The sequence below is a fragment of the Kitasatospora sp. NBC_01250 genome (assembly GCF_036226465.1).
Lineage (GTDB): Bacteria > Actinomycetota > Actinomycetes > Streptomycetales > Streptomycetaceae > Kitasatospora.
In genome coordinates this window covers 3,889,429-3,946,592 of sequence record NZ_CP108476.1, presented here as the reverse complement: position 1 = coordinate 3,946,592, position 57,164 = coordinate 3,889,429, and the positions used below count along the sequence as shown (strand labels likewise).

The following is a 57,164-nucleotide window of genomic DNA, read 5'->3' as shown; positions in this document are numbered from 1 at the left end:
GAGGGGCAGGCCGGTACGACGAAGATCACCCAGTACACCCGGTACCTGACCATCGCGCTGGCGATCCTGCAGGGCACCGGCATCGTGGCGACCGCCTCGAACGGTGCGCTCTTCTCCAGCTGCACCTACGGCAACCAGGTCGTCCCCGACACCTCGGTCTTCCGGATCGCCACCATGGTCATCACCATGACCGCGGGCACCACCGTGATCATGTGGCTCGGTGAGCTCATCACCGACCGCGGCATCGGCAACGGCATGTCGATCCTGATCTTCACCTCGATCGCCTCCGGCTTCCCGGGCAACCTCTGGTCGATCAAGAAGGCCGGCAAGATCGGCGGCGGCTGGTTCGACTTCTTCGCCGTCCTGGCGGTCGGCGTCGTCGTGGTGGTGCTGGTCATCTTCGTCGAGCAGGCCCAGCGCCGGATCCCGGTGCAGTACGCGAAGCGGATGATCGGGCGGCGGGCCTTCGGTGGTACGTCGACCTACATCCCGCTCAAGGTGAACCAGGCCGGTGTCATCCCGGTCATCTTCGCCTCCTCGCTGCTCTACATCCCCGCGCTGGTCGCGCAGCTGACCAACAGCAAGGCCGGCTGGGCGGTCTGGGTCCAGAACAACTTCACCAAGGGTGACCACCCGGCGTACATGATCGCGTACTTCGTGCTGATCGTGTTCTTCGCCTTCTTCTACGTCGCGATCTCCTTCAACCCCGAAGAAGTTGCCGACAACATGAAGAAGTATGGTGGCTTCATCCCGGGCATCCGGGCTGGTCGGCCCACGGCCGAGTACCTGAACTACGTGCTGACCCGCATCACCTGGCCGGGTTCGCTCTACCTGGGCCTCATCGCGTTGATCCCGATGATCGGCCTGGTCGCCCTGAACGCGAGCACCACGATCCCGTTCGGTGGCACCAGCATCCTCATCATCGTCGGTGTCGGACTCGAAACTGTGAAGCAGATCGAGAGCCAGCTCCAGCAGCGTAATTACGAAGGGTTCCTCCGCTGATGCGTATCGTCCTCGTCGGACCTCCCGGGGCCGGGAAGGGTACTCAGGCGCACGTGCTCGCCAAGACCCTGTCCATTCCCCACATCTCCACCGGTGACCTGTTCCGGGCCAACATCAGCCAGAAGACCCCGCTCGGGGTCGAGGCCAAGGGCTACATGGACAAGGGCCAGCTCGTACCGGACGAGGTGACCATCGGGATGGCCAAGGACCGCCTCCTGCAGTCGGACGCCGACTCGGGCTTCCTGCTCGACGGCTTCCCGCGCAACCTGGCCCAGGCCAAGGCGCTGGACGAGCACCTGGCCGAGCAGGGCATCGCCCTGAACGGCGTGCTCGACCTGGAGGTCCCCGAGGACGAGGTGGTCAAGCGGATCGCCGGCCGCCGGCTGTGCCGCAACGAGGGCAGCCACGTGTTCCACGTGGTCTACAACCCGCCGGCCGTCGAGGGCGTCTGCGACCACTGCGGTGGCGAGCTGTACCAGCGCTCGGACGACACCGAGACGGCGGTCCGCACCCGGCTGGAGGTCTACCACACGGAGACCGAGCCGATCATCGACTACTACCGCCAGCAGGGCCTGGTGACCACCATCTCGGCGCTCGGCAAGGTCGACGAGGTGACGCAGCGCGCGGTCGAGGCGCTGCAGGCCCGCACGCAGGGCTGATCGACGCCTGCTCTCCGCACGGCCGCGGTACCCGGATCGGGTACCGCGGCCGTGTCGCGTCGTACGGTGGGGGAGTGGATGCGCCGTCCGGCAAGGACCGGGTGGCGAACTCTTAACGAAAGGCACTGGCCAGATGGTGGAGATCAAGACCCCCGAGCAGGTCGCGAAGATGCGGGTGGCCGGGCTGGTCGTCGCCGAGGCGCTCAAGGCCTGCCGCGAGGCGGTCGCGCCCGGGGTGAGCACCCAGGAGCTCAACGACATCGCGGCCAAGGTGATCGCCGACCACGGTGCCACCTCCAACTTCCGCGCCCACCACGGCGGCCTCTGGTTCCCCGGGGTGATCTGCGCCTCGGTCAACAACGAGGTGGTGCACGGCATCCCCGGTGAGCGGGTGCTGGCCGAGGGCGACATCATCTCCATCGACTGCGGCGCGATCGTGGACGGCTGGCACGGCGACGCGGCGATCACCGTCGAGGTCGGCGAGGTCCGCCCCGAGGTCGCGATGCTCAGCCGGGTCACCGAGGGCTCGATGTGGGCCGGCATCGCCCAGATGAAGAAGGGCAACCGCCTGGTCGACGTCTCCAAGGCGATCGAGGGCTTCATCCGACGCCAGCCGCTGCCGCCCAAGGGCAAGTGGGGCATCACCGAGGGCTACGGCGGCCACGGCATCGGCACCGCCATGCACATGGAGCCGCACGTGCTGAACTACGTGGAGCGCGGCCGGGGCAAGGGCCCCAAGCTGGTGCCCGGCACGGTGCTGGCGATCGAGCCGATGGTCTCGCTCGGCACCCCGCACACCGCGGTGCTGGAGGACGACTGGACGGTCGTCACCAACGACGGCACCTGGGCCTCGCACTGGGAGCACTCGGTGGCCGTCACCGAGCAGGGTCCGCTGGTGCTCACCGCCTTCGACGGCGGAAAGGCCCAGCTCGCGGCCCTCGGCGTGACCGCAGCGCCCGACCCGCTGGGCTGAGCCGGTATCGTTCTGCCTTCAGCGGCAGGCGAAATCGGACAATAGGGGTATCAAGTGCTCAAGGGTTTCCGCGACTTCATGATGCGCGGCAACGTCGTCGACATGGGCGTCGGCATCGTGATCGGGTCGGCGTTCACGGCGGTGGTCACCGGGTTCGTCAAGGCGTTCCTCACCCCGCTGGTGGGCGTGGTGGTCGGGGCGACCGGCGACTTCAGCAGCTACACCTTCACGGTGCTGAAGGTCACCTTCCCGTACGGCGCGTTCCTGAACGTGCTGATCGCCTTCCTGATGACCGCCGCGGTGCTCTACTTCTTCGTGGTGCTGCCGGTGACCAGGGCCACCGCCCGCTACCTGCCGAAGAAGCCGAAGGTCGCCAAGCGGCCCTGCCCGGAGTGCCTGACCGAGATCCCCGAGGCCGCCAGCCGCTGCGCGGCCTGCACCGCCCAGGTCCAGCCGCTCGCCTTTCCGGCGCAGCAGCGCTGAGGCTCGTTTTGGTCGCTGAGCGGACGGTGGCGTAGGATGGACCGTCGGCTCACTCGTAGCGTGCTTCAGCACGCCCTCTTCCCTCCGGGGATGGGGTGAACCCAGGTTCGCACGAGCGTGCCGCATACGGTAGCCGGTCCCGGAAGGTGGATCTCGTAGTTCATGGCAAAGAAGCAAGGCGCCATTGAGATCGAGGGCACCGTGATCGAGTCTCTGCCGAACGCCATGTTCAAGGTGGAGCTGCAGAACGGTCACAAGGTCCTCGCGCACATCAGCGGCAAGATGCGGATGCACTACATCCGAATCCTGCCGGATGACCGCGTCGTCGTGGAGCTGAGCCCCTACGACCTGACTCGCGGCCGCATCGTCTACCGCTACAAGTAAGACCCCGTCCCTCGCGCTTGGCGAGGGTCGACCACTGTCAGATCTAGACCCGGAGAACCTGAACCATGAAGGTCAAGCCGAGCGTCAAGAAGATCTGCGACAAGTGCAAGGTGATCCGCCGCCACGGCCGGGTCATGGTGATCTGCGACAACCTGCGCCACAAGCAGCGCCAGGGCTGATCCTCCCGCATTTCTCGTAGCACCTTCGCGCGACGCGCACAGCGCCCACCGGCGCTGTCCATGTACAACGGGCCGCCCGATCCAGCCGCAACGCTGGACTGCCACCCCCGGTCAGAGGCCGGGGCTCGCACACCGAGAGGTGTCCGGGTAGGCGGTTCGTAAGACCTCTGAAAGAACCACAGGAGCCATGAATGGCACGCCTCGCCGGCGTTGATCTCCCCCGCGAGAAGCGGATCGAGATCGCCCTCACGTACGTCTACGGCATCGGCCGTACCCGCGCCCAGCAGACGCTGGCCGAGACTGGCGTGAACCCCGACATCCGCGTCCGCGACATCTCCGAGGACGACCTCGTCAAGCTGAGCAAGTGGATCGAGGCCAACTACCGCGTCGAGGGTGACCTCCGCCGCGAGGTTGCCGCCGACATCCGCCGCAAGGTCGAGATCGGCTGCTACGAGGGTCTGCGTCACCGCCGTGGCCTGCCCGTCCGCGGTCAGCGCACCCACACCAACGCGCGTACCCGCAAGGGCCCGCGTCGCGCGATTGCCGGCAAGAAGAAGCCGGGCAAGAAGTAGTCCGCCCGTTAACCGGACATCCCTCCGGCCCGCGGGTTAGCGGACCGACCACCTCAGTAGGAGAAACAGACTTATGCCCCCCAAGGGTCGTCAGGCTGCCGGCGCGAAGAAGATCCGCCGCAAGGAAAAGAAGAACGTCGCTCACGGGCACGCCCACATCAAGAGCACGTTCAACAACACCATCGTTTCGATCACCGACCCCGCGGGCAACGTGATCTCCTGGGCCTCTGCCGGCCACGTCGGCTTCAAGGGCTCGCGCAAGTCCACCCCGTTCGCCGCGCAGATGGCCGCCGAGGCCGCCGCGCGTCGTGCGCAGGAGCACGGCATGCGCAAGGTCGACGTCTTCGTGAAGGGTCCGGGCTCCGGCCGCGAGACCGCGATCCGTTCGCTCCAGGCCACCGGCCTGGAGGTCGGCTCGATCCAGGACGTCACCCCCACCCCGCACAACGGCTGCCGTCCGCCGAAGCGCCGTCGCGTCTGACGCGTCACCGCGTCCGACACGTCGCCTTCGGGTGCGAGTGTCCCAACACCACGTACGGGGTCCTGTTTCAGACGGGACCCCGTACGCTGGTCTTGTTCGGCATCAAATAGTGGGTGCCGAAAACAACTGGAGGATCTGAACCATGCTGATCGCTCAGCGTCCCTCGCTGACCGAAGAGGTTGTGGACGAGTACCGCTCGCGGTTCGTCATCGAGCCGCTGGAGCCGGGCTTCGGCTACACCCTCGGCAACTCGCTTCGCCGCACGCTCCTCTCCTCGATCCCCGGTGCCGCTGTCACCAGCATCCGGGTCGACGGTGTCCTGCACGAGTTCACCACCGTGCCGGGCGTCAAGGAGGACGTCACCGACCTCATCCTCAACATCAAGCAGCTGGTCGTCTCCTCGGAGCACGACGAGCCGGTCGTGATGTACCTGCGCAAGCAGGGCCCGGGTGTGGTCACCGCCGCCGACATCGCGCCCCCGGCCGGTGTCGAGGTGCACAACCCCGAGCTGGTCCTGGCCACGCTGAACGGCAAGGGCAAGCTGGAGATGGAGCTGACCGTCGAGCGCGGTCGCGGCTACGTCTCCGCCGTGCAGAACAAGGCCTCCGGCCAGGAGATCGGCCGGATCCCGGTCGACTCGATCTACAGCCCCGTGCTGAAGGTCACCTACAAGGTCGAGGCCACCCGTGTCGAGCAGCGGACCGACTTCGACAAGCTGATCGTCGACGTCGAGACCAAGCCCGCCATGCGCCCGCGTGACGCCATGGCCTCGGCCGGCAAGACCCTGGTGGAGCTGTTCGGCCTCGCTCGCGAGCTGAACATCGACGCCGAGGGCATCGACATGGGCCCGTCCCCGACGGACGCCGCCCTGGCCGCCGACCTGGCGCTGCCGATCGAGGAGCTGGAGCTCACCGTTCGGTCCTACAACTGCCTCAAGCGCGAGGGCATCCACACCGTGGGTGAGCTCGTGGCCCGCTCCGAGGCCGACCTGCTCGACATCCGCAACTTCGGTGCGAAGTCGATCGACGAGGTCAAGGCGAAGCTGGCCGGCATGGGCCTGGCTCTCAAGGACAGCCCGCCCGGGTTCGACCCGACCGCCGCCGCCGACGCCTTCGGCGCCGACGACCTGGACGACGCGGGTTACGCGGAGACCGAGCAGTACTGATGAGTTTGCGGTGGGGGCGACTCCCAGCGGGTCGCCCCCACTTCAATGCAAGGAACTAAGTCGTCCGGGCAACCGTGCCCGGCCGCCCGTTCCGGTACCTGATACGGCCGGACTCGGAGATTCAAGGAGCTACCATGCCCCGTCCCGCGAAGGGTGCCCGCCTCGGCGGTGGCCCCCACCACGAGCCGCTGCTGCTCGCCGGCCTGTGCCGCGAGCTCTTCCAGTACGGCCGCATCACCACGACCGAGGCCAAGGCCCGTCGGATGCGCCCGCTGGCGGAGAAGCTGATCACCAAGGCGAAGGTCGGCGACATCCACAACCGTCGCATCGTCCGCAAGACGATCACCGACGTTGCGGTGCTGCACACCCTCTTCACCGAGATCGCGCCGCGCTACGAGAACCGCCCCGGCGGTTACACCCGCATCACCAAGATCGGTCCCCGTCGTGGCGACAACGCCCCGATGGCCGTGATCGAGCTGGTCGAGGCGCTGACCGTCGCGCAGACCGCCGTCGGTGAGGCCGAGGCCGCCACCAAGCGCGCCGTCAAGGAGACTGCTGCCGAGACGGACGCCGCCCCGGCTGCCGCCGAGGTCGCCGACGCCGCTCCGGCCGCCGAGGCCGAGCAGGCCTGACACCGGTAGGTGTCGCGCAGGCCTCGCGCCTGCAGGTGTACTGCACGGGCCCGTTTCCCCGCTTCGGCGGGGGAGCGGGCCCGTTCCCTTTGCTACGGAAGGTATGTGTGGTGAACGACTGCGCCGAGCAGCCGCCCGTGAAGGACGGCCCCGCCGAGGGGCATGTGCGGATCCGGCTCGACCTGGCCTACCACGGGGCCGAGTTCTCCGGCTGGGCCCGCCAGCGCGGCCGGCGCACCGTGCAGGAGGAGATCGAGAGCGCCCTGCAGGTGGTCACCCGCAGCGCCGAGCCGTTCCCGCTGACCGTGGCCGGGCGGACCGACGCCGGCGTGCACGCGCGCGGGCAGGTGGCACACGTCGACCTGCCGGTCGGGCTCTGGGCCGAGCACGGCGAGAAGCTGCTGCGCCGGCTGGCCGGGCGGCTGCCGGGCGACGTGCGGATCTACCGGGTCACCGAGGCGCCGGCCGGCTTCGACGCGCGCTTCGCGGCGGTCTGGCGGCGCTACGCCTACCGGGTGGCCGACCACCAGGGCGGGGTGGACCCGCTGCTGCGCGGGCACGTGCTCTGGCACGACCGGCCGCTGGACGTCGAGAAGATGAACGAGGCGGCCCGGCTGCTGCTCGGCGAGCACGACTTCGCCGCGTACTGCAAGAAGCGCGAGGGTGCCACCACCATCCGCACCCTGCTGGAGCTGCACTGGGACCGGGTGCCGGTGGACCCGTACGCGGCCCAGGAGGGCTCGCTCGCGGTGGCCACGGTGCGGGCCGACGCCTTCTGCCACAACATGGTGCGGGCCCTGGTCGGTGCGATGCTGCTGGTCGGCGACGGGCACCGCCCGGTGGAGTTCCCGGGCGAGGTGCTGGCCGGTGGGGTGCGCAACAGCGCCGTCAACGTGATCAGGCCGCACGGGCTGACCCTGGAGGAGGTCGGCTACCCGGCCGACGACCAGCTCGCCGAGCGCAACCGGCTGGCCCGCCGGATGCGCACGCTGCCCGGCCAGGGCTGATCCCCGGCTAATCCATTTGGTGGCACCACGCGGGCACTGCACAATTTCGACTCATGGGACACGTCGAGATTTCGCACCTTGAGTACTACCTGCCGGACGGGCGGGTGCTGTTCGACGACGCGTCCTTCCGGGTCGGCGAGGGATCAGCGGTCGCCCTGGTGGGGGCCAACGGCGCCGGCAAGACCACCCTCCTGCGGATGATCGCGGGGGACACCCAGCCGCACGGCGGCACGGTGACGGTCAGCGGCGGCCTGGGCGTGATGCGCCAGTTCGTCGGCACCACCGGCCGCGAGGACCTGCGAGAGACGCCCGGCGCCCTGCCGCCGGACGCCTCGGTGCGCGACCTGCTGGTCTCGGTGGCCCCGCCGCGGATCGCGCAGGCCGCGAAGGCGGTGGACGCCGCCGAGCTCGCGATGATGGCGCAGGACGACGAGAAGTCGCAGATGGCCTACGCCCAGGCGCTCTCCGACTGGGCGGACGCGGGCGGCTACGACTACGAGACCGACTGGGACGTCTGCACCATGGCGGCCCTCGGGATGCCGTTCGACCGGGCGCAGTTCCGCGGGCTGAACACCCTCTCCGGCGGCGAGCAGAAGCGCCTGGTGCTGGAGTGCCTGCTGCGCGGCCCCGACGAGGTGCTGCTGCTCGACGAGCCGGACAACTACCTCGACGTCCCGGGCAAGCGCTGGCTGGAGGAGGCCATCAAGGCCAGCTCCAAGACCGTGCTCTACATCTCGCACGACCGCGAGCTGCTCTCCCGGACCGCCGACAAGATCATCAGCGTCGAGTCGGGCTTCGGTGGCGGCGGGAGCAGCGTCTGGGTGCACGGCGGCGGTTTCGACTCCTTCCACGAGGCCCGCAAGGAGCGCTTCGCCCGCTTCGAGGAGCTCGGCCGCCGCTGGGACGAGGAGCACGCCAAGCTGAAGAAGCTGGTGGTCACGCTGCGCCAGGCGGCCTCGGTCAGCCACGCGCTCGCCACCCGCTACGCCGCCGCGCAGACCCGGCTGAAGAAGTTCGAGGAGGCCGGCCGCCCCGAGGAGCCGCCGCGCGAGCAGAACATCACCATGCGCCTCAAGGGCGGTCGCACCGGCGTGCGGGCGCTCACCCTTGCGCAGCTCGAGCTCACCGGGCTGATGCAGCCCTTCGACCTGGAGGTCTTCTACGGCCAGCGGGTGGCGGTGCTCGGCTCCAACGGCTCCGGCAAGTCGCACTTCCTGCGGCTGCTGGCGGGCGACGGGACGGTGCGGCACAGCGGCGGCTTCAAGCTGGGCGCCCGGGTGGTGCCGGGCCACTTCCGCCAGACCCACGCCCACCCCGAGCTGTTCGGGCGCACGGTGCGCTCGATCATCGAGGAGGAGCACGCGCTGGACCGCAAGGCGGCGATGGGCGCGCTGCGCCGCTACGAGCTGGACAAGCAGGAGGAGCAGAAGTTCGAGTCGCTCTCCGGTGGCCAGCAGGCCAGGCTGATGATCCTCAAGCTGGAGCTGCAGGGCGTCACCGCGCTGCTGCTCGACGAGCCCACGGACAACCTCGACCTGGAGAGCGCCGAGGCGCTGCAGGAGGCGCTGGAGTCCTTCGAGGGCACGGTGCTCGCCGTCACCCACGACCGCTGGTTCGCCAAGACCTTCGACCGCTTCGTGGTCTTCGGTGCCGACGGCCGGGTCTACGAGGCTCCGGAACCGGTCTGGGACGAGTCCCGGGTGCAGCGCGAGCGGTGACGCCCGTGGGGATTTGGCCCTGCCTCGCGCAGCCGGTAGGCTGAGCACTTGTTGTGCGTATTGGCTCGCTCCATCTCACGTGAGAGGTCATTACGCCGGAGATACCAGGCCGACGACCAGCGGCTCCCCTTGAATTGCGTCCAAGTGGAACCAGGCTGATCTCCTCGTCCGGGTGCTCCTGTCAGGACTCACTCACTGAAAAGCGAAGGCTACGACCGTGCGTACGTACAGCCCCAAGCCCGGCGACGTCCAGCGTCAGTGGCACGTCATCGACGCGACCGACGTCGTGCTCGGCCGCCTGGCCTCCCAGGCCGCCAACCTGCTCCGCGGCAAGCACAAGGCGATCTACGCGCCGCACGTTGACACTGGTGACTTCGTCATCATCATCAACGCCGACAAGGTGCACCTGTCCGGTAACAAGAAGACCCAGAAGCTGGCCTACCGCCACTCGGGCTTCCCGGGCGGTCTGCGCTCGGTGCGCTACGACGACCTGCTGGACAAGAACCCGGAGAAGGCCGTCGAGAAGGCCATCAAGGGCATGATCCCCAAGAACACCCTGGGCCGTCAGATGCTCTCGAAGCTGAAGGTCTACTCGGGCGACCAGCACCCGCACGCTGCCCAGCAGCCGGTGCCGTTCGAGATCTCCCAGGTCGCGCAGTAATTCCGGCCACCAAGCCCCTTAACTAAGAAAAGCTGAGGAACATCGTGGCCGAGAACGCTGCCATCGAGACCCCCCTGGACATCGAGGTCGACGAGGAGTACACCGAGTACACCTCCGAGGACACCGAGTCGTACTCCACCGAGTCGCTGGCCGGCCGCTTCGCCGAGGCCGTCCCCGGCGCCGGCCTCGGCCGTCGCAAGGAGGCGATCGCCCGCGTGCGCATCGTCCCCGGCACCGGCCAGTGGAAGATCAACGGTCGCACCCTGGAGAACTACTTCCCCAACAAGGTGCACCAGCAGACCGTGAACGAGCCCTTCAAGCTCCTTGAGCTGGACGGCCGTTACGACGTTGTCGCGCGCATCGCGGGCGGCGGCGTCTCCGGTCAGGCCTACGCGCTGCGCCTCGGCGTGGCCCGTGCCCTGAACGAGGCCGACGTGGACAACAACCGCGCCGCCCTCAAGAAGGCCGGCTTCCTGATGCGTGACGCGCGTGCCGTCGAGCGCAAGAAGGCCGGTCTCAAGAAGGCCCGTAAGGCCCCGCAGTACAGCAAGCGCTAGTCACCCCCGGGGTGCGTACCGCCCTTGGTGCGCACCCCGCAGGTGGGACCCACGCCCCGGAGCACTTCATGTGCCCCGGGGCGTTGTGCTCCCTGGACCGGTCAGGCGGCCAGGGATTCCTCCACCCTCGTGCGGCCCCTCCCCAGGCCGTGCGACGGCCGGCAACAAAGGACGGGACTGTGGCACGACTCTTCGGTACGGACGGCGTACGCGGTGTGGCCAACGAATCTCTGACCGCCGAACTGGCGCTGGGCCTGTCGATGGCAGCCGCCCACGTGCTCGGCGACTCGGGCGGCGCCGGCCGGCGCCCGGTGGCGGTGGTGGGCCGCGACCCGCGCGCCTCGGGCGAGTTCCTGGAGGCCGCCGTGATCGCCGGGCTGGCCGGCTCCGGCGTGGACGTGCTGCGGGTGGGCGTGCTGCCGACCCCCGCCGTGGCGTACCTGACCGGTGCGCTCGGCGCCGACTTCGGCGTGATGCTCTCGGCCAGCCACAACGCGATGCCGGACAACGGCATCAAGTTCCTGGCCCGCGGCGGCCACAAGCTGGACGACGCGATCGAGGACGCGATCGAGGCGGACTACCACCACGCGCGCTCCGGCGCCGAGCCGGTGCGGGTGCGGCCCACCGGTGCCGGGGTCGGCCGGGTGCACGAGTACACCGAGGGCTTCGACAAGTACGTCGCCCACCTGGTGGCCGTGCTGCCCAACCGGCTGGACGGCGTGAAGGTCGTCATCGACGGCGCGCACGGCGCCGCGGCCAAGGTGGCCCCCGAGGCCTTCGCCCGGGCCGGTGCCGAGGTGGTCTTCACCCTGGGCGCCGAGCCGACCGGGCTGAACATCAACGACGGCGTCGGCTCCACCCACCTGGACGGGCTGCGCCGGGCGATGACCGAGCACCGGGCCGACCTGGGCATCGCGCTGGACGGCGACGCGGACCGCTGCCTGGCCGCCGACGCGCAGGGCGACGAGGTGGACGGCGACCAGATCATCGCGATCCTGGCGGTGGCCATGCGCGAGGCCGGCACGCTGCGCGGCAACACCGCGGTCGGCACCGTGATGGCCAACCTGGGCTTCAAGCTGGCCATGGAGCGCGAGGGCATCGACCTGGTCGAGACGGCGGTGGGGGACCGCTACGTGCTGGAGGCGATGAAGGAGCACGGCTACGCGCTGGGCGGCGAGCAGTCCGGGCACGTGATCCTGCTGGACCACGCGACCACCGGCGACGGCACCCTGACCGGTCTGATGCTGGGCGCCCGGCTGGCCGCCACCAAGCAGCCGCTGGCCGAGCTGGCCGCCGTGATGACCCGGCTGCCGCAGGTGCTGATCAACGTCAAGGACGTGGACAAGAACCGGGCGGCCGGCAACCCCGAGCTGCTCGCGGCGGTCGCCAAGGCCGAGGGCGAACTCGGCAGCACCGGACGGGTGTTGCTGCGCCCCTCCGGCACCGAGCCGCTGGTGCGGGTGATGGTGGAGGCGGCCGACCAGGAGCAGGCCAGGGCGGTGGCCGAGCAGCTGGCCGGCGTGGTCCGCGAGCAGCTGGCGATCTGAGCCGGACTCAGAGCTTGCGCAGGAGGGCGCGGCGGACCTTGTGGTCGGCGCCCTTCTGCAGCACCAGCGTGGCCCGCCCCCGGGTGGGCAGCACGTTCTCCAGCAGATTGGGCTTGTTGATGGTGCGCCAGACCTGGCGGCCGTACTCCAGCGCCTCCTCCTCCGGCACCTCGGTGAACCGGCGGAAGTAGGAGTTGGGGTCCTGGAACGCGGTGTCCCGCAGCTTCTTGAACCGGGACAGGTACCAGTTCTCGATGTCGTCGGTGCGGGCGTCGACGTAGATGGAGAAGTCGAAGTAGTCGGCCACCGCCAGGCGGGTGCGCCCGTCGGTGCCGGGCAGCGCGGGCTGCAGCACGTTCAGGCCCTCGACGATCAGGATGTCGGGGCGCTGCACCACGAGCCGCTCGGTGGGCACGATGTCGTAGACCAGGTGCGAGTAGACCGGGGCGGTGACCTGGTCCTTGCCCGCCTTCACGTCCGCCACGAAGCGCATCAGCGCCCGGCGGTCGTAGGACTCGGGGAACCCCTTGCGGGCCATCAGGCCGCGCCGGCGCAGCTCGGCGTTGGGCAGCAGGAAGCCGTCGGTGGTGACCAGTTCGACCCGCGGGTGCTCGGGCCAGCGGGCCAGCAGGGCCTGCAGCAGCCGGGCGGTGGTGGACTTGCCGACCGCCACCGAGCCGGCCACCCCGATGACGAACGGGGTGCGGGTGCGCTCGGTGTCCCCGGTGTCCAGGAAGGTGCCCACCGCGCCGCGCAGCTCGTGGGTGGCGTGGATGTAGAGGTTGAGCAGCCGGGACAGCGGCAGGTAGACGTCCCGGACCTCGTCCAGGTCCAGTGCTGTGCCGAGGCCGCGCAGCTGCTCCACCTCGGCCGCGGTCAGCGGCAGGGGGGTGCGGTCGCGCAGGGCGCTCCACTCGGCCCGGGAGAGGTCGACGTACGGCGAGGGTGACGGCGACGGGCTGGGCGTCGAGAGGGCGCCCTGGCTACAGAGTTCGGTCAGCACATGGTCCATTGTGGGCGCTCCGGGGGCGGCCCGGCGCTGTGGTGTCGGTCACGAACCGTTGCCCGAAGGGCGGCTTCGGTGAAACCTCGGAGCCGCTTCGGCCGTTCATCGGCCCTTATGCTGACACATATGTGCGGAATTGTTGGATATGTGGGCGCGCAGTCGGCGCTCGACGTAGTGATCGCAGGGCTGCAGCGCCTGGAGTACCGAGGGTACGACTCGGCCGGTGTGGCCATCCAGACGGCGGACTCCTCAGGGCAGTGGAGTCTCGCCACCGACAAGCGGGCCGGGAAGCTCGTCAACCTTGAGAAGTCGCTCGCCGAGGCCCCTCTCCCCGGCGGCACCACCGGCATCGGCCACACCCGCTGGGCCACCCACGGCGGACCCACCGACGCCAACGCCCACCCCCACCTGGACGACCGGCGCGAGGTCGCGGTGGTCCACAACGGGATCATCGAGAACTTCGCCCAGCTCACCGCCGAGCTGGTCGACCGCGGCCACACGCTGCGCTCGGAGACCGACACCGAGGTGGTCGCCCACCTGCTGGCCGAGGCCTACGACGGCGACCTGGCCGAGGCGATGCGCACCGTCTGCCGCCAGTTGGACGGCGCCTTCACTCTGGTGGCGGTACACGCCGACGCGCCCGGCACGGTGGTCGGCGCCCGGCGCAACTCGCCGCTGGTGGTCGGGCGCGGGGCGGGCGAGAACTTCCTCGCCTCCGACGTGTCCGCCTTCATCGCGCACACCCGCGAGGCGATCGAGCTGGGCCAGGACCAGGTGGTCGAACTGCGCGCCGACTCGGTGACCGTGACGGACTTTCACGGCGAGCCGGCGGAGGTCCGCGAGTACCACGTGGACTGGGACGCCTCGGCCGCCGAGAAGGGCGGCTACGACTACTTCATGCTCAAGGAGATCGCCGAGCAGCCGAAGGCGGTCGCCGACACCCTGCTCGGCCGGGTCGGCACCGACGGCCGGCTGACCCTGGACGAGCTGCGGATCCCCGACTCGGTGCTGCGCGAGGTCGACAAGGTCGTCATCGTGGCCTGCGGCACCGCCTTCCACGCCGGGATGATCGCCAAGTACGCCATCGAGCACTGGACCCGGATCCCGTGCGAGGTCGAGGTGGCCTCCGAGTTCCGCTACCGGGACCCGATCCTGGACCAGCGCACGCTGGTCGTCGCGATCTCGCAGTCCGGCGAGACCATGGACACCCTGATGGCGCTGCGGCACGCCCGCGAGCAGGGCGCCCGGGTGCTGGCGATCTGCAACACCAACGGCTCCACCATCCCGCGCGAGTCGGACGCGGTGCTCTACACGCACGCCGGGCCCGAGGTGGCGGTCGCCTCCACCAAGGCGTTCCTCACCCAGTTGGTCGCCTGCTACCTGGTGGCGCTCTACCTGGGCCAGGTGCGCGGCACCAAGTGGGGCGACGAGATCTCGGCCGTGATCCGTGAGCTGTCCGACGCGCCGAAGCAGGTCGAGCAGGTGCTGCGGACCATGGAGCCGGTGCGCGAGCTGGCCCGCTCGCTGGCCGACGCCCGCTCGGTGCTCTTCCTGGGCCGGCACGTCGGGTTCCCGGTGGCGCTGGAGGGCGCGCTCAAGCTCAAGGAGCTGGCGTACATGCACGCCGAGGGCTTCGCGGCGGGCGAGCTCAAGCACGGCCCGATCGCGCTGATCGAGCAGGGGCTGCCGGTCGTCGTGGTGGTGCCCTCGCCGCGCGGGCGCTCGATCCTGCACGACAAGATCGTCTCCAACATCCAGGAGATCCGGGCCCGCGGTGCGAAGACCATCGTGATCGCGGAGGAGGGCGACGAGGCGGTGGTGCCCTACGCCGACCACCTGATCCGGATCCCGGTGACGCCCACGCTGCTCCAGCCGCTGGTCTCGACGGTGCCGCTGCAGGTCTTCGCCTGCGAACTGGCCACCGCGAAGGGCCACGAGGTGGACCAGCCGCGCAACCTGGCCAAGTCCGTGACGGTGGAGTAGCCACCGGCTAGGGTCGGTCGGGTGATCATCGGTGTGGGAATCGACGTCGCCTCGATCGACCGCTTCACGGAGTCGCTCGCGCGGACCCCGGGCCTGCGCGAGCGGCTCTTCACCGCGGCCGAGCAGCTGCAGCCCTCCGGCAAGCAGCGCTCGGCCGCCTCGCTCGCGGCCCGGTTCGCGGCCAAGGAGGCGCTGGCCAAGGCGCTCGGCGCGCCGGGCGGGCTGGAGTGGCACGACGCCGAGGTGCGCAGCGAGCCGTCGGGCCGGCCGACCTTGCACGTCAGCGGCACGATTGCCGCGCGTGCGGCGGAACTCGGCGTGCGGACGTGGCACTTGTCGCTGAGCCACGATGCGGGCGTGGCCTCGGCGGTGGTCGTCGCGGAGGGTTAGGTTGCTGTCATGCGCCACGCTCACACCGTCGAACAAGTCCGCGCCGCCGAGGCCGAACTGGCCGGGCAGCCCCTGATGGACCGGGCCGTCGCGGGCCTGGTCGCCACCTGTGCCCGGGTGCTGACCCGCCGGCGCGGCCGGGTCTACGGCAGCCGGGTGCTGGTGCTGGCGGGCAGCGGCGACAACGGCGGCGACGCGCTCTTCGCCGGCGCGAGGCTGGCCCGCCGCGGCGCCGCCGTGACCGCCGTCCTGCTGACCCCCGAACGGGCGCACCCCGCCGCGCTCGCGGCGCTGCGGGCGACGGGCAGTCAGGTGACCACGGATCAGGAGGTCGGCCTGGCCGACTTCAGCCGCGCCGACCTGATCCTCGACGGGATCGTCGGCATCGGCGGCAGCGGCCCGCTGCGACCGGCCGCCGAACCGTACGCCCGGCAGCCGCGCCGCGGCACGCTGATCGCGGTGGACCTGCCGAGCGGGGTGGACGCCGACACCGGGGAGGTCGCCGGGGCCGCGCTGCGCGCCGACCTGACGGTCACCTTCGGCACCCACAAGCCGGGCCTGCTGATCGACCCGGGCGCCGGGTACGCCGGCCCCGTGCAGCTGGTGGGGATCGGGCTGCGCCCGCCCGCCGCGCCCGTCGAGGCGCTCCAGCACGCCGACCTGGCCGAGCTGCTGCCCTGGCCGGCGGCCGAGAGCGACAAGTACAAGCGCGGCGTGGTGGGGGTGCTGGCCGGCTCCGAGCGCTACCCGGGCGCCGGGCTGCTCGCGGTGGCCGGTGCCCTGCACGGCGGCGCCGGCGCGGTGCGCTACCAGGGCCGGGCCGGCGAGGAGCTGGTCCGCCGCCACCCCGAGATCCTGCTCACCGCCGGGCGGGTGCAGTCCTGGGTGGTGGGCCCCGGCTCCGGTGACGACACCGCCGAGGCGCTGGACGACGCGCTGGCCGGCCAGGTCCCGGTGCTGGTGGACGCCGACGGCCTGACCGAACTGGCCCGCCGCGGCCCGCGCGCGCTGGCCGGGCGCAGCGCCCCCACCCTGCTGACCCCGCACGCGGGCGAGGCGGCCCGGCTGCTGGGCGGGGACGCGAGCGCGGACCAGGTGGCCGGCGCCCGGCTGCGGCACGCCCGCGAGCTGGCCGCCCGGTACGGCGCCACCGTGCTGCTCAAGGGTTCGACCACCGTCGTCGCCCGCCCGGACGGCACCGCCCGGGTGAACGCCACCGGCACCGGCTGGCTGGCCACCGCGGGCAGCGGCGACGTGCTGGCCGGCCTGATCGGCGCGCTGCTCGCCGCCGGTCTGCCGCCCTTCGACGCCGCGCCGGTCGGCGCCTACCTGCACGGACTGGCCGGCCGGCTGGCCGCCGGCAGCGGCGCGCCGATCACCGCCAGTGACATCGCCGCGGCCCTGCCGGCCGCCTGGCGCGATGCCGCCGAGGGGCGCCCGGTGGCCCGTCGGGCGGGCAACGCCGCAGGTCTGGGAGACTGACCCCGATGACAACTGCGAACACGACCGGGACCGCCATGCTCGCCGAGGGACTGCGCGCCGAGGCGACGATCGATCTGGCCGCGCTCCGAGGCAACCTCGCGTCACTGCGTGAGCGGGTGTCGAGCGCCGCCCTGATGGCTGTGGTGAAGGCCGACGCCTATGGCCACGGCGCGCTGCCGTGCGCCCTGGAGGCGCTGGCGGCGGGCGTGCGCTGGCTCGGCGCCACCACGCCCGAGGAGGCGCTGGCGCTGCGCGCGGCCGGGATCGCCCCCGAACAGGCCAGGGTGCTGTGCTGGCTGTGGACGCCGGGCGGCCCCTGGGCCCAGGCGCTGCGGGCCGACATCGACGTGTCGATCAGCGGTCAGTGGGCGCTGGACGAGCTGCTCGACGCGGTGCGGGCCACCGGCATACCCGCGCGGGTCCACCTGAAGGCCGACACGGGCCTGGGCCGCAACGGCTGCCAGCCGCACGACTGGCCCGATCTGGTGGACGCCGCGCTGCGCGCGCAGGCCGCCGGGCAGCTCAAGGTGGTCGGCATCTGGTCGCACTTCGCCGCCGCGGACGAGCCGGGCCACCCCTCGATCCGGGCCCAGCAGGACGCCTTCGCCGCCGCGCTGGCCTATGCCGAGCGCGCCGGGGTGCGTCCCGAGGTCCGCCACATCGCCAACTCGCCGGCCACCCTGCTGCTCCCGGAGACCCACTACGACCTGGTCCGCACCGGCCTGTCGATGTACGGCCTGTCGCCGGTGCCCGAGGTGGGTTCGCCGGCCGACTTCGGGCTGCGCCCGGTGATGTCGCTCAGTGCCCGGCTGGCCCTGGTCAAGCAGGTCCCGGGCGGACACGGCGTCAGCTACGGCCACCAGTACACGACCCCGGGCGACACCACCCTCGGCCTGGTCCCGGTCGGCTACGCCGACGGCATCCCGCGGCACGCGAGCGGGACCGGCCCGGTGAAGATCGGCGGCAAGTGGCGCACGGTGGCCGGCCGGGTCGCGATGGACCAGTTCGTGGTCGACCTCGGCGGTGACACGCCCGAGGTGGGCGAGGAGGTGCTGCTCTTCGGCAGCGGCGAGCGCGGTGAGCCGACGGCCGAGGACTGGGCACGGGCCTGCGGGACCATCGCGTACGAGATCGTCACCCGGATCGGGTCCCGGGTGCCGCGCCGCTACGTGGGCGGGAGCGGGGCGCTCGGGTGAGCGGGCGGGCGGCGTGAGCGACCCGGCGGGCCCGGCGGTCCCGGGCGGTGCGGCGGGCCCGGTCAGCCGGGCCGGGCTGATCGGCCTGTCGCTCGGCGTGGCGGCGGCCGGGGCCGCGGCGGGCGTGGCGATCGAGCGCCTGACGCTGGGCCGGGCCCGTCGGCGGGCCCGCGAGGAGCTGGACGCGGTCGCCCCCTTCGGCACGCTGCGCGGACGGCCGCGCACCGTGCGGGCCGAGGACGGCACCGAGCTGTACGTCGAGGTGGACGGCCCGGAGGCGGGCGAGTCGGCGCTCACCGTGGTCTTCTGCCACGGCTACTGCCTCAACCAGGACAGCTTCCACTTCCAGCGCGCGGCGCTGCGGGCCGGTCTGCGGCTGGTCTTCTGGGACCAGCGCAGCCACGGCCGCTCCGAGCGCTCCCGCTCCCACCTGGCCGGGCGCCCCGCCTCGATCGACCAGCTGGGCAGCGACCTCGAGGCGGTGCTCGACGCGGTCGCGCCGAGCGGGCCGCTGGTACTGGTCGGCCACTCGATGGGCGGCATGACCGTCATGGCGCTGGCCGACCGGGCGCCGCAGCTGTTCCGGGACCGGGTGGCCGGGGTCGCGCTGATCGGCACGATGGCCGGGCAGTGGGAGACCGTCACCTTCGGGCTCTCCCCGGTGGGTTCCAAGGTCTGGCGCCGGGTGGGACCCGGCGTGGTCAGGCTGCTGGGCAGTCAGGTCGGCCTGGTGGAGGCCACCCGGCGGATCGGCGCGGACGTCAGCGCCGTCTTCTACCGCCGGTACTCCTTCGGCAGCGGCAAGCCGGTGGACCCGGCGGTGGCCCGGTTCGCCGAGCAGCTGCTGGACGGCACCCCGATCGACGTGGTCGCGGAGTTCTACCCCGCCTTCGGCGCGCACGAGAAGACGGCGGCGCTGGCGGCGATGACCGGGCTGCCGGTGCTGGTGCTGGCCGGCACCGAGGATCTGATCACGCCCGCCACGCACAGCGAGACCATCGCCCGGGCGCTGCCGGACGCCGAGCTGGTCCTGGTGCCCGGGGCCGGCCACCTGGTGCTGCTGGAGTGCCCGGCGGAGGTCAACCGCCGGCTCGCCGTCCTGCTCGAACGCGCGGCCGAGCGGGCGGGCACCGGGCTGCCCGCGGCCGTGCACGAACTGGCGCGCGGCGTGGACGAACCGGCGCGCGGTGCGGACGAGAGCCCCGGGGAGGCGAGCCGCCCCGGGGCGTGAGGCCGCGTCAGGCGGCGTGGCTGCCCTTGCGGCGGCGGAACACCACGAGGGTGCCGACACCGGCGGCGACCACGGCGGCGCCGGTCAGCGCGATCGGCAGGCTGTCGCTGCCGCCACCGGTGAACGCCAGCGAGGGGCCGGCGCTGTGGCCGGCGCTCGCGACGGCGCCGGCCGGGCGGGCCGGGGAGGCGGCCTTGGCGGCGGCGATCACGGCCGGAGCGGGCGCCTGCACCGGCGGGGCGGCGACCTCGGAGCGCAGGCTCGCCGGCACGGCGGAGGTCGAGCCGGGCTGGCTGCTCGCGCCGGTCGGGAGGGCGGAGCCGGTCGGGGCGGTCGAGCCGTTGGACCCGTTGGCGCCGCTGGAGGCCGTGGTGCCACCGGTGCTCGGCGAACCGCTCGCCTGCGGGCCGGTGCCGGCCGCCGCGAACTCGAGCGTGGCGCCCCACATGCCGCTGGCCACGCTGACCGGGGTCCCCGAGGCGTCGAGCAGCGAACCGGTGATGCCGGAGGCGGCGTACGTGACGCCGGTCGGGGTGGTGGGACCGGCGGTCAGCCGCACGTGGATGCTCGCGGCCTCACCGGCCGGCAGGTACAGCCAGCTGTTGTCCCACGGGTCGCCCTGCGGGCCCGGGTAGACCATCGCCCAGGTCGTCGGGGCCGACGGTCCCGAGCCGAGCACGGCCGCGGGGTGCCAGGCGCCCTGGGGGTCCTGGACCTCGAGCTTCAGCGGGGCGGGGCCCGGGTTCGCCGGGGTGTTCGGCACGAAGAGGTTCGGGAAGGCGATCAGGTCCTGGTGGCTCGGGTTGGTGTAGGTCACCGTGAACTCGGCCGGCGCGCCGCCCACCACGATCGGGTGGGTCGGCATCGACTCGAAGCCGACCGAGGGGTTGTCGGCCTGCGCGGCCGGCGGCAGCTGGGTGATCGAGCTGGGCGACCCGCTCGGGCTGCCCGTCACCGCGGAGGCACTGGGCGAGGCGAGGGGGGAGGAGGAGGTGCTGCCGCTGGGTGAGGGCACCGGGGAGGACCAGGTGCTGCCGCTGGGCGAGGGCACCGGGGAGGACCAGGTGCTGCCGCTCGGTGAGGGCACCGGCGAGGACCAGGTGCTGCCGCTGGGGCTGGGGCTGGGGAAGGGCGAGGCGGTGTCGGCGAACGCACTCGGGCCCGCGATCGCGGCGAGTACGACGGCGCTGCCGAGCGCGGTGGCGACGGCCGCCAAACGCGTCTTCATAAGGGTCCCCTGTTGGTGAAGAGTCTGGTGGGCGAAGAGTTGCGATCTTCGCGAGAGCTGCACGGACGATAGCGGCCCGCGAACCACCCCTGGCAACGGGGTTTCCCGCTGCACCGTGTACAGAAGGCCCATCGCTGCCCACAGCCGGACGAAACGACCGCCCCGCCGCGTGGGCCGCGCCCGATATGGCACCGTTGGCTCTGAGTCGACCGACCCGTCCAGCAGACAAGAGGAGCCATGGGCGCCCACACCACACTCACCGTCCCCACGCCCGAGCTGATGACCGGGCTCGGCCGCCGGCTGGCCGGGGTGCTGCGGCCCGGGGACCTGGTGCTGCTCTCCGGTGAGCTGGGGGCAGGCAAGACCACGCTGACCCGGGGCCTGGGGGAGGGGCTCGGCGTGCGCGGGGCGGTGACCTCGCCGACCTTCGTGATCGCCCGGGTGCATCCGTCGCTGGTCGGCGGTCCCGCGCTGGTGCACGTGGACGCGTACCGGCTGGGCGGCGGGCTGGACGAGATGGAGGACCTGGACCTGGACGTCTCGCTGCCGCAGTCCGTGGTGGTGGTCGAGTGGGGCGAGGGCAAGGTCGAGGAGCTGTCGGAGGACCGTCTGGAGGTGCGGATCGAGCGCGCGCTCGGCGGCGCCGCTGCCGCGGTGGACGAGGCGGCGGTGGAGGAGAGCGTCGACCCGCGCCGGGTGATCCTGCGGGGTCTGGGCGAGCGCTGGACCGGGGTGGACCTGGCGGCGCTGGAAGTCGACGGGGCCGACGTCTGAGGCTACGGCTCTCCATCCGACGCTTATCCCGACACTTACCGACAGACTGTCGGGATCCTGTTGCGGCGGCGGTGGCCGACGTGGTGGGATGGGCTTTGCAGTTAGGTGTACCTAACTAGGGAGTCGTGATGGAGAGCAGCACCCCCGCCGCCGAGCGGGTGCCGATGGGCCGGCTGCTGGCGGCGACGGCCGCGGCCGCGGCCGTGTGCACCCCGCCGAAGTCCCGTGAGCCCAAGTCGCACGAGTCGGGTTCCCACGAGCCGAAGCCCGGCGATCAGGGGACCACCTGTACCCGGGTCCCGTCGGGGGCGAAGTCCCAGAGGGTCTGACCGTCGGCCCGGTCGGTGCGGATGCCGCCGGTCTTGGTCTTCGGGTCGGCCGCGGGCGTGGCGCCGTCGACGGCGGCGCTGAAGCCGAAGACGGTGCCGCCCAGCTGGGCGAAGCGCACCACGTGCTCGATCTGCTTGCCGTCGGTGCCGTTGGCCGCCGCCGCCCGGCTGTAGACGGTGTAGCTGCCCGGGGCCGGGTTCACCGACCCGGGCGTCACCGCGAAGGCGGCCTGGACCTGCGGGTCCTTCTTCGGGTCGACCAGCCAGACCACCTTGGCGCCCACCGAGTAGACCACCCGCCGCACGGCGATGCCGGTCGCCGTCGCGGGCAGCGGGGGGATCGTGGGGGAGGGCGAGGCGCTGGGCGAGGGCGAGCCGGACGGCGCGGAGCTCGCGCTCGGCGGCGGCTGGGCGGCGGAGGCCTTCGCGGCGGTGCCCTCGGCCTGGACGGCGAGCAGGGCGATCAACCCCAGGGCCCCCAGGGTCAGCCCGGCAACCGCGACTGCAGGACCCCTCTTCGCCACTGTCCGCTCCCGTCGTTCGTAGGGCCGTGCGCCCCATCGTGCCAGGTTCCGCAGGGGCCTTAAGGGACATCGCGAACGTGTGTTCCGAAGGTAGGACAAAAGCGCTGCCCCAGCGACCAACTAACCTGGACCCGTGCTGCTGCTTGCGTTCGACACCGCTACCCCTGCCGTCACCGCCGCCGTCCACGACGGCTCGGCCGTTCTGGCCCAGACCTACCAGGTCGATGCCCGGCGCCACGGCGAACTGCTGCTGCCCGCGATCGGGCGGGTGCTGGCCGAGGCGGGGGTGGACAAGCGGGAGCTGACCGCGCTCGCGGTCGGCGTCGGCCCCGGCCCGTACACCGGTCTGCGGGTGGGCCTGGCCACGGCCGCCGCCCTCGGCCACGCGCTCGGCCTGCCGGTGCACGGCGTCTGCACGCTGGACGCGATCGCCCACCAGGCCCGGGCCGAAGGCCTGACCGGCCCCTTCACGGCGGCCACCGACGCGCGTCGCAAGGAGGTCTACTGGGCCGACTACGACGCCGAGGGCCGCCGGGTCGAGGGCCCGGCGGTGGACCGTCCCGGCGAGCTGGCGGCCCGTGAGGTCTCGGTCGGCGCCGGCGCGCTGCTCTACCCCGAGACCTTCCCGGGCGCGCACGGCCCCGAGCACCTGTCGGCCGGCGCGCTGGCCGACTTCGCGGTCACCGAGCTGGCCGCCGGGCGCGAGCTGCTCGCGCCGCTGCCGCTCTACCTGCGCCGCCCGGACGCCCAGGTGCCGGCCGGCTACAAGGCGGTGCTGCCGGCGTGACCGCACCCGTGCGGACCGCGCGCATCACGCTGCGGCCGATGCGCTGGTGGGACATCGCGCCGGTGCTGGAGCTGGAGCCGCGGCTCTTCCCGGAGGACGCCTGGTCGGCCGGGATGTACTGGTCGGAGCTGGCCGAGGCGCACCCGGACGGCAACCGCCACTACACGGTGGCCACCACCGAGGACGGCACCATCGTCGGCTACGCGGGCCTGATGGCGGTCGGCGACGAGGCGGACGTGCAGACCATCGGCGTGGACGACCGCTACCAGGGCCGGGGTCTGGGGTCCGCGCTGCTCGGCGACCTGATCGCCGAGGCGGCCCGGCGCTGCTGCACCGCGCTGCTGCTCGAGGTGCGGATCGACAACTTCCGCGCCCAGCGCCTCTACGAGCGCTTCGGCTTCGCGCCGGTCGGCATCCGGCGCGGCTACTACCAGCCGGCCAACGTCGACGCGCTGGTGATGCGCCTGGCCCCGCTGACCGACAACGAGCTGACCGATCACCAGCCGACCGAGAACGACACCGAGGATGAAGACCATGGCTGACGAACCGCTCGTCCTGGGCATCGAGACCTCCTGCGACGAGACCGGCGTCGGCATCGTGCGCGGCACGACCCTGCTGGCCGACGCGGTGGCCTCCAGCGTCAACGACCACGCCCGGTTCGGCGGCGTGGTCCCGGAGATCGCCAGCCGGGCCCACCTGGAGGCGATGGTCCCCACCATCCAGCGCGCGCTGGACACCGCCGGGATCAAGGCGAGCGACCTGGACGGCATCGCCGTCACCGCCGGCCCCGGCCTGGCCGGCGCGCTGCTGGTGGGCGTCAGTGCCGCCAAGGCCTACGCCTGGGCGCTGGACAAGCCGCTCTACGGGGTCAACCACCTCGCCTCGCACATCTGCGTGGACCAGCTGGAGCACGGCCGGCTGCCCGAGCCGACGATGGCCCTGCTGGTCTCCGGCGGCCACTCCTCGCTGCTGCTGACCGGCGACATCACCTCCGACGTCCGGCCGCTGGGCGCCACCATCGACGACGCGGCCGGCGAGGCCTTCGACAAGGTGGCCCGGGTGCTCGGCCTCGGCTTCCCCGGCGGCCCGGTGGTGGACCGGATGGCCCGCAGCGGCGACCGCAAGGCGATCCACTTCCCGCGCGGCCTGAGCGGCCCCAAGGACCCCGCCTTCGACTTCTCCTTCTCCGGCCTGAAGACCTCGGTGGCCCGCTGGGTGGAGGCCAAGCGGCGGGCCGGCGAGGAGGTGCCGGTGGCGGACGTCGCGGCCTCCTTCCAGGAGGCGGTGACCGACGTGCTGACCCGCAAGGCGGTCAAGGCCTGCCAGGAGCACGGCGTCGACCACCTGATGATCGGCGGCGGCGTGGCGGCCAACTCACGGCTGCGCGCGATGGCCGAGCAGCGCTGCGAGCGGGCGGGCATCCGGCTGCGGGTGCCGCGTCCGGGCCTGTGCACGGACAACGGCGCGATGGTCGCGGCGCTCGGTGCCGAGATGGTCTGGCGCAACCGCGCCCCCTCGTCGCTGGACCTCTCCGCGGACTCCTCGCTGCCGGTCACCGAGGTGTCGGTGCCCGCGGCCGAGGCCCATGGCGACCTGCACGGCCAGGCCTACCGCGCGCTGGACGGCCAGGCGTGACCGAGGCGGTCATGTGGGAGGCCAAGGCGGCCCAGGGCCGCGGCGCCGACCTGCTCGCCTGGGCCCGCGAGCAGGCGCTGCCCGCGCTGGCGGCGGCTGCCCGACGGGTCGAGCTGTTCAGCGCGCCCGGGGAGCGGGTGCTGCTGATCAGCTGGTGGCCCCAGGGGGTCGCGCGGCTCGCGCCGCCGCAGCCGCCGGCCGGGCTGCTGGCCCGGCCCGTGCACCATTGGGCGTTCCGCAGCGAGCTGGTGGTCGAGGCAGGGTAGCGTTCGGGGCCGGAAGCTGAACGAAACCTGATCGAAGCCTGATCATCGAGAGTGCTGGGGGCGGGACGCCGTGAACTGGGACCACAGGAGCCGGCTGACGGCGGTCACGGCGGGTGCGCTCGCCCTGGTCGCGGCCGTCACGGTCAGCGGCTGCGGCAGCAGCGGCGGCGGCGGTGGCACCGCGGACGCCAAGGGCACCGCCGCCCCGCAGGGCGCCGCACCGGCGGCCGGCTCACCGGCTCCGCCGCCGGCCGCTTCCGCCCCGGCCGCCTCGCCGAGCACCGCGGCCCCGGCCGGCCAGGTGCCGGCGGCAGCCTGGGCCAAGTGGAACGTCCCGCCGCTGCCCGCCGCCCCGCCGCCGCCCGCGGACAAGCCGGTCAAGCTGACGAAGACCGGCCAGGTCCCGGTGATCAGCAACATCACCACCACCGACAAGGTGGTCTTCGTGACCCTCGACGACGGCGCGGAGAAGGACCCCAAGTTCATCGAGATGATGAACGACCTGAAGGTCCCGATCACCATGTTCCTGATGAACGACACGATCAAGGACGACTACGGCTACTTCAAGCCGCTGCAGGCGGCCGGCAACTCGATCCAGAACCACACGCTGCACCACCCGCAGATGAGCACCAAGTCGGCCGCCGAGCAGAAGAGCGAGGTCTGCGGCGACCAGCAGGTGCTGACCCAGCAGTACGGCACCGCCCCGATCCTGTTCCGCCCGCCCTACGGCGACGGCGCGCACACGCCGACCCTGAACACCGCCGTCCAGCAGTGCGGGCCGCGCGCGATCGTGCTGTGGCGCGAGACGATGCAGATCCACGACATGCAGTACCAGACCGCCGACAAGAAGCTGAAGCCCGGCGACATCATCCTGGCCCACTTCCGCGGTCCGACGGACCTCAAGGGCGAGACGATGACCCAGATGTTCGGCGAACTGCTCAGCCGGATCCAGGAGCAGGGCTTCACGGTGGCCCGGCTGGACGACTACATCGCCCCGCCGGCCGGCTGAGCCGTCGGCTGCGCCACGAGCATCGCCGGGGCGTCGGCGATCCGGGTCAGGAAGACGGTGGCCGCGTTCGGCCCCTCGGGCTTGAGCTGGCGGCGCAGCTCCTCCGGGGTCAGCCCGATGCCGCGCTTCTTGATCACCACGGTGCCCACCGCCCGCTGCCGCAACAGCGCCTTGAGCTTCTTGACGTTGAACGGGAGCACGTCGGTGATCTCGTAGGCGTGGGCGTAGGGCGTGGCCAGCAGCCGGTCCGAGGTCAGGTACGCGATCATCGGGTCGATCAGGGTGGCGCCCAGGTGGCCGGCGACCTCGGCGACCAGGTGGGCGCGGATCACCGCGCCGTCCGGCTCGTAGAGGTAGCGGCGCACCGGTCCGGCCGGCGGATCGGGCAGCCGGCCGCCGGTGAGGCTGTCCCCGCCCGGCAGCAGGGTGGCGCGGTGCGGGGCGTCGGCCGCGGGCCCGGTGCCGAACCAGAGCACCGCCTCCTTGACCTCGCCGTGGTCGGAGACCCACTCCGCCTCGGCGTCCTCGGGGACGGCGTCGTGCGGGATCCCCGGGGCCACCTTGAGCGCTCCGAACGGGGTGCGGCGACCGGCCTCGATCGCCCAGGAGAGCGGCGGCGAGTACGCGGCGGGGTCGAAGACGCGGCCCTTGGCGGTGCGCCGGGCGGGGTCGGTGAAGACGGCGTCGAAGCCGTCCACCGACACCTCGGTGACGTCCGCGCAGCGCACCTCGATCAGCTCGGCGAGGCCGAGCGCGGCGGCGTTGGCGGCGGCCACCGCGCAGGTCAGCGGGTCCCGGTCGACGGCGAGGACGCTGATCCCGGCCCGGGCGAGTGCGATCGCGTCGCCGCCGATGCCGCCGCACAGGTCGGCCAGCCGGCGCACCCCGAGCGCGGCGAAGCGCCGGGCCCGCCAGTCGGCGACGGTGCGGCGGGTGGACTGCTCGACCCCGTTGGGAGTGAAGTACATCCGCCGCGCGTCGGCGCCGAACTTGGCCCCGGCCCGCTGACGCAACCGTGCCTGCCCCAGGGCCGCCGAGACCAGCTCCGCCGGGTGCTCCCGCCGCAGCCTGGTGGCCAGCGCCAGCTCCTGCTCGGGGGCGTACTCCTGCAGGTCGTCCAGCAGTCGCTGCCCCTGCTCGGTCAGCAACTGCTCAAAGCTCTCGGTCTCCACCCGCCCATTGTCCCGGGTGAAGGTCGCCCCGCTGACCTGCGGCCTGTCCCGCTCCCCGGATTCGCCGGGCGCGCCGTTGGCACTCTGGTTGACTGAGTGCTAACCGCGGCCTAAGGTCGTTCCTGGCACTCCCCCCAGGGGGAGTGCTAACGCGACAGTGCTGGTCTGACCCCCGCGACGGCAGGCCGACGGTGTCGCCACCTACCTGTTAGACAACCCCGTAATCTCCGAAGGGGAACTCGGACGTGACCACCGCCAGCAGCAAGGTTGCCATCAAGCCGCTTGAGGACCGCATCGTGGTCCAGCCGCTCGACGCCGAGACCACCACGGCCTCCGGCCTGGTTATCCCGGACACCGCCAAGGAGAAGCCCCAGGAGGGCGTCGTCCTGGCCGTCGGCCCGGGCCGCTTCGAGGATGGCCAGCGCCTGCCGCTCGACGTCGCCGTCGGCGACGTCGTCCTGTACTCGAAGTACGGCGGCACCGAGGTGAAGTACAAGGGCGAGGAGTACCTCGTCCTCTCGGCTCGCGACGTCCTCGCCATCGTCGAGAAGTAAGCAGTCCGGCGGACCTGACGGTCCGTCCTTTGGTCCCGCCCCGGATCCGTGTCTCCCTGCCAGGCAACTGCCGCAGGGGCCCAAGACAGGGGCCCGGGGCGTGGCTGTTGGTCCACCTGACGTGACGTCACGTAACGCAGACATCCCGAGGAAACGGAATCATGGCGAAGATCCTGCAGTTCGACGAGGACGCCCGCCGCTCGCTCGAGCGCGGTGTGAACAAGCTGGCCGACACCGTCAAGGTGACCATCGGCCCCAAGGGTCGCAACGTCGTCATCGACAAGAAGTTCGGCGCCCCGACCATCACCAACGACGGTGTCACCATCGCCCGTGAGGTCGAGCTCGACGACCCGTACGAGAACCTTGGCGCGCAGCTCGTCAAGGAGGTCGCCACCAAGACCAACGACGTCGCGGGCGACGGCACCACCACCGCCACCGTGCTGGCCCAGGCCCTGGTCAACGAGGGTCTGCGCAACGTCGCCGCCGGTGCCGGCCCGGCCGCCCTGAAGAAGGGCATCGACAAGGCCGTCGCCGCCGTCACCGAGCACCTGCTCTCGGTCGCCCGCGAGATCGAGGGCAAGGACGACATCGCCGCCGTCGCGTCCCTCTCCGCGCAGGACCCGCAGGTCGGCGAGCTGATCGCCGAGGCGATCGACAAGGTCGGCAAGGACGGCGTGATCACCGTCGAGGAGTCGAACACCTTCGGCGTGGAGCTCGACTTCACCGAGGGCATGCAGTTCGACAAGGGCTACCTGTCGCCCTACTTCGTCACCGACCAGGAGCGCCAGGAGGCGGTCCTGGAGGACCCGTACATCCTGATCAACCAGGGCAAGATCTCCTCCATCCAGGAGCTGCTCCCGCTGCTGGAGAAGATCCTGCAGGGCGGTGCCTCCAAGCCGCTGCTGATCATCGCCGAGGACGTGGACGGCGAGGCGCTCTCCACCCTCGTGGTGAACAAGATCCGTGGCACCTTCAACGCGGTGGCCGTCAAGGCCCCGGGCTTCGGTGACCGCCGCAAGGCCATCCTGGGCGACCTGGCCACCCTGACCGGTGCCACCGTCATCGCCGAGGAGGTCGGCCTCAAGCTCGACCAGGCCGGCCTGGAGGTGCTGGGCTCCGCCCGCCGCGTGACCATCACCAAGGACGAGACCACGGTCGTCGACGGTGCCGGTGACAGCGAGGCCGTGGCCGGCCGCGTCGCCCAGATCAAGGCCGAGATCGCGGGCACCGACTCGGACTGGGACCGCGAGAAGCTGCAGGAGCGCCTGGCCAAGCTGGCCGGCGGCGTCTGCGTGATCAAGGTCGGCGCCGCCACCGAGGTGGAGCTCAAGGAGCGCAAGCACCGCCTGGAGGACGCCATCTCGGCGACCCGCGCCGCGGTCGAGGAGGGCATCGTCGCCGGCGGTGGCACCTCCCTGGTGCACGCGCAGAAGGTGCTGGACGGCGGCCTGGGCCTGTCGGGCGACGAGGCCACCGGTGTCGCCGTGGTCCGCAAGGCGCTCGCCGAGCCGCTGCGCTGGATCGCCCAGAACGCCGGCCTGGAGGGCTACGTCATCACCTCCAAGGTCGCCGAGCTGGACGGCAACCAGGGCTTCAACGCCGCCACCGGCGAGTACGGCGACCTGGTGAAGGCCGGCGTCATCGACCCGGTCAAGGTCACCCGCTCCGCCCTGGAGAACGCCGCCTCGATCGCCTCGCTGCTGCTCACCACCGAGACCCTCGTGGTGGAGAAGCCGGCCGAGGAGGAGGCCGGCGCCGGTCACTCGCACGGTGGCCACGGCCACTCGCACTGACCCGAGCCGGTAACGCGCGCTGAGCGCGCCACCTCGCTGCCGAGGCCCGGTCACCCCCGCTCGACGGGGGTGACCGGGCCTCACGCGTTCGGGTGACCGGGGCGCGCGGCGTACGGTTGGCGCATGATCGAGGCTCGTCATCTCCGTGTCCTGCGCGCGGTCGCCCGCACCGGCTCCTTCTCCGCCGCGTCGCGCGAGCTGGGGTGCACCCAGCCGGCGGTCAGCCAGCAGATGAAGGCGCTGGAGAAGGCGGTCGGGCTGCCACTGGTGGCCCGGTCCGGGCGCGGGGTGCGGCTGAGCGAGGCCGGCGAGGTGCTGCTCAAGCACGCCGCGGGGATCCTGGCCGGGCTGTCCGCCGCCGAGCAGGAGGTGGCCGCCATCGCCGGCCTGCGGGCCGGTCGGGTGCGGCTGGTCTCGTTCCCGACGGCGAGTTCCACCCTGGTGCCGCCCGCCGTCGCCCGACTGCGCGACGCCCATCCGGGGGTGCGCGTGTCGCTGGTGGAGGCCGAGCCGCCGGAGTCGCTGGCGATGCTGCGCGGCGGCGAGTGCGAGATCGCGCTGGCCTTCCGCTACCCGGACCAGGCCGCGGGCCCGCTGGGGGCGGAGCCGGCCGCCGGGGCACCCGGCGCCCCCTCGCACAGCACCTCCCGGGCCGACCGGGCCGCCGCGGTGCTGGCGGCGGCCGAGACGGCCGCCGCGGGGGACTGGTCCGACCTGGTGGCCCGCCCGCTGCTGGCGGATCCGCTGGTCGGCCTGCTGCCGGTGGACCACCGGCTGGCCGGTCGCGGTGCGGAGCACCCCGTCGAGCTGGCCGAGCTGGCCGGGGAGCAGTGGATCGCGGGCTGCCCGCAGTGCCGCGGGCATCTGGTGGAGCTCTGCGCGGGGGCCGGCTTCGCGCCCCGGATCGACTTCGCGACCGACGACTACCCGGCGGTGGTGGGCCTGGTGGCCGCGGGGCTGGGGGTCGCGGTGCTGCCGAGCCTGGCGCTGGCGGCGGTGCGGCACGACGCGGTGGCCGCGGTCCCGGTGCACGCGGCCTTCGGCGGGCCCGCGGTGCGCGAGGTGGTGGCGCTCACCCTGCCCGACCTGGCCGAGGTGCCGGCCGTCGCGCTCATGCTCGACCGGCTCGCCATGGTGGCGGCCGGTCGCTGAAGGGATGCCGAGGGCCGGGCCGGCGGGTGCGGACCTCCGAAGGCCGGGGCCGGGTGAGCAGAACGGTGAAAGAAGAAACGTTTCCTCCGGTCGGAGGCCGGTGATCGGCCGTTACTGGGGGGCGGCCATGGGCACCTCGACCAGCCGGTTGCGCGCGCGTCCCTGGAGTTCCTCGCGTTCGTCCTCGGTCAGGCCGCCCCAGACGCCGTAAGGCTCCCGGACGGCCAGCGCGTGTGCCGCGCACTCGGTCCGGACGGGGCAGCGCATGCAGACCTCCTTGGCGCTCTGCTCGCGCGAACTGCGCGCCGCTCCGCGTTCGCCCTCGGGGTGGAAGAAGAGCGAACTGTCCACGCCGCGGCAGGCGGCGGAGAGCTGCCAGTCCCACAGATCCGCGTTCGGACCGGGGAGTCGGGAGAAATCGGCCATGGCTCGTTCCCTTCGAGTCGTCCGACAGCCGTTCGGCGAGGCTTCGAGGCGCCGGGATGGACACCTGGAAATATGACTTACGGCAAGCTGTGGGACAAGTCACCCACAGAGCTACACAACAGTCAATGATCGTACAAAAGCCATAAAAACGGACGAAGGGCGCCGAAAAGCGGTCGCGTCCACTGTGGCAATCGGGTGGACCGGTGTGTCGGCGCCGCCCGGCCCGGGCTGCCGCCAGGCCGTACTCCGGCGTGCGCGGCGCGCGCCGGCTGTGGGTGCCGAGCACAAAAGAGCGGCGTTTGCCCCGCGATGCGGCTGATCCGTAATGGGTTGGCCACGTACAGTGGTGGAGATGGCCCTGAAGGCCGTAACTCATTCGAGTGACGGTCGTTGGAAGTGCGGAGAGTGTTCGTACCAGCCAGGAGGCTCAACGTGACGCGGATCAGCGGAGGACGGTCATGACTTCCGTTCTCGTTTGCGACGATTCACCGCTTGCCCGGGAGGCGCTGCGCCGCGCGGTGGCGACCGTGCCGGGTGTCGACCGGGTGACAACGGCGACGAACGGTGAGGAGGTCCTCCGCCGCTGGGTGGCCGACCGCTCCGACCTCGTCCTGATGGATGTCCGGATGCCCGGACTGGGCGGGGTGGAGACCGTGCGGCGGTTGCTGTCCGCGGACCCGGGGGCCCGGATCATCATGCTCACGGTCGCCGAGGACCTCGACGGCGTCGCGCTCGCGGTGGCCGCCGGGGCACGCGGCTACCTGCACAAGGACGCCTCGCGGGCCGAGCTGCGGGCCACCGTGACCCAGGCGCTGGCCGATCCGACCTGGCGGCTGGCGCCGCGCCGGCTGCGCAGCCCGGACATGGGGGCGGCCCCCACCCTGACGGCGCGTGAGATCCAGGTGCTCGAAGGCATGAGTCACGGGCGCAGCAACGCTGAGATCGGCCGTGAGCTCTTCCTCTCCGAGGACACCGTGAAGACGCACGCCCGGCGCCTGTTCAAGAAGCTCGGCGCCTCGGACCGCGCCCACGCGGTGGCGCTCGGCTTCCGCTGGGGCCTGGTCCGCTGAAGGTCCACCGGCCCCTGCCGCGCCCCTTCCTCCCCTGGACGGAGGGAGGGGCGCGGCCGCTTTTCCTCGGGCGCGGCATAGGACCTTCGGCCCGTCAGGCTGCACCATGGAGGGGTGGAGCACGGCGACGGTGGGAGCGGGGGTGGCTCGGTGGCGGATAACGTTCCGGTGCACAAGTCCGGACGCGGTGCGAGGTTTTCCGATGTGACCAGGCACCATGGACCGATGCGCGACGACGAGGCCACCGACTCCGGCGAGGAAGCACCGGCCGCTGCCGTCCCCGGCAACTCCGGGGCCCGCGGCCGCAGGTCGTCGTCGAACACCGGCACATCGCCGCTGGTGGCCGAGCTGGTCTCGGCCGCGGTCCGCGGCGAAGGACCGGCCACCGACGCCTTGTTGGCATACGTCCATCCGCTGGTGCTGCGGTACTGCCGCGGCCGGCTGGTGCGGCTGCCCGGCGGCGCCCGGCACCACGTGGACGACGTGGCGCAGGAGGTCTGCGTCGCGGTGCTCTGCGCGCTGCCGCGCTACCGGGACGAGGGGCGCCCCTTCGAGGCCTTCGTCTACAGCATCGCCGCGCACAAGATCGCCGACCTGCAGCGGGCCGCGATGCGCGGACCCGGCTCGACGGTGATCCCGCCGGACGACCTGCCCGAGGTGCCGGACGAGGCGCTGGGCCCCGAGGAGCGGGCGCTGCTCAGCAGCGACGCGGCCTGGATGCGCGAGCTGCTCTCCAACCTGCCGGCCCGTCAGCGTGAGCTGGTGCTGTTGCGGATCGCGGCCGGGCTCTCGGCGGAGGAGACCGGCGAGATGCTGGGGATGTCGCCCGGCGCGGTCCGGGTCGCCCAGCACCGGGCGCTCAGCCGGCTGCGGGCGCTCGCGGAGGAGTCCGCCTAGGGCGCCGCGGTGGCCTGCGGGGTTGTGGAATGGCTCACCATGGCCAGCTGTTGTCAAGGGGGCGCGACGCCGACATTCGCCGCACCAGTACCATGGGGTATCGGCGCCTGGACAGGTTGCCAAAGATCCGCGCGGGCGGGCGCTCCTTTCTTGGATGTTCCTCCAAGCGGTTGCTTCTGGTGTCCTGGCCAGTGCCGGTGAGCGCGCGGGTGTGAGGAGGCCGTCACCACGGCCCAGCCACCCGGCAGAGCGACCCCTGCGCCCCCGACCCTCCGTAGGGCGCATCCGATCGACCGGCCGGCCACGGGAAGGTAGCCCCCACCATGTCTCTTAACGCCGCAGGCGTACCCGAGAAGTTCGCGATGCTCGGGCTCACGTACGACGACGTCCTGCTGCTGCCCGGGGAATCCGCCGTGCTGCCGAACCAGGTGGACACCGCGTCCCGGGTCTCGCGCAACGTCCGGGTGAACATCCCGCTGCTCTCCGCCGCGATGGACAAGGTCACCGAGTCCCGGATGGCGATCGCGATGGCCCGCCAGGGCGGCGTCGGCGTGCTGCACCGCAACCTGTCGATCGAGGACCAGGCCAACCAGGTCGACCTGGTCAAGCGCTCCGAGTCCGGCATGGTCACCGACCCGATCACGGTGGGCCCCGAGACCACGCTGGCCGAGGCCGACGCGCTCTGTGCCAAGTTCCGGATCAGCGGCGTGCCGATCGCCGAGCCGGACGGCAAGCTGCTGGGCATCGTCACCAACCGCGACATGGCCTTCGAGTCGGACCGCAGCCGCCAGGTCCGCGAGATCATGACCCCGATGCCGCTGATCACCGGCAAGGTCGGGATCTCCGGCGAGGACGCGATCGGCCTGCTGCGCCGCCACAAGATCGAGAAGCTCCCGCTGGTCGACGACGAGGGCCGGATCAAGGGCCTGATCACGGTCAAGGACTTCGTCAAGGCCGAGAAGTACCCGAACGCCGCCAAGGACGCCGAGGGCCGGCTGCTGGTCGGCGCGGCCGTCGGCGCCAGCGCCGAGGCCTTCGACCGGGCCCAGGCCCTGGTCGAGGCGGGCGTGGACTTCCTGGTGGTGGACACCTCGCACGGCCACAGCCGCAACGCGCTGGACTGGATCGCCAAGATCAAGTCGGCCGTCGCCGTCGACGTGGTCGGCGGCAACGTGGCCACCCGGGACGGCGCCCAGGCGCTGATCGACGCGGGCGTGGACGGCGTCAAGGTCGGCGTCGGCCCCGGCTCGATCTGCACCACCCGCGTGGTGGCCGGCATCGGCGTGCCGCAGGTGACCGCGATCTACGAGGCCGCGCTGGCGTGCCAGGCGGCCGGCGTGCCGGTGATCGGCGACGGCGGCCTGCAGTACTCCGGCGACATCGGCAAGGCGCTGGCCGCCGGCGCCGACACGGTGATGCTCGGCTCGCTGCTGGCCGGCTGCGAGGAGTCGCCGGGCGAGCTGCTCTTCATCAACGGCAAGCAGTTCAAGTCCTACCGCGGCATGGGCTCGCTGGGCGCCATGCAGTCCCGCGGCCAGGCGAAGTCCTTCTCCAAGGACCGCTACTTCCAGGGTGAGGTCACCTCCGACGAGAAGCTGATCGCCGAGGGCATCGAGGGCCAGGTGCCCTACCGGGGCCCGCTGTCGGCCGTGCTCTACCAGCTGGTCGGCGGTCTGCGGCAGACCATGGGCTACGTGGGTGCCGCCACCGTCGCCGAGATGGAGAGCAAGGGCCGGTTCGTCCGGATCACCTCGGCGGGGCTCAAGGAGAGCCACCCGCACGACATCCAGATGACCGTCGAGGCGCCGAACTACACCAGCCGCTGACCGTGGCGAAGGCCCGCCACCCGGCCCGGGTGGCGGGCCTTTGTGCGTGCTGGGCCGGGCGTCCGGGATACTGGGGGACGATCGTGAGCAGCAAGCAGCAGAGAGGCTCGAAGTGACTGAGATCGAGATCGGGCGAGGCAAGCGCGGCCGGCGGGCGTACTCCTTCGACGACATCGCCGTCGTCCCCAGCCGCCGGACCCGGGACCCGAAGGAGGTCTCGATCGCCTGGCAGATCGACGCCTACCGCTTCGAGCTGCCCTTCCTGGCGGCCCCGATGGACAGCGTGGTCTCGCCCGCGCAGGCCATCGCGATCGGCCGGCTGGGCGGCCTCGGGGTGCTGAACCTCGAAGGCCTGTGGACCCGCTACGAGGACCCGCAGCCGCTGCTGGACGAGATCGCCGCCATCGGCGACGAGGCCGCCGCCACCCGGCGCCTGCAGGAGATCTACGCCGCGCCGATCCAGGCCGAGCTGATCGGCAAGCGGATCCGCGAGGTGCGCGAGTCCGGCGTGGTGACCGCCGCCGCGCTCTCGCCGCAGCGCACCGCCGAGTTCTCCAAGGCGGTCGTGGACGCGGGCGTGGACGTCTTCGTGATCCGCGGCACCACGGTCTCCGCCGAGCACGTCTCGGGCGCGGCCGAGCCGCTGAACCTCAAGCAGTTCATCTACGAGCTGGACGTCCCGGTGATCGTGGGCGGCTGCGCCACCTACACCGCCGCGCTGCACCTGATGCGCACCGGCGCGGCCGGCGTGCTGGTCGGCTTCGGCGGCGGTGCCGCGCACACCACCCGCAACGTGCTGGGCATCCAGGTCCCGATGGCCACCGCCGTCGCGGACGTGGCCGCCGCGCGCCGCGACTACATGGACGAGTCCGGTGGCCGCTACGTGCACGTGATCGCGGACGGCGGCGTCGGCTACAGCGGCGACATCGCCAAGGCCGTGGCCTGCGGTGCGGACGCGGTGATGATCGGTGCCGCGCTGGCCCGCGCCACCGACGCGCCGGGCAAGGGCTTCCACTGGGGCATGGAGGCGGTGCACGAGGAGCTGCCGCGCGGCAAGCGGGTGGACCTGGGCACCGTCGGCAGCACCGAGGAGATCCTCACCGGTCCCTCGCACACCCCCGACGGCACCATGAACCTGTTCGGCGCGCTGCGCCGGGCGATGGCCACCACCGGGTACTCGGAGCTCAAGGAGTTCCAGCGGGTCGAGGTGACGGTCAGCCACCGCTGACGGCAGGTCGACGGCGGGGCCGGGCGGTTCGCCCGGCCCCGCCGTCGCGTTCCCGCCCGGTCAGCGCCGGCCGAACCGCCGGGTGAGCAGGTGGCCCTCGACGGCGGCGACGCCGTAGACGAGCAGGTCCTCGGCGTCCAGCAGGCTGCGCCAGCCGGACAGGGTGTCGCCGAGGTCCGAGCCGAACACGTCGGCCGGGCCCAGCCCGTACTGCTGGTGGAGCACCAGGTAGATGAAGAAGAGCTGGCCGAGGAGGACCCCGAGCAGCGGGAGCAGCGCCCCCAGCAGCGGCAGCGCCGGGTGCCGGCCGCCGAAGCGGCCCAGGGCGAGGGCGATCACCAGGGCGAGCGCGAGGGCGAACCAGCTCCGCTGCCCGTCGGCCGCCTTCATGACGAAGCCGTAGGCCAGCGCGCCCGCGACCGTGGCGGTGAGCCCGGCTGCGGCGCTGGCGCCGAGTCGGCCAGGCCCGGGCGGCTCGGCGAGCCGTGCGTATCCGTAGGGCGCCGACCGGTCGAAGGCGGGTGGCTGTGCGGCGAACGGGTGCGGCTGGTGAGGCTGGTGGGACGGCTGGGGCAGCGGTGGCTCGGGTGCGGTCATGGAGCTTCCCCAGGAGTGGAGCGGATACGACGGGGGCGAACGCTAGCAGCGGCTTCACGTCGGGTGACACCTGATTCCAGTCAGCCGCTGACCATTCCAGGGGTCGAGTGAACAGTAGTCAGGGGCACAGGGGATGATGGAGGCTTGGCCGTCACACCGGTGCGCGCAGCGACCCGACGGTCCGTCACCTGACCGGCAGCAGCACATGGGGGAACGCCCGAATGACCCAGCCGCAGGGCACTTCCGGACGCGTCCTGGCCGATCGCTATCGGCTCGACTCGGTCCTCGGCAGCGGCGGCATGGGGACCGTCTGGCGCGCCGAGGACGAAATGCTGGGCCGGATAGTCGCGGTGAAGGAACTGCGGATGCACGGCGGCGTCGACGACGACGAACGCCACCGCCTGATCGTCCGGACGCTGCGGGAGGCCAAGGCCACCGCGCGGATCCGGCACACCGCCGCCGTCACCGTCTTCGACGTGGTCGAGGAGGACGATCGGCCCTGGATCGTGATGGAGCTGGTCGACGGCCGCTCGCTCGCGGAGGTCGTCAAGGAGGACGGTCCGGTGACGCCGGCCCGTGCCGCCGAGATCGCGCTCGAACTGCTCGGCGTGCTCGGGGCAGCGCACAGCCAGGGCATCCTGCACCGTGACGTCAAGCCGTCCAACGTGCTGATCGGCGAGGACGGCCGGGTGGTGCTGACCGACTTCGGCATCGCCAGTGTGGAGGGCGACAGCTCGGTCACCTCCACCGGCATGCTGGTCGGCGCGCCGTCGTACATCTCGCCGGAGCGGGCCCGCGGGCAGAAGCCCGGTCCGCCGGCCGACCTGTGGTCGCTGGGCGGCACGCTGTACGCGATGCTGGAGGGCAAGCCGCCCTACGACCGGGGATCCGCGCTGGCCACGCTCACTGCGGTGATGACCGAGGAGCTGCCGCCGCCGGCCAACGCCGGGCCGCTGCGCCCGGTGATCGAGGGCCTGCTGGACAAGGACCCCGAGAAGCGGCTGGACGCGTCGACCACCCGCTCGATGCTCAAGCGGATCGTGGCGGAGTCGACCACGCGGGCCGAGTCGACCACGCAGTCGGCGGTGCCGGCCGCGGAGCTGACCAAGCTCGACCTCGCCGCGCCGCAGGCGCCGGCGGCCGGCAAGGGCAGGGCCGGGAAGAAGGACGCCGCCAAGAAGGCCGAGGCGGCACCGGAGGTCGGACCGGCCGACGCTGCGGGCAAGCCGGTCGTGCCGACGCAGCGCAAGCCGGGCCTGCGGCCCGGGCTGAGCACCGTGCGGGTGGGCAGCCGGGTGCCGGCGGGGGAGAGCGCCGCCGCCGTCCCCGCTCCGCTCCCGCAGCCGCCGGCCGGGGAGGACGCGGAGGCGCCCAAGGCCGCCGGGGCCGGGGACGGCGGCTGGTCGCGCAGCGGCACGCTGGGCGTGGCCGCGCGCTGGTCGCGGCGACGGCAGCTGCTGGTCGCCGTGGTGCTGGTGCTGCTGCTGATAGCCGGCGGCGTCTGGCTGGCGGTGGGGTCGGGCGGGTCGACGGAGAAGAAGGGTGCGGCTGCCGCCCCGGCGGCCGGCACCGGCGGATCCGGCACCGGCACGGCCTCCACCGTGTCGCACACCTCCAGTGGCGCCGGTGCGGGCACCCCCTCGGGCGCGGCCCCGGCCGGCAGCACCCCCGCCACCGGTGCCGCCGCCGCGCCGGCGGCCTCCCCGGACACCCCGGCCGGCCCACCCGCCGCCGCCACCGCGCCGACCCCCTCGGCCGCTGCGAGCAGCGCCTCGCCGAGCGGCTCTCCCAGCGGCTCCCCGAGCAGTTCACCCAGCGGCTCTCCCAGCGGTTCGCCGAGCCCCGCCGTGCCGGCCGGCTTCTACCTCTACACGGACCCCTCCGGCTTCTCCGTCCAGCTGCCCAACGGCCTCAACCACGATGCGGGCGCCTCGCAGACGGACCGGCAGGTGTTCGACGGCAACGGCCTGCGCCTGCAGATCGAGTGGACCGACCAGCCGGGCGCCAGCGCCGTGGGCGCCTGGCAGTCGGAGGAGAAGGAGGTGGCGCCCACCCTCAGCAACTACCAGCAGCTCCAGCTGACGGCGATCACCTACCGCGGCTGGACCAACGCCGCCGACTGGGAGTGGACCTTCGGTTCCGGCACCAAGCAGCACTCGTTGAACCGCGGCTTCGTCACCGGCCGTCATGGTTATGCGCTCTACTGGACCGCGAACGACAGCGACTGGAACAGCCCCGCGAACAGTCAGGCCCGGGAGACCGCGTTCCAGACCTTCGCGCCCGCGCCATAACGAGAGAGGGGGCGGCCCATGCGAGCCGGCCCTGGTCAGACGGTCGCCGCCCGGTACCAGGTGACCGACCGCGCGCCGCAGGACGGGACGGCCGGTCCACGCCGGTTCGCGACCGATCTGCGCAGCGGCGCTCCGGTGCTGCTGGAGGCGTTGGAGCTGCCCGAGGTGCTGGTGCCCGAGCTCGCCGGCAGCGCGGACTTCGAGGCCAGCCGCTGGCTGGATCCCGCCGAGGTGCTGGCCGCGGTGCGCGCCGTCCTCGACCGGACGCCCGAGCACGCGCGGTTGCGGCAGGTCTTCGAGGTGCTCGCGGAGGACGGCCTGGTCTGGGTGGTGGGTGAGCAGCCGGTGGCGGTCGGGCTGCCCGAGCTGCTGGAGGACGGGCCGCTGGAGCCCTACCGGGCCGCCGAGCTGGCCGCCGATCTGGTGAGCGCGCTGGGCGCGGTGCACCGGGCGGGGCTGGCGCACGGCCAGGTGGTGGCCGACCAGGTGGTGGTCTGCCCGGACGGCGCGGCGCTGCTCGGCGGCCAGGCCGGCGCGGCGGCCGAGGAGGCGCTGGCCCGCGCTCTGGCCGGCACGGACGACCGGCGCTGGGCGCAGGCACGCACCGGGCTGGTCGGCACCCGGGCCGAGCGCTGGCCGCCCGAACTGCTGGGGCAGGGCGCCGCCGCGGGGCCGGAGGCGGACCTGTGGGCGCTGGGGGTGCTGCTGCAGCGGGTGCTGACCGGGCAGGGGCCGTTCCCCGAGACGACCGCCACCGCGCTCTTCGCGGCGGTGCGCTCCGGGCAGCGGTCGGGCAGCGGGGAGTGCGGTCCGCTCGCTCCGCTGGTGGACCGGCTGCTGGCCACCGATCCGGCCGAGCGGCCCAGCGCCGAGGAGACCGGGCGCTGGCTGGCCGAGCTGCTGGCGCACGCGCCCGAGCCGCTGCGGGCCGCGGAGCCCGCGCAGGTGCTGCCCGTGCCGCGCCCGGCCCGGCCGCTGGTGCCGCGTTCGCGCCGTGGGCGGGCGGCGGCGCCGGTGGCACCCGAGCACGCCCGGCACGCCCACGCCGCGGCGCGGCGGCCCTCGCGGCTGCTGCCGGTGGTGCTGGTGGGCGGGGTGTTGGCGGCGATGGTGCTGGGGATCGCGGCCGTCGTGGTCTTCGCCGGATGAGCACGAACCGGCGGGACACCGCACATCACAGCCCGGTCACGTGGCCGGGTCGCGATGACCGCCGTGGGAATGGACGCCTAGGCTGGGACCGGAACAATGTCCGAGCGGTGACGTCCGAGCCGTGACTCAGAAGAGTGGTTCACCGAATGATGAGGGGGGAGCGGTCGCCGTGAGTGGACAGGAGCAGGCGGGGGCTGCCACCGACTCCGAGCGGGCCGAGCCGATCGCCGCCGCCGCGACACGCCGGATGCTGGCCGGGCGCTACGAACTGGGGGCGCGGCTCGGCCGCGGTGGCATGGGCACGGTCTGGCGCGCTCGGGACCTGATGCTGGACCGCGAGGTGGCGGTCAAGGAGCTGACCGTCGACCACCTCCCGGAGGAGGATCTGGCGATCCTCCAGTCCCGGATGAAGCAGGAGGCCAGAGCCGCGGCCCGGATCAAGCACGCCGGTGTGATCACCATCCACGACGTGCTGGAGCAGGACGGCCGGCCGTGGATCGTGATGGAGCTGATCGACGGCCGCTCGCTGGCCGACGTGGTCTCCCAGGACGGCCCGCTCTCGCCGCGCGAGGCGGCCGAGGTCGGCACCCAGGTGCTGGCCGCGCTGCACCGGGGCCACCAGCTCGGGGTGCTGCACCGGGACGTCAAGCCGGCCAACGTGCTGCTGGAGCACGGGACCGGCCGGGTGGTGCTGCTCGACTTCGGGATCGCCAAGTTCGAGGGCTCCTCCGAGCTGACCCGCCCCGGCGACCTGGTCGGCTCGCCCGACTACCTGGCGCCCGAGCGGGCGCAGGGCGAGCGCCCCGGTCCGGCCTCGGACCTGTGGGGCCTGGGCGCCACGCTGTACACCGCGGTGGAGGGCCAGTCGCCGTTCCGCCGCCACGACCCGCTGAGCACGCTGGCCGCCGTGGTCTCCGAACCGCTGCCCGAGCCGCGCAACGCGGGTGCCCTCGGGCCGGTGCTGGCCGCGCTGATGGCCAAGGACGCCGCCGAGCGCCCGAGCGCGGACGAGGCGCTGCAGATGCTGCGCGAGGTGAAGGCCGGCCACACGGTGGGGATCAGCATGCGCCCGCCGCTGCAGCGGGTGCCCACCCAGGCGGTGCCCGTGGTGGACCGCCGGCCGGCCGAGGAGGAGCCCGCGACTCCCTGGGTGGCGAGCGGGCAGCCGCCGGTGGCCCAGGCGGGCCCGCCGGTGCGGCCCGTTCCCTACGAACCGACGGCCACCGATCTGCCGGTGCAGTCCCGGGCGACCTCGCCGCAGCCGCTGATGGCGCAGCCGCCGACGCTCCGGCCGCCGGTACCGGTGGCCCCGGCTCCGGCCGCGCCGCGTCGGCGCCGCGGCCTGCGCACGGCGCTGGCCGGACTGGTCGCCGCCGTGGTCAGCGGTGCGGTGGCCTTCGGCGTGGTCCACCTGGAGCACAGCGGCGGCACGCCGACGGCCGACCCGTCCGCGTCGATGAGCCCCACGCCCAGCGCCTCGCCGGGCGGCCCGGCCACCAGCGCCCCCACCGGTGCCGCCGGGCCCTCCGGGCCCGCGCCGGCCGGCTACGCGTGGACGACCGATCCGAGCGGCTTCCGCTTCCCGCTGCCCAGCGACGGCCCCACCTGGCAGCGCAGCATGGACGACAAGAACCAGATCTACTACAGCCCCGACAACAAGCGGCACTTCCTCCAGTTCGCGGTCACGGTCGGTGATCCGGTCCGGCCCTACGACAACATGCTGAGCATGGAGGGGCAGCTGAAGGGGAACTCCACGAACTACCGCCGGCTGAGCCTGGAGCAGATCAACGTGCACGGTCACGAGGCGGCTCGGCTGGAGTGGAGCTACACCCAGATCCAGGGGCCGAACCCGGGCAAGCGCACGGTGGTCGACGAGGAGTACCGGGACTCGGACGGGACCAGCTACGCGATCCTCTCGTCCGGGCCCGACAGCGACTGGACGGCGACGCAGCAGCGGCTGACCGCGGTCCTCAACGGCTTCGCACCCGTCGCCCAGTCCGGCGGCGCGGCCGTCCAGGCACCCGCGACGCCGGACGACACGGAGCCGACCGGCTGACCGCCCCCGGGCCGCACCCTTGCCGTGCCCGGACTCCGGGGCCGAATCTTGTTACCGCCGGGTACCGGACCCGCCGTCGAGAGCCTAGGCTGCGCCCATGACGGACATCACGGCAGAAAGCCGCAGCACCGGCCGCAACCCCGTGGCCCCGGGCGCCGGTCGTACGGTCGCCTCGGCGGTCCCGCAGTCCCTGATCCGAAGGCTCGCCCGGGGCGTCACCGCCACCGGCGGCGCCGAACCCGCGGTGACCCGGACGCCACTGACCGGCGAGGTGCTGGCCGAGCTGCCGCAGTCGACCACCGAGGACGTCAAGGTCGCCTTCGAGCTGGCCCGCCGGGCCCAGCAGGCGTGGGCCGCGCTGCCGGTGCGGCGGCGGGCGGCGGTGCTGCTGCGCTTCCACGACCTGCTGCTCAAGCGGCAGGACGAGGTACTGGACCTGATCCAGGCGGAGACCGGCAAGGCCCGGCTGCACGCGTTCGAGGAGGTGCTGGGCGCCGCGCTGGCCGCCCGCCACTACGGGCGCGCCGCGGCGGGCTACCTCAGGGACCGCCGTCGGGGCGGCGCGATCCCCGTCCTCACCAAGGCGGTGGAGGCCCGCCGGCCCAAGGGCGTGATCGGCCAGATCTCCCCGTGGAACTACCCGCTGGAGCTGTCGGTCAGCGACGCACTGCCGGCCTTCGTCGCGGGCAACGCGGTGGTCAACAAGCCCGACACACAGACCGCGCTGACCGCGCTGTGGGCCCGCGAGCTGCTGATCGAGGCCGGGCTGCCGGCCGACCTGTGGCAGATCGTGGTGGGCGAGGGGCCGGTGGTCGGCCCGGCCGTGGTCGAGCACGCGGACTACGTCTCGTTCACCGGTTCCACCGCCACCGGGCGCGAGGTGGCCCGGCGGGCGGCCGGCCGGCTGGTCGGCGCCTCGCTCGAACTCGGCGGCAAGAACGCCATGCTGGTGCTCGCCGACGCCGACCTGGAGAAGGCGGCCGAGGGGGCGGTGCGGGCCTGCTTCTCCTCCGCGGGGCAGCTGTGCATCTCGATCGAGCGGCTCTTCGTGCACCGCTCGGTGGCCGACGCCTTCCTCGCCAGGTTCGCCGAGCGGACCCGGGCGCTGCGGCTGGGCGGCGGTCTGGCCTACGGCGCGGACATGGGGTCGCTGGTCTCCGAGCGGCAGTTGGAGACGGTCACCCGGCACGTGGAGGAGGCCGTCAAGGCGGGCGCCACGGTGCTGGCCGGCGGCCAGGCCCGCCCGGAGCTGGGCCCGCTCTTCTACGAGCCCACCATCCTGGACGGGGTCACCCCCGAGATGGCGGTCTGCACCCAGGAGACCTTCGGCCCGGTGGTCTCCATCTACCGGTTCGACACCGAGGAGGAGGCCGTCGAGCGGGCCAACGCCACGCCGTACGGGCTCAATTCGAGCGTCTGGACGAAGGACACCCGGCGCGGCCGGGCGGTCGCGGCCCGGCTGCGCACCGGCACCGTCAACGTCAACGAGGCCTACGCGGCGGCCTACGGCTCGGTGGCCTCGCCGATGGGCGGCATGGGCGAGTCGGGGCTCGGCCGCCGGCACGGCGCGGAGGGCATCCTGCGCTACACCGAGGGCCAGACCATCGCCACCCAGCGGCTGCTGCCGATCGCACCGTCGCTGGGGCTGACCGACGAGAAGTTCGCCGCGGTGTTCACCACCAGCCTGCGGGCGTTGAAGGCGCTGGGGCTCAAGTGACCGACAGGGAGCAGGCGGTGGAGGAGTACGACTACGACGTGATCGTGGTCGGCTCGGGGTTCGGCGGCTCGGTCAGTGCGCTGCGGCTGACCGAGAAGGGCTACCGGGTCGCCGTGCTGGAGGCCGGGCGGCGCTTCGGGCGCGACGAACTGCCCAGGAACTCCTGGGACGTGAAGAACTACCTGTGGGCGCCGGGCCTGGGTCTGTACGGCATCCAGCGGATCCACCTGCTGGCCAACGTGCTGGTGCTCGGCGGCGCGGGGGTGGGCGGCGGCTCGCTCAACTACGCCAACACGCTCTACGTGCCGCCGAAGGCCTTCTTCGAGGACCGGCAGTGGCGGCACATCACCGACTGGGCCGAGGAGCTGGCCCCCTTCTACGACCAGGCGCAGCGGATGCTCGGGGTGCGCGCCAACCCCACCACCACGCCCTCGGACGTGCACCTGAAGGCGGCGGCCGAGCGGATGGGGGTGGGTGACACCTTCCACTTCGCGCCGGTGGGCGTCTTCTTCGGGGACGGCCGGGACGCCGACGGGAGCGCCAAGGCGGTACCGGGCGGCGAGGTCGAGGACCCGTACTTCGGCGGTGCCGGGCCGAGCCGCAAGGCCTGCGTGGAGTGCGGCGAGTGCATGACCGGCTGCCGGCACGGCGCCAAGAACACGCTCACCGAGAACTACCTCTTCCTGGCCGAGGCGGGCGGCGCCGAGATCCACCCGCTCACCACGGTGGCCCGCATCCGCGAGCTCGACGGCGGCTTCGCGGTGGACGTCAAGCGCACCAACGCCCGGGGCGCTGCCGCCGAGCGGGCCGGGGCCAGGACGCTGACCGCGGCCAAGGTGGTGGTGGCGGCCGGTACCTACGGCACCCAGACGCTGCTGCACACCATGCGCGACCAGGGCCGGTTGCCCCGGATCCCGGCCGCGCTCGGCAAACTGACCCGTACCAACTCCGAGGCGCTGGTGGGCGCACAGACCACGCCCGGGCGCTACGGCGGACCGGTGGACTTCACCAAGGGGGTGGCGATCACCTCCTCGATCCACCCGGACGCGAACACCCACATCGAGCCGGTGCGCTACGGCAGGGGCTCCAACGCGATGGGCTTCCTGTCGATCATGCAGGTGCCGGGCGGCGGCCGTGGCCCGCGCTGGCTGCGGGCCGGTGCCACCGCGGTCAAGCACCCCACGGTCTTCGCCCGCTCGCTGAGCAACTATCGCTGGTCGGAGCGGACCATCATCGGCCTGGTGATGCAGTCGCTGGACAACTCGATCACCGTCTCGCTCAAGCAGAAGGGCCTGGGGAAGGGCAAGCTGACCTCCCGGCAGGGCCACGGCGAGCCGAACCCGAACTGGATCCCGGCCGCCGAGCAGGGCGCCCGGGCGCTGGCCGCCGAGATCAACGGCTTCGCGGGCAGCACCGTCGGCGAGATCTTCGACATCCCGATGACCGCGCACTTCATCGGCGGCTGCCCGATCGGGGACAGCCCCGAGCACGGCGTGGTCGACCCCTACCAGCGGCTCTACGGCTACCCGGGGATCAGCGTGGTGGACGGCTCCACCATCTCCGCCAACCTCGGCGTCAACCCCTCGCTGTCGATCACCGCGCAGGCCGAGCGGGCGATGTCGATGTGGCCCAACAAGGGCGAGCCGGACCCGCGGCCGGCCCAGGGCGAGGCCTACCGCCGGGTGCCCGCGGTCGCGCCGGTGCGGCCCGCGGTGCCCGCCGGGGCCTTCGGCGAGCTGCGGCTGCCGCTGCTCGCGGTGCCCGAGGTGCCGAAGAAGAAGCAGCAGTCCTAGTGCGTCCGGTGGGTCGCCGAGGACCGTTACACACCCGCGCGGTGGGTGTTACACGGCCGGCGGCCCACCGTGCGGTGGGCTTCCTAGCGTGGGCACCACACCGCCTGGGCCACCAGGGCCGAGGCGGCGGAACCTCGGAGGACCACCCATGTCACGTGCCCGTTCCCCGCGTCGCTCCGCGCGTCTGACGCTGGTCGGCTTCGGCGTCGCGGCCGTCCTGGCCGGCTCCACGACGGCTGCCTTCGCGGACGGCGCCCCGGCCGCCACGCCCACGCCGGCGGCGAGCGCCCCGGCCAAGGGCGTCGCCCCTTCGGCCTCGCCGAGCGCCCCGGGCGGGGCGGCCGTCATGCCGACGCCCACGGCCGGCTCGGCGGTCAAGGTCACCGCTCCTACGGCCTCGGCGAGCGCCCCGGGCGGGGCGGCCGTCATGGCGACGCCCACGGCCGGCGCGCCGGCCAAGGGCGTCGCCCCCTCCGCCGCGCCCAGCGCGCCGGCCACCGCCGGCTCGGGGGCGCAGGTCAAGGCCGTGCCCAAGGGCGGCGCGCAGACCGGTGAGGGCTCGACCGGCACCTCCTCCACCGCGCTGGCGGGCGGCTCGGTGCTGGGCGTCGGCGGCCTGGCGGCCATCGGCTACGCGGTCCGCCGTCGCCGTGCGGGCTCGGCGGCTTGAGCGCCGCCGCCACGGTCGGCGCCCGCGCAGGTGGGCGCCGTTCGCGGCGGGCGGCACCCTCGCCCTGGCCCTCGGCGGATTTCTGCTCGGGCACACCACGCAGCAGCCGCCACCCGTGCGGATCGACACGGTCGCGGCAGCGCCCATGAACGGCCAGGACACCTCGCCGGGGACCGTGCCCAGCGGCGCACCGCCCGGCGGCGCCCCGTCCGGCGACGCGAAGCCGGCCGCGCCGCCGACCCGGCTGGTGATCCCGAGCATCGGGGTGGACGCCGCGGTGAGTCCCGGCGGTCTTAACTCCGACGGCACGGTGGAGGTCCCGCCGCTCGACCAGCCCTCCCAGGTCGACTGGTACGACCAAGGGCCGGCCCCCGGCGCGGTGGGCCCCGCGGTGCTGCTCGGCCACCTGGACACCAAGGCCGGCCCCGCGGTCTTCGCCAAGCTGCCGAAGCTCATGCCGGGCGACCGGATCGAGATCCACCGCGCCGACGGCAGCACGGTGACCTTCCAGGTCCGCAAGCGGGAGCAGCCGCACAAGGACCAGTTCCCTACCGACGAGGTCTACGGGAACACCGACACACCGCAGTTGCGGGTGATCACCTGCGGCGGATCGCTGCAGAGCAACGGGCATTACTCCGATAACATCATCGTCTTCGCGGATCTGGTCTCCTCCTAGGACCGGTGTCCGACCGCCTGACGATGCAACCTGCCGGGTGCTCACGGACGTGTCAGCCGCTGACCGGGGCCGGCGACCGAGACCTCCGGGAGCCCCCGTCCGTCCTGTCGAAAGGCGCTGTTCCGCGTGAGTTCCTGGCTCAGTCGCACGGCCGCCCGGTGCGGCGCGGTGCCCGCCGTGCTGGCCCTGGCCGCGCTGGCCGCCCTGGCGGGCTGCGCCGACACCGGGCAGCTGCACGACGCCGGTGCGACCCGTCCGCTCTCGGCGCCCACCAGCCCGCCCACCCCGGTGGCGCTGTGGGCGGCGGTGGGCGCCGCGCCCACCCCCTCCGCCTCGGCCACGCAGCCGGTGGGGGCGCTCACCCCGGTCCCGGGCATCACCGTGTCCGGCGCCGACCTGCGCTCGGTGGACGTCCACCAGCTGCTGCGGCAGGACCCGCAGCTGAAGGACGCGGAGCGGACGGCGCTGGCCGGCTGCACCGGCTGCCAGGTGCTCGATCCGCGCTACGCCGACCTGGTGGGCGACGGCGGGGCCGAGCTGATCACCGCGGTGCTCACCGCCGACCAGCACGCCTACCTGCACGTCTACCAGCTGCGGGACCACCAGGTGCTGGCGGTGCCGGAGATCTCGGTGCTGCCCGGCTTCACCGCGCAGACGGTCGGCCGGGACCTGGTGGTGAACGAGCCGACCAGCGCGGCCACCGAGACCAGCAGCACCTACCGCTGGGACGGCGGCCAACTGGTCCGGGTGGAGACCAAGTTCACCGGGCCCGACACGGTGGCCACGCCCGACTGCCAGCCGGGCGTGGTCACCCCGCCCTACCCGACCGGCAAGTCCTCGCGCCCGCAGCCCTCAGCCGTGCCCTCCGCGGCGCCCGCCGCCACGCCGTCGGGGGGCTCCGCCTACCTGCCGCCCACGGCGCCGCCCGGTGCCAAGGCCTCGGCGTCACCGAAGTCGGGCGCCGGGCCGGTCATGAGCGCGGCACCGTCGAACCCGGGCCCGGCGAACACGGCACCCCCGAACACGGGCCCGGCGAACACGGCACCGGTGAATCCGGCACCGTCGAACACGGCACTGTCGAAGCCGACTTCGGAGCGCACCTCATGACCACTCCCGGCACGGCCACCCCCGGTACGCCGCGGATCCTGCTGGTCGAGGACGACGAGGTGATCCGCGAGGCGACCCGGATGGCGCTGGAGCGCTACGGGTTCCCGGTGGACACCGCCGCCGACGGCCTGGAGGGCCTGGAGCGGTTCCGCGCCGGGCGCCCGGACCTGATGCTGCTCGACGTGATGCTGCCGCTGCTGGACGGCGTGGGCCTGTGCCGCCGGATCCGCGAGGAGAGCCAGCTGCCGATCCTGATGATGTCGGCCCGCACCGACCCGATCGACGTGATCTCGGGCCTGGAGGCGGGGGCCGACGACTACCTGGTCAAGCCGTTCGAGACAGCGGTGCTGGTGGCGCGGATCCGTACCGTGCTGCGGCGCACCGGGCTGCCCCCGGCGAGCCCGGCGCCGGCCGCGCCGCCCGCCGTTCCGCCCGTTCCGTCCGTGCCCCCCGTCCCGCCGTACCCGCCCGTCGCGGTGGCCCCCGCCGCCCCCGTGGCCCCGCCCGCCGCGGCCGAGCCGCCGGCCCCCGCACGCACCGTGCGGTCGATCGACGGCCTGGAGGTGGACACCGACGCCATGGAGGTGCGGGCCGAGGGCCGCCCGGTGCTGCTCACCCCCACCGAGCTCCGGCTGCTGCTGGAGTTCACCGCCGCGCCCGGCATCCTGCTGGAGCGGCACACCCTGCTGGAGCGGGTCTGGGACTACGCCTGGGGCGCCGACACCCGGGTGGTGGACGTGCACGTGCAGCGCCTGCGGGCCAAGATCGGCGCGGGCCGGATCGAGACCGTGCGCGGCTTCGGCTACAAGCTGCGCACCCGGCGCGGGACCGGCGGCGCCGAGTGAACCTGCGCCGCCAGATCGCGGTCACCGTCGCGCTGGTCTCCTGCCTGGTGGCGCTCACCGTCAGCCTGCTGGTCCACCAGGCCTCCGTCCAGCAGCACACCGACCAGGCGCGCAGCGCGGCCGAGAACGCGCTGGACGCGGCGCTGGACGGCTACAGCCGGACCGGGGCGCTGGCCTGGAACGCCAAGCTCGACGACCCCGAACTGCCGCCGCGGCTCCGCCAGCTGGCCGCCGAGGGACACCACGGCTCGATGCTCGTGCACGGCCCCGCCGGGACCCGGATGTGGGCCGCGGCCGGCAGCAACGGCCGGATCTTCTCGCTCTGGATCGACTTCGACCAGGACGAGAAGGCCATCAGCGACCTGGACCGCAGCATCATGATCTCGGCCGCCCTGTCGGTGGTGGTGACCGTGCTCGCCGGGGTCCTGGTGGCCCACCGGATCAGCCGCCGGCTGCGCACCGCGGCCCGCACCGCGCGCACCATCGCCCAGGGCGACCTGGCCGCCCGGATCGGACCACTGGGCCGCTCGCGCGACGAGGTCGCCGAACTCGCCGCCGCCGTCGACTCCATGTCGGCGGTGCTGAGCAGCAAGCTGGAGAACGAGCAGCGGTTCACCGCCGACGTCGCGCACGAGCTGCGCACCCCGCTGACCGGCCTGCTCACGGCGGCCGAGCTGCTGCCGCCGGGCCGCCCCACCGAGCTGGTGCAGGACCGGGTACGGGTGCTCTGCGCGCTCACCGAGGACCTGCTGGAGGTGTCCCGGCTGGACGCGGGGGCCGAGCTGCCCGAGCTGTCCCCGGTCACCCTCGGGCCGCTGCTGAGGCGGATCCTGGCGGTGGCCGGCCCCGCGGTGGAGCTGCGGATCGAGGCGGACGCCGAGGTGACCACCGACCCGCGCCGGCTCGACCGGGTGGTGGCCAACCTGGTGACCAACGCGCAGCGGCACGGCGCGTCCCCGGTCCAGGTGGTGGTGGCCGGCGCCACCGTCACCGTTCGCGACCACGGTCCCGGGTTTCCGGCCGACGTCCTGGAATTCGGGCCGCAGCGCTTCCGCACCGGCGCCAAGGAGCGCGGTCGCGGGCACGGCCTGGGCCTGACCATCGCGCAGGGCCACGCGGCGGCGATCGGGGTCGGGCTGCGACTGGCCAACCATCCGGGCGGCGGCGCGCTGGCCGAGCTGACGTTCCCTCAATAGACCTGCGCAGCAGGCGAATCGATCGCTCCGCGGCCGTCCGCCCGCAGGCCGGGCAAGGCAAAGGGCCCCGCGGGGGAACGGGGCCCTTTGTCGCTCAGCACGCGGCGTCAGGGCTGCGCCGGTGCTGGGGTGACGGCGCCGGGGGATGAGCGCCGTCTATTCGGTTGGCTTCGAGTCGTGCCCCGGCGAACCGGGTGTGGATGCGGGCCGGGCGCCGGGAGGTGCCCCGCGCGCCGACCGACCGCTTCGCCCTCACGGAGCGTGAGGCGATACCCACTGTTACTGCCGATGGGCAGTCGTGGGAAGCACGTGCCGGTGGCCCGAGTCGGCCACCGGAGAACCCCCTCCCCAGCATCGTGGTGGACACAGGCCATGCTCTGCAACCGATTCGGCCGACTTCGGCCCAGTCCATTTTTCGCCGACCGTGCTCCTGACAGCCTGTCAGCAGCAGGTCCGGACCTGCTCCGGGTGCGGCGACCTGGGAGGCTGCGGTGACGTTCGGTAGTCGTACAAGTCGTTCGTATGGCTCGCTCGGACGAGCCGCCGCCCCGGGTGGTGCGGCGGCGTTCCCGGGCGTCCCCGTGCCTGCCGCCGCACCTCCTGGCGCAGTCGGGAGCCGGCCGCTGTCCCCTGCCGCCGGTTCCACCGCACCCGCGCGCGGTCCCACGGCGCTCCGGGCCGCCGATGCCGCCGACGGTGGAGCGCCACACGCGCGAGTGGACTGGAATCTTCCACGCGTGGTCCTGCCGGACCGTACGGGCGCGGGCCCGGGCGCCGATGCGCCGCACCTGGCCGGTGCGGCGCGGTCGTACGGTCGCCGGGAGAACGAGCGCGCGCCCGGCGCGGACACGGCCTGCGGGCGAGCCGTGGGCAAAGGGGTGAAGGGGGTCAAGAGGTCGGCCGGTAGAATCGGTGGTGACACCCCCACCGGTCGCCCGCCGCCGCCCTCGCAGGCGCTGCGTGCGACACCTCCCGTTCGCTGCCGGAAGGCCGTCTGTGTCCCCTGCTACCCCCGACCAGTCCGTACCGCCGGTCGACACCGTTCTGGTGGTCGACTTCGGCGCCCAGTACGCCCAGCTCATCGCCCGTCGGGTGCGTGAAGCACGGGTCTACAGCGAGATCGTGCCGAGCACCATGCCGGTCGCCGAGATGCTCGCGAAGAACCCGAAGGCGATCATCCTCTCCGGCGGTCCGTCCTCGGTCTACGAGGAAGGCGCGCCGCGGCTCGACCGCGCGATCTTCGAGGCCGGGGTGCCGGTCTTCGGCATGTGCTACGGCTTCCAGCTGATGGCGATCACGCTCGGCGGGACCGTCGACAACACCGGCGCGCGCGAGTACGGCCGTACCCCGCTGCACGTCAGCAAGAGCGGTTCGACGCTCTTCGAGGGCACCCCGGCCGAGCAGTCGGTCTGGATGTCGCACGGCGACGCCTGCTCCGCCGCGCCCGAGGGCTTCAGCGTGACCGCCGCCACCGACGTGGTCCCGGTCGCCGCCTTCGAGAACGACGAGGCCCGGCTCTACGGCGTCCAGTACCACCCCGAGGTGCTGCACTCCACGCACGGCCAGCAGATCCTGGAGCACTTCCTCTACCGCGGTGCGGGCCTGGCCCCGACCTGGACCACCCACAACGTGGTCGACGAGCAGGTCGCGCTGATCAAGGCGCAGGTCGGCACCAAGCGCGCGATCTGCGGCCTGTCCGGCGGCGTGGACTCCGCGGTCGCGGCGGCGCTGGTGCAGAAGGCCATCGGCTCCCAGCTGACCTGCGTGTACGTGGACCACGGTCTGATGCGCCAGGGCGAGACCGAGCAGGTCGAGAAGGACTTCGTGGCCGCCACCGGCGTCAAGCTCAAGGTGGTCGACGCCCAGGAGCGGTTCCTGACCGCGCTCAAGGGCGTCAGCGACCCGGAGCAGAAGCGCAAGATCATCGGCCGGGAGTTCATCCGGGTCTTCGAGCAGGCGCAGGCCGAGATCGTCGCCGAGGCCGGCGAGCACGGCGAGTCGGTCGACTTCCTGGTCCAGGGCACCCTCTACCCGGACGTGGTGGAGTCCGGTGGCGGCACCGGCACCGCGAACATCAAGTCGCACCACAACGTCGGTGGCCTGCCGGAGGACCTGCAGTTCGAGCTGGTCGAGCCGCTGCGCAAGCTGTTCAAGGACGAGGTCCGGATGGTCGGCCAGGAGCTCGGCCTGCCCGAGGAGATCGTCCAGCGCCAGCCGTTCCCGGGCCCGGGCCTGGGCATCCGGATCGTCGGCGAGGTCACCAAGGAGCGCCTGGACCTGCTGCGCGAGGCCGACGCGATCGCTCGCGAGGAGCTGACCGCGGCCGGTCTCGACCGCGAGATCTGGCAGTGCCCGGTGGTCCTGCTGGCGGACGTGCGCAGCGTCGGCGTGCAGGGCGACGGCCGCACCTACGGTCACCCGATCGTGCTGCGCCCGGTCTCCTCCGAGGACGCGATGACCGCCGACTGGTCGCGGCTGCCCTACGAGGTGCTGGCCAAGATCTCCACCCGGATCACCAACGAGGTGCGCGACGTCAACCGCGTGGTGCTGGACGTGACCAGCAAGCCGCCGGGCACCATCGAGTGGGAGTGATCCCCGGGCGGGTCTGACCGGGCCCGCCGGAAAACTCCCGTCAGTCGTTGAACGGCCGCACCGCCATCCGCGTACCCGTGGATGGCGGTGCGGCCGTTCGCGTCAGATCCTGGCCGGGTCACGGCTGTGCGCCGAGCTGGCGCACAGGTGGGCGGGATACCGTCGGGATCGGGCTGGAACGGGCAGAATCCCACCCGGACCGGTCGCGGGTGGACAGGTTGTGGTGAGAGGCGGACTGCTGTGGGAAGGGTGACGCGATGATGGAGGGGACCACGGACCCGGTCGAGACCGCGGGACCACTCGCCGGGCCGGCGCCCTCGGGGCCGGCCGGGCGGGCGGCGCGAGCGGCGCAGCGCCGGGCGTTCGCCGGCCGGTACGCGCTGCTGCCGGTGCGCCTGTTCCTCGGCGTCACCTTCGCGTACGCGGGCCTGGAGAAGCTTGCCGACAGCCACTACCTGGCCGGCGCCGGCGATCCGCAGTCCTTCTACGCGCAGACCGTGGCCGCCCGGGCGAACAGCCCGATCGGCTGGGCGCTGGCCCCGGCACTGCACCAGCCCACCTTCTTCGGCCTGCTGATCGCCTTCGGCGAGCTGGCGGTCGGGCTCGGCACGCTGTGCGGGCTGTGGGGCCGGGTGGCCGCGCTCGGCGGCGCGCTGCTCAGCCTGACCCTGTTCCTGACGGTCAGCTTCCACGTCTCGCCCTACTTCCTGGGCAACGACCTGCCCTACCTGATGGCCTGGACCACCCTGCTGCTGGCCGGGACGCCGTACCTGTCGGTGGACGGCTTCATCGCGGGCCGGGCCGAGCGCGACCGGCGGCGCGGCCTGCCCGAGGAGGCGGTGCGCCGCCGCAGCTTCCTGGACGGCTCCATCGCGGCGGTCGCGCTCGGCGGGGCGGGGCTGCTGGGCGGCTCGCTGACGGCCACCTTCATCCGCCGCAAGCCCAAGCCGGCTTCCGCTGCCACCCCCGCCGGGGGTGCCGCGAGTGCCCCCGCGGGCGGTGCGAAGGCCTCCGTCGCCGTCGCGGACGTCCCGGTGGGCGGCTCCGCCACCGTCACCGACCCCGCCAGCGGCGACGCCGTCTACATCGTCCAGCCCGCGGCGGGCCAGTACTGCGGCCTCTCCTCGGTCTGCACGCACGCCGGCTGCGCCGTGGACGCGCCGAAGCAGGGCCAGCTGCGCTGCCCCTGCCACGGTTCGAAGTTCGACGCCGCCACCGGCGCGGTGCTGGCGGGCCCGGCGGTCAAGCCGCTGCCGAGGTACCGGGTCACCAAGAACGGCGACCGGCTCGACCTCGGCCCGCTGCAGTCCTGACGCCCTCAGGCGTCCGGGTCACCGGCGTCCGGGCCCCGGCCGCGGCGGGCCATCGCGGCCACCGCGCCGGCCAGGCCCGCCGCACCGAGCACGATCAGGGTGATCGGCATGACGATCCGTCCGTTCACCGTGGAGTCGTTCAGCGAGGCGACCAGGTAGACCACGGCGATCGCCGTGAACAGACCGCCCGCCATGAACGAGTAGAGGTCGAACCGATGCCGCTTCATCCCTGCACCACCTGAATGTCGCCGAGGTCGACCACGATGTCGAGGTCGATCGTTCCCTTGCTCGCCGTGCCGCCGACCGGGGCGAGGTGGACCGTCTGCCGGGTGCCGACGTTGCCGTCGAAGGTCCGGTCGGGCAGGTGGATGCTGCCGACCACGGTGTGCAGGGTCAGGTTCGCCTCGACGTCCGGCGGCAGCGTCACGTCGGCCTGGCCCGCGCCGAGGCGCACCGAGCTGCTCACCGTGCCGCCGGCCGGGTCGACCGCCGACAGGTCCAGCGAGATGTCCCCGGCCCCCAGCGCGTACTGGTGCTGCACGGCGGCCGCGCTGGCCGGCGTCCAGGTCCGGTTGCCGACGCCCGCGTGCAGCGAGGTGGCGGGGGTGCTGCCCGCGGCCAGCACGGCGGTGAGCACCAGGGCCGGGACGGTCAGCACCCGGGCCCGGCCGAACTTCACGCCCACCAGCATGGTCAGGCCGAGCCCGAGCAGGCAGGTGGCCAGCACGCCGGAGAGCAGCACCGTGCTGTTCTGGTGCGACCGCAGCGTCCAGACCAGCCAGGCCGCGCCGACCGACAGCAGCAGTCCGAAGGGCGCCAGCACCGAGCGGGGCCGGCGCTCGCGGTGCACCGGGCGCGGCGGCGGCGGTGGCGTCGGTGCGCCCGGGGCGGACTTGCGCAGCGGGTCGCCCTCGGGCAGGTCGCTGCGCTGCCACCAGGGCTGGGCGGGCGCGCCCGGCGGCGGGGTGGCGCCGTAGGGGTTGCGTTCGGGGTGCCGCGGGTCCCACAGGTAGCCGGTGCTGCTGGGGGGCGCGTCGGTGGGGGCGGTGCCCGGCTCGGCGGAGCGGGCCGCCCCACCGCGCCGGTTGAGTGTCTCCTTGGCCAGGTTGACGTGCTCCTGGATCTCCCCGCTGTGGTTGGCCCACTCCTCGCGCAGGTGCGCCGTGTGGGTGGCCCACTCCTCGCGCATCGCGGCCGTGCGGCTCGCCCACTCCTCGTGGAAGTCGCGCCGCCAGCTCTGCCAGTCGCTCAGCGGCGAGTCGGCGCCCGCACTGCCCGGACCGAGGTCGCCGGGCCGGCCGGTGGGCCGGTCGTACGGACCGCCCTGCCGCGGCGGCTGCCCGAGCCCGCGGGCCCGGCGGCGGCGCTCGGGGTCGTGCCGCACCGCGAAGAAGATCATCGCGCCGAGCAGCAGCAGCGGGAAGGTGGAGTCGCCGCTGCCCATCCAGGAGAAGAAGACCCCGGTGCCGATCACGGTGAGCAGCACCGCGCCGATCGACTGGCCGTCCACCCGGCCGGTCAGCACTCGCTGCAGCTCGGTCCGACCGTGCTTGCCGTCCGGGTGCTCGGTCGGCACGATCAGCCAGGCCAGGCCGTACAGGAACAGCCCGAGCCCGCCGGTCAGGCAGAGCACTGCCGTGACCACCCGGAACACCACCGGATCGATGTCCAGGTGCCGGCCGAGCCCCCCGCAGACCCCCGCCACCACGCGGTGGCTCTCGTCGCGCACCAGGGGCGGGCGTTCGCCCCCGGGCTGTTCCTGGGCGGCCCGCTCGTCCTCGGCCGCGCTCTGCTCCTGCGTCATGGCTCCATCCTGGGGGTTGGGAGCGGCGCGCGGGAGCGGGGTGGGCCCTGTGCGGACCCTGATCTGTCCCTGAGACAGCGCTCAGGGGCAGCCGGCGCCCGCGTGCGCCGGGGCGTCGTCGACCAGGCGGTGGGCCTCGCTGTCGAGGGCACCGAAGAAGGCCACGGCCATCCTGGCGTAGCCGCGGTCGTTGGGGTGGAGCCGGTCGTTCCACTCGTCCTGGGTCAGCGCGGGCGGGGTGACCCAGCTCAGCCGGTTCCCCAGCTCGCGCTCGGTCGACTGGAGGGTCCGGGCCTGGCGGTTGAAGCGGCGCACCTGTGTCTGGAGGCCGTCGGTGGTCGGCAGCAGGCCCTGCAGGATGACGGTGACGCCGGGGCGGTCGGCGAAGATCTGCTCGACCAGGGCCTGCAGGCGGTCGGGGGCGTGGTCCTTGTCCGCCCCGCGGTCCAGGTCGTTGATGCCGATGTGCAGCAGCACGACGTCCGGCCGCTGCGCGGCGAGCCAGCCGTCCACGTGGGAGCGGATGTCGTCGATCATCCAGCCGCTGTGTCCCTCGTGCTGCGGGGAGGGGAAGGAGCCGTCGCGCTGCGAGCCGACGAACTGCACGGTGTAGCGGGACTGTCCGGTGACCAGCTGCCAGAGCGGCAGCCGGTAGCCGGCCTGGCTCTGGCTGCCGACGCCCACGGTGATCGAGTCACCGAGCGGCATCACCCGCAGCAGCGGCGGCGCGGCGTCCCGGTGTCCGGGTACGGCCTGGGCGGGAACGGAACTGGCCAGGCCCAGGCCCGCGCAGAGGGTCGCGGACAGCAGGGCGATGATGGTCCGTTTCATGGCGCAACCTCCAGATGTATGACGATCTGTCAGATGCGCCGGATCATAGGATTGTCTGATCTTGAGGCGAGGGGCGACACGCGGGGCTGTACGCCGGACCGGGGGGCGTTGCCGCCGCCTGCCGGGTCCCGCGGCGTCCCGGGAGCGGCCGCGGGCGAACCTTAGGGGGAGCACCCTGATGCGCTCGCCCCCGCGCCCGTGTGACCATCTGTGGCGTGGCAGTCCCCGGTACCGAAGCGAACCCGAGCACCTCCGCCGCCGAAGCTCCACCGGGCGGCGGCGGCGAGCCGACCCAGGGCGCGGCCCGGCCGCCGTACCGCAAGCTCTACCGGAGCCCGCACTCGCGGATGCTGGGCGGGGTGGCACACGGACTCGCGGTGCACCTGGGGCTGCCGGTGGTCTGGGTGCGGGCGGCCTTCGTGCTGCTCACCTTCGCCAACGGGATCGGGGTGCTGCTGTACGCGGCCTTCTGGTTCGTGGTGCCGATCGGCATCGGCGAACCGGGGGCGCGCGGCGGACTGGGCGTCAGCTACGTCTGGGCGAACGGCC

56 protein-coding genes (2 of these 56 only partly in view) are annotated in these 57,164 nt (G+C 72.9%); 47 read left to right on the top strand and 9 right to left on the bottom strand.

Translation table 11 applies throughout. From position 1 onward, the window contains the following. From secY to glmM, 15 genes are all read left to right on the top strand, one after another. Positions 1–1,002: the 3' portion of a preprotein translocase subunit SecY gene (secY, locus tag OG500_RS16105; protein ID WP_327067378.1), read on the top strand. 306 nt of this gene lie to the left of the window's left edge; only the last 1,002 of its 1,308 coding nucleotides appear in the window; the start codon falls outside the window, past its left edge; its stop codon occupies positions 1,000–1,002. Beyond that, on the top strand, positions 1,002–1,661 hold the full coding sequence (locus OG500_RS16100; protein ID WP_327067377.1) for an adenylate kinase: 660 nt from the start codon (positions 1,002–1,004) through the stop codon (positions 1,659–1,661). Before secY ends, OG500_RS16100 begins: the two co-directional genes overlap by 1 nt. Positions 1,662–1,794: 133 nt before the next feature. Beyond that, a complete protein-coding gene (gene map / locus OG500_RS16095; protein WP_327067376.1) occupies positions 1,795–2,634 on the top strand; it encodes a type I methionyl aminopeptidase in 840 nt (279 codons plus the stop codon). Positions 2,635–2,688: 54 nt separating this feature from the next. Next, positions 2,689–3,117: a large conductance mechanosensitive channel protein MscL gene (gene mscL / locus OG500_RS16090; protein WP_327067375.1), complete on the top strand. Its 429-nt coding sequence runs from the start codon at positions 2,689–2,691 to the stop codon at positions 3,115–3,117. A gap of 162 nt (positions 3,118–3,279) precedes the next feature. Continuing rightward, complete coding sequence (infA, locus tag OG500_RS16085) at positions 3,280–3,501, top strand: translation initiation factor IF-1 (RefSeq protein ID WP_003956442.1); 222 nt, start codon at positions 3,280–3,282, stop codon at positions 3,499–3,501. A gap of 65 nt (positions 3,502–3,566) precedes the next feature. After that, complete coding sequence (gene rpmJ, locus OG500_RS16080; protein WP_003956441.1) at positions 3,567–3,680, top strand: 50S ribosomal protein L36; 114 nt, start codon at positions 3,567–3,569, stop codon at positions 3,678–3,680. A gap of 191 nt (positions 3,681–3,871) precedes the next feature. Then, positions 3,872–4,252 (top strand): 30S ribosomal protein S13, encoded by a 381-nt coding sequence (rpsM, locus tag OG500_RS16075; RefSeq protein ID WP_327067374.1) that lies wholly within the window; start codon positions 3,872–3,874, stop codon positions 4,250–4,252. Between the two features lie 73 nt (positions 4,253–4,325). Next, a complete protein-coding gene (rpsK, locus tag OG500_RS16070; protein ID WP_030232513.1) occupies positions 4,326–4,733 on the top strand; it encodes a 30S ribosomal protein S11 in 408 nt (135 codons plus the stop codon). 142 nt (positions 4,734–4,875) lie between these two features. Beyond that, on the top strand, positions 4,876–5,898 hold the full coding sequence (locus tag OG500_RS16065) for a DNA-directed RNA polymerase subunit alpha (protein ID WP_035800873.1): 1,023 nt from the start codon (positions 4,876–4,878) through the stop codon (positions 5,896–5,898). A 134-nt stretch (positions 5,899–6,032) separates the two neighbouring features. Continuing rightward, a complete protein-coding gene (gene rplQ / locus OG500_RS16060) occupies positions 6,033–6,530 on the top strand; it encodes a 50S ribosomal protein L17 (protein WP_327067373.1) in 498 nt (165 codons plus the stop codon). 107 nt (positions 6,531–6,637) lie between these two features. Beyond that, a complete protein-coding gene (gene truA, locus OG500_RS16055) occupies positions 6,638–7,537 on the top strand; it encodes a tRNA pseudouridine(38-40) synthase TruA (RefSeq protein ID WP_327067372.1) in 900 nt (299 codons plus the stop codon). Between the two features lie 53 nt (positions 7,538–7,590). Next, entirely contained in the window at positions 7,591–9,255 is a 1,665-nt protein-coding gene (locus tag OG500_RS16050) for an ABC-F family ATP-binding cassette domain-containing protein (RefSeq protein ID WP_327067371.1), read from the top strand. 217 nt (positions 9,256–9,472) lie between these two features. After that, on the top strand, positions 9,473–9,916 hold the full coding sequence (gene rplM / locus OG500_RS16045; RefSeq protein ID WP_327067370.1) for a 50S ribosomal protein L13: 444 nt from the start codon (positions 9,473–9,475) through the stop codon (positions 9,914–9,916). Between the two features lie 74 nt (positions 9,917–9,990). Beyond that, positions 9,991–10,473: a 30S ribosomal protein S9 gene (gene rpsI, locus OG500_RS16040; RefSeq protein ID WP_376778550.1), complete on the top strand. Its 483-nt coding sequence runs from the start codon at positions 9,991–9,993 to the stop codon at positions 10,471–10,473. A gap of 179 nt (positions 10,474–10,652) precedes the next feature. Next, the gene (gene glmM / locus OG500_RS16035) at positions 10,653–12,020 is read left to right on the top strand and encodes a phosphoglucosamine mutase (protein ID WP_327067369.1); all 1,368 of its coding nucleotides are present in this window, start codon (positions 10,653–10,655) and stop codon (positions 12,018–12,020) included. Between the two features lie 7 nt (positions 12,021–12,027). Here glmM and coaA read toward each other — a convergent pair whose 3' ends face one another. Then, the gene (gene coaA, locus OG500_RS16030) at positions 12,028–13,032 is read right to left on the bottom strand and encodes a type I pantothenate kinase (RefSeq protein WP_327067368.1); all 1,005 of its coding nucleotides are present in this window, start codon (positions 13,030–13,032) and stop codon (positions 12,028–12,030) included. A 120-nt stretch (positions 13,033–13,152) separates the two neighbouring features. On the opposite strand from coaA, the gene glmS reads away from it, so the two are divergent. The 5 genes from glmS to OG500_RS16005 are packed head-to-tail and all read left to right on the top strand — an operon-like array spanning position 13,153 to position 19,308. Then, positions 13,153–15,009: a glutamine--fructose-6-phosphate transaminase (isomerizing) gene (glmS, locus tag OG500_RS16025; protein WP_327067367.1), complete on the top strand. Its 1,857-nt coding sequence runs from the start codon at positions 13,153–13,155 to the stop codon at positions 15,007–15,009. A gap of 21 nt (positions 15,010–15,030) precedes the next feature. Next, a complete protein-coding gene (locus OG500_RS16020; RefSeq protein ID WP_327067366.1) occupies positions 15,031–15,399 on the top strand; it encodes a holo-ACP synthase in 369 nt (122 codons plus the stop codon). 9 nt (positions 15,400–15,408) lie between these two features. Next, entirely contained in the window at positions 15,409–16,881 is a 1,473-nt protein-coding gene (locus tag OG500_RS16015) for an NAD(P)H-hydrate dehydratase (protein WP_327067365.1), read from the top strand. A gap of 35 nt (positions 16,882–16,916) precedes the next feature. Continuing rightward, positions 16,917–18,077 (top strand): alanine racemase, encoded by a 1,161-nt coding sequence (gene alr, locus OG500_RS16010; RefSeq protein WP_442907138.1) that lies wholly within the window; start codon positions 16,917–16,919, stop codon positions 18,075–18,077. Between the two features lie 13 nt (positions 18,078–18,090). Continuing rightward, positions 18,091–19,308, top strand: coding sequence for an alpha/beta fold hydrolase (locus OG500_RS16005; RefSeq protein ID WP_327067363.1), 1,218 nt, complete (start codon positions 18,091–18,093; stop codon positions 19,306–19,308). 7 nt (positions 19,309–19,315) lie between these two features. Here OG500_RS16005 and OG500_RS16000 read toward each other — a convergent pair whose 3' ends face one another. Further along, entirely contained in the window at positions 19,316–20,263 is a 948-nt protein-coding gene (locus OG500_RS16000) for a hypothetical protein (protein ID WP_327067362.1), read from the bottom strand. Between OG500_RS16000 and OG500_RS15995 the strand changes: the two genes are divergently transcribed. Both OG500_RS15995 and tsaE read left to right on the top strand, forming a co-directional pair. Beyond that, a complete protein-coding gene (locus OG500_RS15995) occupies positions 20,226–20,555 on the top strand; it encodes a hypothetical protein (protein ID WP_329580887.1) in 330 nt (109 codons plus the stop codon). The genes OG500_RS16000 and OG500_RS15995 overlap by 38 nt on opposite strands. 218 nt (positions 20,556–20,773) lie before the next feature. Then, the gene (tsaE, locus tag OG500_RS15990) at positions 20,774–21,310 is read left to right on the top strand and encodes a tRNA (adenosine(37)-N6)-threonylcarbamoyltransferase complex ATPase subunit type 1 TsaE (protein WP_327067360.1); all 537 of its coding nucleotides are present in this window, start codon (positions 20,774–20,776) and stop codon (positions 21,308–21,310) included. A gap of 274 nt (positions 21,311–21,584) precedes the next feature. Here the strand turns inward: tsaE and OG500_RS15985 are convergent, their stop codons facing one another. Continuing rightward, positions 21,585–22,163, bottom strand: a complete 579-nt coding sequence (locus OG500_RS15985) for a hypothetical protein (RefSeq protein ID WP_327067359.1) — start codon at positions 22,161–22,163, stop codon at positions 21,585–21,587. A 133-nt stretch (positions 22,164–22,296) separates the two neighbouring features. Here OG500_RS15985 and tsaB point away from each other — a divergent pair, with 133 nt between their 5' ends. From tsaB to OG500_RS15960, 5 genes are all read left to right on the top strand, one after another. Continuing rightward, positions 22,297–22,950 carry a tRNA (adenosine(37)-N6)-threonylcarbamoyltransferase complex dimerization subunit type 1 TsaB gene (tsaB, locus tag OG500_RS15980; RefSeq protein WP_327067358.1) on the top strand — a complete coding sequence of 218 codons (654 nt, stop codon included), beginning with the start codon at positions 22,297–22,299 and terminating at the stop codon, positions 22,948–22,950. Continuing rightward, positions 22,947–23,492 (top strand): ribosomal protein S18-alanine N-acetyltransferase, encoded by a 546-nt coding sequence (rimI, locus tag OG500_RS15975; RefSeq protein ID WP_327067357.1) that lies wholly within the window; start codon positions 22,947–22,949, stop codon positions 23,490–23,492. Before tsaB ends, rimI begins: the two co-directional genes overlap by 4 nt. Further along, positions 23,485–24,585 (top strand): tRNA (adenosine(37)-N6)-threonylcarbamoyltransferase complex transferase subunit TsaD, encoded by a 1,101-nt coding sequence (gene tsaD / locus OG500_RS15970; protein ID WP_327067356.1) that lies wholly within the window; start codon positions 23,485–23,487, stop codon positions 24,583–24,585. Before rimI ends, tsaD begins: the two co-directional genes overlap by 8 nt. Further along, positions 24,582–24,851, top strand: a complete 270-nt coding sequence (locus OG500_RS15965; protein WP_329580881.1) for a hypothetical protein — start codon at positions 24,582–24,584, stop codon at positions 24,849–24,851. The genes tsaD and OG500_RS15965 overlap by 4 nt, the downstream gene beginning before the upstream one ends. Positions 24,852–24,921: 70 nt before the next feature. Beyond that, positions 24,922–25,860, top strand: coding sequence for a polysaccharide deacetylase family protein (locus OG500_RS15960; RefSeq protein WP_329580878.1), 939 nt, complete (start codon positions 24,922–24,924; stop codon positions 25,858–25,860). Here OG500_RS15960 and OG500_RS15955 read toward each other — a convergent pair. After that, complete coding sequence (locus tag OG500_RS15955) at positions 25,836–27,032, bottom strand: class I SAM-dependent methyltransferase (RefSeq protein ID WP_327067353.1); 1,197 nt, start codon at positions 27,030–27,032, stop codon at positions 25,836–25,838. The genes OG500_RS15960 and OG500_RS15955 overlap by 25 nt on opposite strands. Before the next feature lie 245 nt (positions 27,033–27,277). Here OG500_RS15955 and groES point away from each other — a divergent pair, with 245 nt between their 5' ends. The 3 genes from groES to OG500_RS15940 all read left to right on the top strand — a co-directional run bounded on the left by groES (position 27,278) and on the right by OG500_RS15940 (position 30,531). After that, a complete protein-coding gene (gene groES, locus OG500_RS15950; protein WP_327067352.1) occupies positions 27,278–27,586 on the top strand; it encodes a co-chaperone GroES in 309 nt (102 codons plus the stop codon). A gap of 161 nt (positions 27,587–27,747) precedes the next feature. Continuing rightward, complete coding sequence (groL, locus tag OG500_RS15945; protein WP_327067351.1) at positions 27,748–29,379, top strand: chaperonin GroEL; 1,632 nt, start codon at positions 27,748–27,750, stop codon at positions 29,377–29,379. Positions 29,380–29,502: 123 nt separating this feature from the next. Then, positions 29,503–30,531, top strand: a complete 1,029-nt coding sequence (locus tag OG500_RS15940) for a LysR substrate-binding domain-containing protein (protein ID WP_327067350.1) — start codon at positions 29,503–29,505, stop codon at positions 30,529–30,531. A gap of 111 nt (positions 30,532–30,642) precedes the next feature. Here the strand turns inward: OG500_RS15940 and OG500_RS15935 are convergent, their stop codons facing one another. Beyond that, complete coding sequence (locus tag OG500_RS15935) at positions 30,643–30,957, bottom strand: WhiB family transcriptional regulator (RefSeq protein WP_327067349.1); 315 nt, start codon at positions 30,955–30,957, stop codon at positions 30,643–30,645. Positions 30,958–31,415: 458 nt separating this feature from the next. On the opposite strand from OG500_RS15935, the gene OG500_RS15930 reads away from it, so the two are divergent. From OG500_RS15930 to OG500_RS15915, 4 genes are all read left to right on the top strand, one after another. Then, entirely contained in the window at positions 31,416–32,027 is a 612-nt protein-coding gene (locus OG500_RS15930) for a response regulator transcription factor (protein WP_014136228.1), read from the top strand. A gap of 225 nt (positions 32,028–32,252) precedes the next feature. Continuing rightward, positions 32,253–32,924 (top strand): RNA polymerase sigma factor ShbA, encoded by a 672-nt coding sequence (gene shbA, locus OG500_RS15925; RefSeq protein ID WP_329580874.1) that lies wholly within the window; start codon positions 32,253–32,255, stop codon positions 32,922–32,924. Positions 32,925–33,247: 323 nt separating this feature from the next. Further along, entirely contained in the window at positions 33,248–34,750 is a 1,503-nt protein-coding gene (guaB, locus tag OG500_RS15920; protein WP_327067347.1) for an IMP dehydrogenase, read from the top strand. A 112-nt stretch (positions 34,751–34,862) separates the two neighbouring features. Next, entirely contained in the window at positions 34,863–35,978 is a 1,116-nt protein-coding gene (locus OG500_RS15915; protein WP_327067346.1) for a GuaB3 family IMP dehydrogenase-related protein, read from the top strand. Positions 35,979–36,038: 60 nt separating this feature from the next. Here OG500_RS15915 and OG500_RS15910 read toward each other — a convergent pair whose 3' ends face one another. Beyond that, positions 36,039–36,575, bottom strand: coding sequence for a hypothetical protein (locus OG500_RS15910; protein ID WP_329580872.1), 537 nt, complete (start codon positions 36,573–36,575; stop codon positions 36,039–36,041). 221 nt (positions 36,576–36,796) lie between these two features. On the opposite strand from OG500_RS15910, the gene OG500_RS15905 reads away from it, so the two are divergent. From OG500_RS15905 to OG500_RS15850, 12 genes are all read left to right on the top strand, one after another. Then, a complete protein-coding gene (locus OG500_RS15905; RefSeq protein WP_329580869.1) occupies positions 36,797–38,866 on the top strand; it encodes a serine/threonine-protein kinase in 2,070 nt (689 codons plus the stop codon). Positions 38,867–38,884: 18 nt separating this feature from the next. Further along, the gene (locus tag OG500_RS15900; RefSeq protein WP_327067343.1) at positions 38,885–40,015 is read left to right on the top strand and encodes a protein kinase; all 1,131 of its coding nucleotides are present in this window, start codon (positions 38,885–38,887) and stop codon (positions 40,013–40,015) included. Positions 40,016–40,184: 169 nt separating this feature from the next. Beyond that, complete coding sequence (locus OG500_RS15895; protein WP_329580865.1) at positions 40,185–42,071, top strand: protein kinase domain-containing protein; 1,887 nt, start codon at positions 40,185–40,187, stop codon at positions 42,069–42,071. Between the two features lie 97 nt (positions 42,072–42,168). Next, positions 42,169–43,788: a succinic semialdehyde dehydrogenase gene (locus OG500_RS15890; protein ID WP_329580862.1), complete on the top strand. Its 1,620-nt coding sequence runs from the start codon at positions 42,169–42,171 to the stop codon at positions 43,786–43,788. Further along, positions 43,785–45,581 (top strand): GMC family oxidoreductase, encoded by a 1,797-nt coding sequence (locus OG500_RS15885; protein WP_327067340.1) that lies wholly within the window; start codon positions 43,785–43,787, stop codon positions 45,579–45,581. Before OG500_RS15890 ends, OG500_RS15885 begins: the two co-directional genes overlap by 4 nt. A 148-nt stretch (positions 45,582–45,729) precedes the next feature. Further along, positions 45,730–46,251 (top strand): sortase-dependent protein, encoded by a 522-nt coding sequence (locus OG500_RS15880; RefSeq protein ID WP_329580854.1) that lies wholly within the window; start codon positions 45,730–45,732, stop codon positions 46,249–46,251. Further along, positions 46,232–46,927, top strand: coding sequence for a class F sortase (locus OG500_RS15875; RefSeq protein WP_329580851.1), 696 nt, complete (start codon positions 46,232–46,234; stop codon positions 46,925–46,927). Before OG500_RS15880 ends, OG500_RS15875 begins: the two co-directional genes overlap by 20 nt. 126 nt (positions 46,928–47,053) lie before the next feature. After that, complete coding sequence (locus OG500_RS15870; RefSeq protein WP_327067337.1) at positions 47,054–48,034, top strand: hypothetical protein; 981 nt, start codon at positions 47,054–47,056, stop codon at positions 48,032–48,034. Next, positions 48,031–48,879: a response regulator transcription factor gene (locus OG500_RS15865; RefSeq protein WP_327067336.1), complete on the top strand. Its 849-nt coding sequence runs from the start codon at positions 48,031–48,033 to the stop codon at positions 48,877–48,879. Before OG500_RS15870 ends, OG500_RS15865 begins: the two co-directional genes overlap by 4 nt. Continuing rightward, complete coding sequence (locus tag OG500_RS15860; RefSeq protein WP_327067335.1) at positions 48,876–50,075, top strand: HAMP domain-containing sensor histidine kinase; 1,200 nt, start codon at positions 48,876–48,878, stop codon at positions 50,073–50,075. The genes OG500_RS15865 and OG500_RS15860 overlap by 4 nt, the downstream gene beginning before the upstream one ends. 996 nt (positions 50,076–51,071) lie before the next feature. Then, positions 51,072–52,667 (top strand): glutamine-hydrolyzing GMP synthase, encoded by a 1,596-nt coding sequence (guaA, locus tag OG500_RS15855; RefSeq protein ID WP_327067334.1) that lies wholly within the window; start codon positions 51,072–51,074, stop codon positions 52,665–52,667. 257 nt (positions 52,668–52,924) lie between these two features. Continuing rightward, positions 52,925–53,980 carry a Rieske 2Fe-2S domain-containing protein gene (locus OG500_RS15850; RefSeq protein WP_329580848.1) on the top strand — a complete coding sequence of 352 codons (1,056 nt, stop codon included), beginning with the start codon at positions 52,925–52,927 and terminating at the stop codon, positions 53,978–53,980. A gap of 5 nt (positions 53,981–53,985) precedes the next feature. On the opposite strand, the gene OG500_RS15845 is transcribed toward OG500_RS15850, so the two are convergent. The 3 genes from OG500_RS15845 to OG500_RS15835 form a co-directional block, all read right to left on the bottom strand. Then, complete coding sequence (locus OG500_RS15845) at positions 53,986–54,207, bottom strand: hypothetical protein (RefSeq protein ID WP_327067332.1); 222 nt, start codon at positions 54,205–54,207, stop codon at positions 53,986–53,988. Continuing rightward, complete coding sequence (locus OG500_RS15840; RefSeq protein ID WP_329580847.1) at positions 54,204–55,784, bottom strand: PspC domain-containing protein; 1,581 nt, start codon at positions 55,782–55,784, stop codon at positions 54,204–54,206. Before OG500_RS15840 ends, OG500_RS15845 begins: the two co-directional genes overlap by 4 nt. Before the next feature lie 81 nt (positions 55,785–55,865). Then, positions 55,866–56,615, bottom strand: coding sequence for an SGNH/GDSL hydrolase family protein (locus OG500_RS15835; protein ID WP_329580844.1), 750 nt, complete (start codon positions 56,613–56,615; stop codon positions 55,866–55,868). 347 nt (positions 56,616–56,962) lie between these two features. Between OG500_RS15835 and OG500_RS15830 the strand changes: the two genes are divergently transcribed. Beyond that, positions 56,963–57,164, top strand: the 5' portion of a protein-coding gene (locus OG500_RS15830; protein ID WP_442789335.1) for a PspC domain-containing protein. Its footprint extends 1,136 nt past the window's final position; the window shows 202 of its 1,338 coding nt (coding positions 1–202); it begins with the start codon at positions 56,963–56,965; its stop codon lies off the right edge, out of view.

Coding starts and splice junctions, on each gene's coding strand:
- rpsK (WP_030232513.1), top strand. CDS start 4,326: ATGCCCCCCAAGGGTCGTCAGGCTGCCGGCGCGAAGAAGATCCGCCGC.
- OG500_RS15890 (WP_329580862.1), top strand. CDS start 42,169: ATGACGGACATCACGGCAGAAAGCCGCAGCACCGGCCGCAACCCCGTG.
- infA (WP_003956442.1), top strand. CDS start 3,280: ATGGCAAAGAAGCAAGGCGCCATTGAGATCGAGGGCACCGTGATCGAG.
- OG500_RS15940 (WP_327067350.1), top strand. CDS start 29,503: ATGATCGAGGCTCGTCATCTCCGTGTCCTGCGCGCGGTCGCCCGCACC.
- OG500_RS16050 (WP_327067371.1), top strand. CDS start 7,591: ATGGGACACGTCGAGATTTCGCACCTTGAGTACTACCTGCCGGACGGG.
- rplQ (WP_327067373.1), top strand. CDS start 6,033: ATGCCCCGTCCCGCGAAGGGTGCCCGCCTCGGCGGTGGCCCCCACCAC.
- alr (WP_442907138.1), top strand. CDS start 16,917: ATGCTCGCCGAGGGACTGCGCGCCGAGGCGACGATCGATCTGGCCGCG.
- coaA (WP_327067368.1), bottom strand. CDS start 13,032: ATGGACCATGTGCTGACCGAACTCTGTAGCCAGGGCGCCCTCTCGACG.
- glmS (WP_327067367.1), top strand. CDS start 13,153: ATGTGCGGAATTGTTGGATATGTGGGCGCGCAGTCGGCGCTCGACGTA.
- OG500_RS15905 (WP_329580869.1), top strand. CDS start 36,797: ATGACCCAGCCGCAGGGCACTTCCGGACGCGTCCTGGCCGATCGCTAT.
- map (WP_327067376.1), top strand. CDS start 1,795: ATGGTGGAGATCAAGACCCCCGAGCAGGTCGCGAAGATGCGGGTGGCC.
- tsaE (WP_327067360.1), top strand. CDS start 20,774: ATGGGCGCCCACACCACACTCACCGTCCCCACGCCCGAGCTGATGACC.
- rpmJ (WP_003956441.1), top strand. CDS start 3,567: ATGAAGGTCAAGCCGAGCGTCAAGAAGATCTGCGACAAGTGCAAGGTG.
- OG500_RS15850 (WP_329580848.1), top strand. CDS start 52,925: ATGATGGAGGGGACCACGGACCCGGTCGAGACCGCGGGACCACTCGCC.
- OG500_RS15865 (WP_327067336.1), top strand. CDS start 48,031: ATGACCACTCCCGGCACGGCCACCCCCGGTACGCCGCGGATCCTGCTG.
- guaB (WP_327067347.1), top strand. CDS start 33,248: ATGTCTCTTAACGCCGCAGGCGTACCCGAGAAGTTCGCGATGCTCGGG.
- tsaD (WP_327067356.1), top strand. CDS start 23,485: ATGGCTGACGAACCGCTCGTCCTGGGCATCGAGACCTCCTGCGACGAG.
- OG500_RS16015 (WP_327067365.1), top strand. CDS start 15,409: ATGCGCCACGCTCACACCGTCGAACAAGTCCGCGCCGCCGAGGCCGAA.
- groL (WP_327067351.1), top strand. CDS start 27,748: ATGGCGAAGATCCTGCAGTTCGACGAGGACGCCCGCCGCTCGCTCGAG.
- OG500_RS16065 (WP_035800873.1), top strand. CDS start 4,876: ATGCTGATCGCTCAGCGTCCCTCGCTGACCGAAGAGGTTGTGGACGAG.
- OG500_RS15930 (WP_014136228.1), top strand. CDS start 31,416: ATGACTTCCGTTCTCGTTTGCGACGATTCACCGCTTGCCCGGGAGGCG.
- OG500_RS15935 (WP_327067349.1), bottom strand. CDS start 30,957: ATGGCCGATTTCTCCCGACTCCCCGGTCCGAACGCGGATCTGTGGGAC.
- OG500_RS15835 (WP_329580844.1), bottom strand. CDS start 56,615: ATGAAACGGACCATCATCGCCCTGCTGTCCGCGACCCTCTGCGCGGGC.
- OG500_RS16100 (WP_327067377.1), top strand. CDS start 1,002: ATGCGTATCGTCCTCGTCGGACCTCCCGGGGCCGGGAAGGGTACTCAG.
- OG500_RS15910 (WP_329580872.1), bottom strand. CDS start 36,575: ATGACCGCACCCGAGCCACCGCTGCCCCAGCCGTCCCACCAGCCTCAC.
- OG500_RS15840 (WP_329580847.1), bottom strand. CDS start 55,784: ATGACGCAGGAGCAGAGCGCGGCCGAGGACGAGCGGGCCGCCCAGGAA.
- OG500_RS15900 (WP_327067343.1), top strand. CDS start 38,885: ATGCGAGCCGGCCCTGGTCAGACGGTCGCCGCCCGGTACCAGGTGACC.
- OG500_RS15845 (WP_327067332.1), bottom strand. CDS start 54,207: ATGAAGCGGCATCGGTTCGACCTCTACTCGTTCATGGCGGGCGGTCTG.
- OG500_RS15880 (WP_329580854.1), top strand. CDS start 45,730: ATGTCACGTGCCCGTTCCCCGCGTCGCTCCGCGCGTCTGACGCTGGTC.
- shbA (WP_329580874.1), top strand. CDS start 32,253: ATGCGCGACGACGAGGCCACCGACTCCGGCGAGGAAGCACCGGCCGCT.
- rpsM (WP_327067374.1), top strand. CDS start 3,872: ATGGCACGCCTCGCCGGCGTTGATCTCCCCCGCGAGAAGCGGATCGAG.